The following is a 57,026-nucleotide window of genomic DNA, read 5'->3' as shown; positions in this document are numbered from 1 at the left end:
GAACTCCGCCTGCTTGAACGGCGGCGCGACCTTGTTCTTCACGACCTTGACGCGGGTCCGGTTGCCGACCGGCTCGCCGCCGTCCTTCAGCGTCTCGATGCGCCGCACGTCCAGGCGCACCGACGCGTAGAACTTCAGCGCCTTGCCACCGGTCGTGGTCTCCGGCGAGCCGAACATCACGCCGATCTTCTCGCGCAGCTGGTTGATGAAGATCGCTGTGGTGCCGGAGGAGTTCAGCGCACCGGTGATCTTGCGCAGCGCCTGGCTCATCAGACGCGCCTGGAGGCCGACGTGGTTGTCGCCCATCTCGCCCTCGATCTCGGCACGGGGCACCAGCGCCGCCACCGAGTCGATCACGAGGATGTCCAGCGCACCGGAGCGGACCAGCATGTCCGCGATCTCCAGCGCCTGCTCGCCGGTGTCGGGCTGGGAGACCAGCAGCGCGTCGGTGTCGACGCCCAGCTTCTTCGCGTAGTCCGGGTCCAGCGCGTGCTCGGCGTCGACGAACGCCGCGATGCCGCCGTTGCGCTGCGCGTTGGCCACGGCGTGCAGCGCGACCGTCGTCTTACCGGAGGACTCAGGCCCGTAGATCTCCACGACCCGGCCGCGGGGCAGGCCGCCGATGCCGAGCGCGACGTCGAGCGCGATCGCGCCGGTGGGGATCACCTCGATCGGGGCGCGGCCTTCCTCGCCGAGCCGCATGACCGAGCCCTTGCCGAACTGCTTGTCGATCTGGGCCAGGGCCAGTTCGAGGGCCTTGTCCCGGTCGGGTGCCTGTGCCATCTGGAGTCCACCTCGTTGAGTCTGCGGGTTCGCCGTTGCGATGTCGGGGCCGACGTTACGGGCGGGGTACGACATTTTTCGGCGGGGCCGGGTCACCTGCGGGGATGCATCACCCGGTCGTGCTGGGCACTATAGCCGAACAGGTGTTCGACCGCCTGCCCGACACGCCCGGTCACCGGCGGTGTTCCGGCACGTCGAACGCGTCGCACACCGCGAGCCAGATCTCCTTGGCCGGCACGCCCGCGTCCAGCGCCTGGTCGGGCGTGCGACCACCGAGGGCGGACAGGACGTGGTCCCTGGCCACCATCTCCGCCCGGACCTCGCCGAACTCGTTCGCCATCAACTTGCGGAACACCGTGTTGCGCATCGGCCCCAGGCTAGCGCGCACGATGAACAGCTCCGACGCACGGGCGCGGGAGCGCGGCACGGCTCGCTGGCTATAGCGCCACAAAGCCAGTTGGTACGCTCGACGCATGGCGATGACCTTGGACGGCCCCCTGGCCGACCGGGACCGCTGGCGGGCCACGCGGTGCTCGATCGGCAAGGCGATGGACGCCATCGGCAACCGGACGGCGGTCCTGCTGCTGCGCGAGGCGTTCTACGGCACGACCAGGTTCCACGACTTCGCGACCCGCGTGGGCGTCACCGAGGCGTCGGCGGCGGCCAGGTTGCGCGAACTGGTCGAGCTCGGCGTGTTCGAGAAGCGCCCCTACCAGGAGCCCGGACAGCGCACGCGGCACGAGTACGTGCTCACCGAGATGGGCCGCGACCTGCTCCCCATCGTCATGGCCCTGATGCAGTGGGGCGACCGCCACCTCCAGGGTGACGACGCTCCGCTGCGCGTGGTCGACACGACCGGTTCACCGGTGCGGGTGCGGGTGCGCAACGACCGCGGCGACGACCTGTCCGCCGAGGACCTGGTCGTCCGGGTGAACCGCTAGAACGGGACGATCCGCCGGTGGGACCGGCCGTTCCCGCGAGTTCGCCGCCGTCGCGCGCTAACCTCGCAGGCATGGAAGACCCCACCGGCCTGTCCTCGCCGATCGGCCAGATCCTGATCTTCGCGAGCCTCGTCGCCGCGCTCGTGGTCGGTCTGCGCGCCTGGTGGCACAACCGCAACCGCTGATCAACGCACCCGCTGCAAGGACGAGAACAAGCACACGACCAGCAGCGGCAACGCGGTGAAGCCCACCAGCAGCCCCAACGCGGCGTAAGACCACGCCGTCACCACCACGCCCGCCGTGATGCCACCCACGGCGCCACCGACGTTCATGCACAGGTCGGACAGCCCTTGCGCGGCGGGCCGGTCCGCCACGGCGACCGACTCGGTGAGCAGCGCCGACCCGGCCACCAGGCCCGCCGACCAGCCGAAGCCCAGCAACGTCAACCCGGCCGCGAGCTGCGGCGCGTCGTGCGCGGGGGCCATGCCCGCGATGCCCGACGCGGCCACCACCAGCGCCGCGCCGATCGCCAGCACCGACACACGGCCCAACCGGTCCGCCATCCACCCGAACAACGGGCTCGCGATGTACATCGCGGCCACGTGCAGACTGATGACGACCCCTACAACGCGCAGCGACGACCCCGCGTGGTCCATGTGCACCGGTGTCATGGACATGAGCCCGACCATCGCCGTGTGGCACAACGTGATGCCGCCCAACGCGAGCTTCGCGCCGCCGGGCAGCGACCGCCACACCGCACCGGACCCGCGGGTGTCCCCCACTCCCCCTGCGCAGTGCGCGGGCACTACAGCGTCCCGCACCACCACCAACGGGTCCGGGCGCAGCAGCCGCGCCACCACCAGGGCGGCCAGCCCGAACAGCACCGCCGACAGCAGGTAGGGGCCCGCTCCGACGGGCAGGCCGAGGGTCACCGCGAACCGCCCGGCGGGGTCGGCGAGGTTCGGCCCGGCGACCGCGCCCAACGTCGCCGCCCACACCACGACGGCCATCGAGCGCGCCCGTCTGCGCGGGTCGGCCAGGTCCGCGCCGGCGTACCGGGCGGCGAGGTTCGCGCTGGTGGCGGCCCCGAACAGGACCAGGGCGGGCAGCAGCACGTGCCACGACCGCAGCACCACGGCGCACGCGGCCAGCACCGCTCCCACGGCACCCAGGGCGTACCCGAAGACCAGTGCGGGCCGGCGTCCGTGCCGCACGGCGACCCGGGCCGCGGGCACCGCGAACACCGCCGCGCCGACCACGGCCGCGGTCTGCGCGAGGCCGCCCACGGCGTCGGAGTCCGACAGCGCGGCGGCGAGGAGGGTCGAGACCGCGAGACCGATGGTGACGCCCGCGGCGCCCAGCACCTGGGTGGCCGCGAGCACGCGGAGCACCCTGCGCTGCACCACCTCGACCGTGGTCATGATCATGGATCGTGCCAGGGCGGCGGGTGGCGGCGCAGCCCCCGTCCGGGTCAGGTACCAGGCTGAACGGTGTTTTCGAAGAAGTCGGCGACGTTGTCGGCGCTCACGTCGTCACCGCTGCTCTTGGTCACGATGCCCAGCAGCGGCAGGTTGTCCGCGGTGAACGCGAGCAGCCCCACGCCACCGTTGGCGGTGGCCCGGTACTTGCCCTTGAGACCGTTGCCGCCCCACTCCGCCTCGACCATGTCCGTCTTCAAGGACCGCGCCAGCGCGTCCGCGCTCTGTTGTGCGCCCGTGACGGTCTCGGTGAGCACGTATTGCACCGAGTAGTCGTCCTTGAGGGCGCAGCTGACCACCGTGCCCTTGATCTCGGCGATGCCCGACACGCCCGCCGAACCGCCCGCCTTGCACGTGCTGGTGTCCGGGATGGTGCCCGCGAGCCGCCGCAGGCACTCCGTGAAGCCCTTGTCGTCCTTGGCGGTGTCGTTCTTGCAGTCCTGCGCGGTCAGCTCGCCGGGGCCGTTGAGCACGAAGATGCCGCCGACCACGGCCAGCACGAGCACCACGGCAGCGCCGACGGCGAGGTAGACGTTCTTGGGGGACTTCTTCTTCTCCTGGGCGCGCGGGGACACGCTCGGGAAGTTGAACTGCTGCGGCACCTGGTAGGGCCCGCTGACCCCCGGGTTCACCTGGTAGGGGCCGCTCACGGCGGGGTTGACCTGGTAAGGGCCGCTCGCGCCCGGGTTGACCTGGTAGGGCCCGCTGACCCCCGGGTTCACCTGGTACGGGCCGCTCTGCGCCGGGTTCTGGACCGGGTTCGGCCCGGTCACCGGTTTGGTGACCACCGTCGGCGGCTCGTTGGACACCTTCACCGGGTCCTTGGAACGCGGCGTGATGCCGTCCTTGGGCACGTGGTGCGCGCCCAGCGCGACGGCGGTCTCCGGCTGGTCCAGGCTGGTCGGCACGACCCGCACTTGCTCGGCGATCATGGTCGCCACCAGCGGGATCCGGCTCGACCCGCCCACCAGGTAGATGCCCGCGAGCTGGTTGGGGGCCATGCCGGTGGACCGGATCGTGGCCGCCAGCAGCTCCACGCTGCGCAGCATGCTGGGGCGGATCAGCGCTTCCAGGTCCGACCGGTTGACCAGCACGTCCTCGAACGGCTCCGGCATCGGGACCTCGGTGTGCGCGTGCCGGGACAGCGACTCCTTGGCGGCCCGCACGTCCTCCTGAAGGGCGCGGCGGGCGCGACGGTCGGCCGTGGTCTCCGGGCGCAGCAACCGCTGCCAACCCGCCGGGTCGCGGTGGGACACCTGGCGGCCCACGTGCTCCAACAGCGCCTGGTCGACGTCGAGACCGCCCAGGTCGTGCAGGCCGTCCTCGGCGAGCACGGTGAAGCCGTTCTGGGTGGCGCCGACGATCGCGACGTCGAACGTGCCCGCGCCCAGGTCGTAGACGGCCAGCGCCTGGCCGACGGCCAGCGAGGCGTAGTGGGAGGCGGCGGCGACCGGTTCGGGCACCGGCACGATGTCGCAGCTCACACCCGCGAGCCGGGCCGCGGACAGCAGCACGTTGCGGCGCGTGGGACCCCACTGCGCGGGGTGGGTGAGGCGGACCTCGTCCAGGGACTCGCCGCCGAGCTGCCGGGTGGTCTCCTCCAGCACACGGCGCAGCACGGCGGCCAGCGCGTCGGTGACCGGGACGACGTTGTCGCCCAGCAGCAGCATCCCCTCGTCCACCCGCCGCTTGGGGTTGGGCTCGAACCGCGAGGGGTCCAACCGGGCCCGCCGCTCGGCGTCGCGCCCGACGACCAGCGAGCCGTCCTCCTCGCAGTAGACGGCCGAGGGCATGGTGGCGGACCCGTCCACCTCGACGACCCGGGGCGGCCTGCCGTGCGCGGCAAGCACCGCGACGGTGTTGGAAGTGCCCAGGTCAATGGACAGGACGCGCACGCCTCACCCCTTCGGTCGCTGATCGCGCTGATCGTGCCACAGTGTTGGACTGCCTCACCTCCGGTTCGGCGGCTCGGCCGCCTGGAGTCGGCTCATCGCGTCGCGTTTCCCGCCGATCGAAGGACGTGATCGGCGGGAAACGCGACGCGACAAGCCGACGCGGCCTCGCTGAGGTGGCGGGCCGCCCGCAGCGCGAGGCCGCGTCGGTCTGTCGCGGCGTGTTTTCCGCCGATCACGTCCTTCGATCGGCGGAAAACACGCCGCGATGGGCCGACTTCCAGGCGGCCGAGCCGCGACGCCGGAGGCGGCGCAATCAGAAATTGTCGTACCCCTCGTTCAAGATGGTTGGCATGGATGTCCAGGCCGATTTCTCACCCGCGACCCGGCAGTGGTTCGCCGGTGCCTTCGCCGCGCCCACCTCCGCCCAGGTGGGCGCGTGGGAAGCGGCGGCGGCGGGTGAGCACGCCCTGGTCATCGCACCCACGGGGTCCGGCAAGACGCTCGCCGCTTTCCTCTGGGCCCTCGACCGGCTGGCGTCCACGCCGCCGCCGGACGACCCCAGGAAACGCTGCCGCGTCCTCTACGTGTCCCCCCTCAAAGCCCTGGCCGTCGACGTCGAGCGCAACCTCCGCGCGCCGCTCGCGGGCATCCGGCAGGCCGCGCACCGCCTGTCCCTGCCGGAGCCGTCCATCACCGTCGGCATGCGCACCGGCGACACCCCGGCCGAGGACCGCCGCGCGTTCGCCCGCCGACCGCCGGACGTGCTGGTCACCACGCCCGAGTCGCTGTTCCTCATCCTCACCTCCTCGGCCCGCGAGTCGCTGCGCGGCGTCGAGACGGTGATCGTGGACGAGGTCCACGCCGTCGCGGGCACCAAGCGCGGCGCGCACCTCGCGTTGTCCCTCGAAAGGCTGGACGCGCTGCTCGAACGGCCCGCCCAGCGGATCGGGCTGTCGGCCACGGTCCGGCCGGTCGAGGAGGTCGGCGCGTTCCTCGCCGGCGGCCGGCCGGTGCGGGTCGTGCAGCCGAAGACGGCCAAGACCATCGAGGTGGAGGTCGAGGTCCCGGTCGAGGACATGTCGGTGCTGGGCGAGCCGACCGGCGAGGTGTCCGGGTCGGCGGCGGGCGCGGAGCAGCGGGCGTCGATCTGGCCGTCGGTCGAGCAGCGCATCCTCGAACTGGTCCACGCGCACCGGTCCACGATCGTGTTCGCCAACTCGCGCCGGCTGGCCGAACGGCTCACCTCCCGGCTCAACGAGCTGGCCGAGGAGGCCGCCGAACTCGCCCAGGACCTGGACCGGTTCCCGGCCGAGGCGATCGGGCAGTCCGGCGTGAGCACCCAGCGCTCGGCGACCATCGCCCGCGCGCACCACGGCTCGATGTCGCGCGAGCAGCGGACCGTGGTGGAGGAGGAGCTGAAGTCGGGGCGGCTGCCGTGCGTGGTGGCCACGTCCTCGCTGGAGCTGGGCATCGACATGGGCGCGGTGGACCTGGTGGTGCAGGTCGAGGCGCCGCCCACGGTCGCGTCCGGGCTGCAACGGGTCGGCCGCGCCGGGCACCAGGTGGGCGCGGTGTCGCGCGGGGTGATGTTCCCGAAGTTCCGGGGCGACCTGGTGTCGTGCGCGGTGGTCGCGGAGCGCATGCGGGACGGCGCGATCGAGGCCGTGCGGTACCCGCGCAACCCGTTGGACGTGCTGGCGCAGCACATCGTGGCGATGACGGCGATGGAGCCGTGGTCGGTCGACGAGCTGGCCGGGCTGGTGCGGCGGGCCGCGCCGTTCGCCGCGCTGCCGGAGTCGGCGTTGCAGGCGGTGCTGGACATGCTGGCGGGCCGCTACCCGAGCGAGGAGTTCGGCGAGCTGCGCCCGCGCATCACGTGGGACCGGATCACCGGCGAGCTGCGCGGGCGGCCGGGGTCGCAGCGGCTGGCGGTCACCTCGGGCGGCACCATCCCCGACCGCGGCCTGTTCGCGGTGATGACGCCGCCGTCGGAACGCGGTCCGGGCTCGCGGGTGGGCGAGCTGGACGAGGAGATGGTCTACGAGTCGCGGGTGGGCGACACGTTTCTGCTCGGCACGTCGTCCTGGCGGGTCGAGGACATCACCCACGACCGGGTGATCGTGGTGCCCGCGCCGGGGCAGCCCGCGCGCATGCCGTTCTGGAAGGGCGACGCGCCGGGTCGTCCGCTGGAACTGGGGCGGGCGCTGGGCAGGTTCCTCCGCGAGGTGTCCACCATGGACGCCGACTCGGGGAGGGCCCGCGCCGCGGACGCCGGGCTGGACGAGTGGGCGGCGTCCAACCTGCTGGCGTACCTGGGCGAGCAGCGCGAGGCCACGCGGCACGTCCCCAACGACCGGACCGTGCTGGTGGAGCGGTTCCGCGACGAGCTGGGCGACTGGCGGCTGGTGGTGCACTCGCCGTTCGGGGCGCAGGTCAACGCGCCGTGGGCGTTGGCGATCGCGGCCCGGCTGCGCGAGCGGCGCGGCATCGAGGTGCAGGCGGCGCACTCCGACGACGGGATCGTGGTGCGCCTGCCGGACGCGGTGGACCTCGACGGCGCGCCGGTGGTGGCGGGCGCGGACGACGTGCTGCTCGACCCGGAGGAGGTCGAGCAGGTCGTGGTCGCCGAGGTGAGCGGGTCGGCGGTGTTCGCGGCCCGGTTCCGGGAGTGCGCGGCCCGGTCGCTGCTGCTGCCCCGGCGCGACCCGAGGCGTCGGACACCGCTGTGGCAGCAACGGCAGCGGGCGGCGCAGTTGCTGTCGGTGGCGGCGAAGTACGAGAGCTTCCCGGTGGTGCTGGAGGCGATGCGCGAGGTCCTCCAGGACGTCTACGACGTGCCCGGGCTGCGCGAGCTGATGGCGGACGTGCGGGCGCGGCGGGTGCGCGTGGTGGAGGTGGAGACACCCGCGCCGTCGCCGTTCGCGCGCAGCCTGCTGTTCGGTTACGTCGGGATGTTCCTCTACGACGCCGACGCGCCGCTGGCCGAGCGGCGGGCGGCGGCGCTGTCGCTGGACTCGACGCTGCTGGCCGAGCTGCTCGGCTCCGAGGCCATCCGGGAGCTGCTGGACCCGGAGGTGGTCGAGGAGGTCGAGCGGTCGCTGCAGCGGCTGGCCCCCGACCGGCACGCCCGGGACGTGGAGGGCGCGGCCGACCTGCTGCGGTTCCTGGGCGACCTGTCCGAGGCGGAGGCGGCCGAGCGCGGTGTGCGGCCGGAGTGGCTGGCCGAGCTGGTGGCGGCGCGGCGGGCGATCCGGGTGCGCGTCGCGGGCGAGGACCGGGTGCTGGCGATCGAGGACGCGGGCCGGGTGCGGGACGCGTTGGGCGTGGCGCTGCCGGTGGGCGTGCCGGAGGCGTTCACCGAGCCGGTGGCCGACCCGTTGGGCGACCTGCTGGCGCGGTACGCGCGAACACACGGGCCGTTCCCCGCGGCGCAGGCGGCGGAGCGGTTCGGGCTGGGCGTCGCGGTGGTGACCGGTGTGCTGGAGCGCATGGCGGCCACCGGGCGGCTGGTGCGCGGCGAGCTGCGGCCGGGCGGCACGCACACCGAGTACTGCGACGCCGACGTGCTGCGGCGGTTGCGGCGGGCGTCGCTGGCGCGGCTGCGGGCCGAGGTCGAGCCGGTGGAGCCGGAGGCGCTGGGCCGGTTCCTGCCCGCGTGGCACGGCGTGGGCCGCCGGTTGCGCGCCGCGCCGACCGTGGACGACGTGTACGCGGTGGTCGAGCAACTGGCGGGCGCGCCGCTGCCGGCCAGTGCCGTGGAGTCCCTGGTGCTGCCCGCCCGGCTGCCCGGCTACCAGCCGGCGCTGCTGGACGAGCTGACCGCGTCCGGCGAGGTGACCTGGACCGGCTGCGGGTCGCTGGCCGGTGGCGACGGGTGGATCGCGCTCGCCCCGGCGGACGTGGCCGACCTGCTGCTGCCCGACCTGGTGCCGGAGGCGGCCCCGGACTCGCCGCTGCACCGGGCCGTGGTCGAGACGTTGGCGGGCGGGGCGCTGTTCTTCCGCCAGGTCGTCGACCGCGTGTCTCTTCAGGGCCCGACGACCGACGGCGAGGTCGTCGGCGCGCTGTGGGACCTGGTGTGGGCGGGCGTGGTCACCAACGACACGTTGGCGCCGCTGCGGGCCCTGGTCGCGGGCGGCGGCACCGCGCACAAGCCCAAGCGCGCCGCCCCGCGCGGCCGGTACGCGAGGATGCGCGCCGGCCGGCCGGACATGCCCAGCCGCACCGGTCCGCCCACGGTCGCCGGCCGCTGGTCGCTGGCCGTGGTCCCGGCGACCGACCCGACCAGGCGCGCGCACGCCCGCGCGGAGGCGTTCCTGGAGCGGCACGGCGTGCTGACCCGGGGCGCGCTGGACACCGAGCGGGTGGCCGGCGGGTTCTCCGGCGTGTACCGGGTGCTGCGCGCGATGGAGGAGTCCGGCCAGGTGGTGCGCGGTTACGTGGTCGAGGGGCTGGGCGCGGCCCAGTTCGCGGCGCGCGGCGCGGTGGACCGCCTGCGTGCCCTGTCCCGACCGCCGGGCCAGGAGCACACCAGCACACCGGAGGCGGTGGTCCTGGCCGCCGCCGACCCGGCACAACCGTTCGGCGCGGCCCTGCCCTGGCCCGACCCGCTGGGTGAGGGCAAGCACCGACCGGCGCGCAAGTCCGGCGCCCTGACCGTGCTGGTGGACGGCCAGGCCACCCTCTACGTCGAACGCGGCGGTCGTTCCCTGCTGTCGTTCAGCGAGGACGAGGCCGTCCTCCGCGCCGCGGCCCAGGCGCTGGGCAGAGCGGTCCGCGACGGCTGGCTGGGCCAACTCGCGGTCCAACGCGCCGACGGCGAGATCGCCCTCGGCTCCCGACTGGCCGGGATCCTCCAGGAGGCGGGTTTCCGCGCGACACCCAAGGGCCTCCGCCTCCGCGCATAGATCGGAGAGCCGGGGGTGCCCTCGGTCGCACGGCTCACGACCTTCCGGCACCGGTGACCCACCGGCTTCGGTGGTAGCGCTCTTCGGGCGACTACCGGAACAGGCTGCTGTAGGCGTTCAACGCGGGCTGGCCGCCGAGGTGGGCGTACAGGACCGTCGAGTCGCGCGGGATCTCGCGGGAGGCCACCAGTTCGATCAAGCCCGCCAACGACTTCCCCTCGTACACCGGGTCGGTGATCATGCCCTCCAGGCGCGCGCCGAGCTTCATCGCGTCCACAGTGGACTCGCCGGGCACGCCGTAGATGCCCTCGTGGAACCGCTCGTCCAGCACCACGTCGGACTCGGCGACCTCCACCTCCAGCAGCTTGCCGGTGGCCTGCGCGATCCGCGTGACCTGCGCCCGCGTGTCGCACGGCTCCGCCGACGCGTCGATCCCGACCACCCGCCGATCGGTGCCCGCGAACCCGGCCACCATCCCGGCCTGCGTGCTGCCGGTCACCGAACACACCACGATCGTGTCGAACCGCACGCCCAGCTCGACCTCCTGCCGCTCCACCTCCGCCGCCCACCCGGCGAACCCGAGCCCGCCCAACGGGTGGTCCGACGCCCCCGCCGGGATCGGGTACGGCTTGCCGCCGGCCGCGCGGACGTCCTCGATCGCCTGCTCCCACGCGGGTTTCACGCCGATGCCGAACCCCGCCTCCACCAGCCGCACCTCGGCGCCCATCAACCGGCTGAGCAGGATGTTGCCCACCCGGTCGTACACCGCGTCCGGCCAGTCCACCCAGCTCTCCTGCACCAGCACGCACTTCAGCCCGGCGCGCGCCGCCGCGGCGGCGACCTGGCGGGTGTGGTTGGACTGCACGCCGCCGATGGACACCAGCGTGTCGCACCCGGTCGCGAGCGCGTCGGCCACCAGGTACTCCAGCTTGCGGGTCTTGTTGCCGCCGTAGGCCAGCCCGGAGTTGCAGTCCTCCCGCTTGGCCCACACCGACGCGCCGCCGAGGTGCTTGGTCAGCCGCTCCAGCGGGTGCACGGGCGACGGGCCGAAGGTCAGCGGGTAGCGGGGGAAGTCGCGCAGCGCCATGTCAGTTCTCCTCCAGCAGGTCGAACAGGGTCGCCCAGTTCCGCTCGACCAGGTCCGCGGCCAGGTCGGCGTCGCCCGCGGCGCACGCGGCGACGATCTCGTCGTGCATCACCACGGAGTGCCGCCCGGTCGCCCCGGCGAAGCGGAGCCGTTCCAGCCGGCGCACCAGGGGCGTGTAGCGGTCGATCGTGGCGGCGACGGCGAAGTTGTCACCGCACCGCACCGCCACGCCGTGGAACTCGTCGTCCGCCGCGAGCGCCGCCGGCACGTCCCCGGCGTCCAGCGCGGCGGCGAACCGCGCGTTGGCCGTGCGCATCGCGACCAGGTCGGCGTCCTCCATGCGCGGCACGGCCAAGCGCGCGGCGAGTGCGTGCATCGCTTGCACGACAGCCAATGCGTCCCGCACGGGTGCCGTGCGCAACGGCGTGACGCGCGTGTAGCTGTGCGGCTTGGACTCCACGAGCCCTTCGTCGGCCAGCCGGGCGAGCGCCTCGCGAACGGGCGTGCGCGACAGCCCGAGCCGTTCGGCCAGCTCGACGTCCTTGATCGCCTCGCCGGGCGCGAGGTCGCCGCCCAGGATCGCGTCGCGGATCGCCGAAAGCGCCTGGTCACGGTACAGCGCCCGACTGATATATTGCATACTGCGGCACAGTAGACCACCCGACCGCCACGCCGCCACCCCGAACGACCTCCGCACCGAAAGGGCGGAAGTTTCCGCCGGGCGGCCGGAAACCGGCGTCACCCGGCCGGCGTCGACATGGCGTGACGCGACGAATCCCCTTGTCCAGAGCCGGGTTGTGGGCGTGGAGCGTCGTCGTGGTGGCGCTCGGGTGCGCCGCGCTGCACATCTGGGGCATCACCGAGACCCCCGAGCGGAACCTCTACTGGTTCCTCACCGCCGCCGACCTGCTCGTCGCCGCCGTGGCCGCCGTCCACGCCTCCCGGTGGCCCCGGCACGCCGTCTTCGAGGAGGACGCGCTGGTGCTGGGCGGCTTGCGCGTGCCGTACCACTCGATCACCTCCGCCCGCACGGGGTACGTGTCGGCCAAGCCGTTCTGGCTCGCGTTCTGGCTGCCGAACTCGCTGGTCATCGGCCTGGTCGTGGCCGCGCGGAACCCGTCGAAGTTCAACCGCGAGGTCGTAGAGGTGGACACCAACCGGGGCCGGGTCCGGGCGCGGTGGCGGGACACCTCGGGACAACGCGCGTTCGTCGACGCCCTGCGCGAGGTGCGCCCGGAGGTCTCGCCCACGTACGGCCTCGACGGCGGCGACCCCGCCCGCGACTGCACGCCCCGGCTCGGCGTGCCCGGCGGTCTGCTCGCCTGCGCGCTGTCGGTCTGGGCGCTGGTCGCCGGGTTGCTGAGCCTGGAGCTGACCGACCGGTCCACCTACCGCACGCCGGCGTCCACCGAGGCGACGTCCGCCGCGCTGCGCACCCTCGCCGCCGGCTTCCGCGACTACGAGACCCTGCCCGGCGTCCCCGTGGACTTCCGGACCTGGCGGTGCGACCGCGCGAACGGCGTCCTGGGTCCCACACCGCACTTCGTGCGACTGCACCTGGTCCTGGAGGGCCGCGACGTGCCCACCGCCGACGCGGTCGAGGCGAAGATCCGCCAGGACGCCGGGATGCCCGAGGGCACTTACCTCATGACCGTGGACGAGGTCTCGGGCGTGCGCCTGAACATCCCGGCGTCCAGCCGGCTCTCGGTGTGGGTCTCCACGGGGTGCGTCGACGTGGACGACGCCGAGCGGCTGCGCGGCGAACTGCGCACCGTGGCCGCCGCCCTCGGAGTGCGCTGAGGCCAGTCCGCCGGCGCGGACGACGAGGTCGGCGCCCCCACACGCGCTTCAGCGGGGCGTCAGCACGCAGAACTCGTTGCCCTCCGGGTCGGCCAGCACGACCCACTCCACGTCGCGCTGACCCACGTCGGCCCGCGCCGCGCCCTGCGCCTCCAGCCGCGCGACCTCCAGCAGCAGGTCGCCGTCCGCGGGCGGCACGACGTCGAAGTGCAGCCGGTTCTTCACCGACTTCGGCTCCGCGACCCGCACGAACTCCACCCAGAACCCGGAGTCCCGGCGCAGCGACGCGTACTCGGGGTGCGACCGCGTCACCGGCAGCCCGGTCGCGTGCGCCCAGAACCCGGCCAGCGCGACCGGGTCCAGCGCGTCCACGACGACCGCCGCGACCGGCCCGATGCCCAGGTACTCCGCGCGCGGCTCCAGCACGCAGAACTCGTTGCCCTCGGGGTCGGCGAGCACGACCCACGGCACGGCCCCCTGCCCGATGTCCGCCTCCCGCGCGCCCAGCGCCTTCGCCTTCTCGACCAGCTGCGCCTGGTGCTCCGCCGACGTCGAGGCCAGGTCGAGGTGCAGCCGGTTCTTGACCCGCTTCGCGTCCCCCACCGGCACGAACACCAGCTCGGCACCCTCGTCCAGCGCCACGTCCACCTCGTCGGCGCTCTCGCCCGTGATCGGCCGGTCCAGCAACGCGGACCAGAACCGGCCCAGCGCGACGGGGTCCGCCGAATCCACCACGACGTCGTACAACCTGGTTGCCATGCGGCGAAGGTAACGTCTGCGCGCATGGCGGAACTGGTGCTCGGTCCGGTGCTGCGGCACGTCGACGCGACGTCGGCCACCGTGTGGGTGGAGACCGACGCAGCGTGCGAGGTCGAGGTCGCGGGTCACCGCGCCCCGACCTTCCAGGTGGGTGAACAGCACTTCGCGCTGGTCGTCCTGGACGGGCTGGCGCCCGACACGACGACGTTCTACACGGTGCGGTTGGACGGCCACGAGGTGTGGCCGCCGCCGGACTACTCCTTCCCCGCGCCACGCATCCGGACCCGCGGCGTCCGCCGCATGGTGTTCGGGTCGTGCCGGGCCGCGAAGGGCCACCACGGTCCGGGGCACGACAAGCTGGGCCCGGACGCGTTGGACGCGTTCGGCACGCAGCTCAAGGACCGGCCGGAGGAGGAGTGGCCGGACGCGTTGCTGCTGCTCGGCGACCAGGTGTACGCGGACGAGCCGACGCCGAAGGTCAAGCGGTGGCTGGCCGAGCGGCGGCCGGAGCCCGAGGGCGAGGTGGTGTCGTTCCGGGAGTACGCCGAGCTGTACCACGAGTCGTGGGCGGACCCGGAGATCCGGTGGCTGATGTCCGTGCTGCCGACGTCGATGATCTTCGACGACCACGACATCCGCGACGACTGGAACACCTCGCGGGTGTGGCGCGCGCAGATGGCGGAGTACCCGTGGTGGGAGCAGCGCATCCGGGCGGGGCTCGCGTCGTACTGGGTGTACCAGCACCTGGGCAACCTGGGGTTGGACGAGCTGGCGCGCGACGAGCTGTGGGCGAAGGTGCGCACCGCCGGCGGGGACGTGCAGGAGCTGCTGGAGGACTTCGCCGAGCAGGCCGACCGCGAGGCCGACGGCCGCAAGCCGACGCGCTGGAGCTACCGCCGCGACTTCGGCCGGGTGCGGTTGCTGGTGATCGACACGCGGGCGGGCCGCATCCTCGACGGTCCCGAGCGGCTGATGGTGGGTGACGAGGAGTTCGACTGGATCGAGCGCAACGCCGAGGGCGACTACGACCACCTGCTGATCGGCTCGTCCCTGCCGTGGCTGATGCCGCACGCGTTGAGCCACTTCCAGTCGTTGAACGAGAAGGCGGCGGCGAGACCCGGGTGGCGCGGCCGGGTCGGCGAGAAGGTCCGCCAGGTGGGCGACTTGGAGCACTGGCCCGCGTTCCGCGCGTCGTTCGAGCGGTTGGCGCGGCTGATCCACCGCATCGGCAGCGGCACGGAGTCGCCGGGCACGATCTGCGTCCTGTCCGGCGACGTGCACCACAGCTACGCGGCGCGCGCGGAGTTCCCGCAGCCGACCCGCTCGGAAGTCCTGCAACTGGTGTGCTCACCGGTCCACAACGACCCCCCGTGGTTCTTCCGCCCGATCTTCGCCCTGTCCTGGTCCAAACCGCTGGCCCGCTTCCTCCGCCGGCGGGCGGACCGCGCGGGCGTCTCCGCGGACCCGGTGAGCTGGCGCAAGATCAGCGGCCCGCACTTCGGCAACTCGGTGGCCATCCTGGACGTCTCCACCCGAACCGCCCGCTACCACCTGCAAACCGCCGGCCCCACCGGCCTGACCACGACCGCCAACCTCTCCTTCCCGAACCACCCCGGCGACTCCCCCCACCCCCCGGCCCACGACCACACCCAGGACTAGACCGCGGCCGACGACGCCGAACGCACCCCGGGCGACCCCGGCCGCAGGTGAGCACGCGAGACAGCCGCGCGGGCGGACGCGCGGCGGGCAGGCGGGGTGAAGCGGGCAGGGCGGACGAACACGCGAGCGGGCAGGGCGGGCGAACGCGCGAGCCGGCAGGGCGGGTCCCGGGCAAGGGGAGCGCGCGAGGGCCGGAGTGCGAGGGCCCGGGCGGTGAGTGCGAGGGCGCGAGGGCGGGTTGGGTCGGCCGGCGCGAGTCGCGAGCGACCTCGGCGCGCGCCGCCGCAGACCCGCCCGCCGCCGCCGACGCAGACCTCGCCCGCCGCCGCCGACGACGACGCAGACCTCGCCCGCTGCCGCCGCCTCCCGACTCCCCGCCGACGACGCCCTCCCGGACCGCCGGACCGCCGGACCGACCCGTCCGCCGGGCCGACCCGTCCGCCGGACCGACCCGTCCTCCGCGCCGATGCGTCCTCCGCGCCGCCCCTCCTCCAATTCACGGGACGCGGGAGTGCCGAGTTGGTTCCCGATCCTGCATGTCACTCGATCGTGGGATTCGCACGCCGACCCCCGACCGCACCATCATCGCAGCTCACAGCCTCGGCGACGCCTGTCACACGTTGGTGGTCACTTGGTCGCCAACCGCAGCAGCGCCCACAGCTGGGCGATCGCGTCGTGGTCGCCCACCGGCTCCACCTCGCGGTCCGGGATGCGGCCCCACAGCCAGCGGTACACGGCCATCGCGCTGCCCGTCACCTCCGCGTCCGCCGACTCCGCCTCCTCCGGTGCGGCGCGCCACGCCCGGGAAGGGTTCGGGCCCGTCCTGGTGAGCCACACCCGGCCGCCCACGCGGATCGCCACCGTCGAGTCCCGCGTCCCGCGCACGCCCAGCACGTCCAGGCGGTGGCCCAGCCAGAGCGTGAGCACCTCGTCCACACCGTCCTCCGCCACGTCGTCGGGCACCGGGGTGACCTCCAGGCCCGCCGCCGCCTGCACGTCCATCCGGTGCACGGTCACGTCGTGCGCCACGCGCCTCGCCCAAAAACCGCACGTGCGGTCCTCCGGCCACCACGTCTCGCACGGGTCGTCGGGCCCGCGCGCGGACAGCGCCTCGACCAACGGGCCCGCCGCGTCGCGGGCGTAGTCCGGCAGGGACTGGCCCGGCAGCGGGTCCTGTTGCCAGGTCACCGGTTGCAGGCCGTCGCGGACCCACTGCGTGGCCATCCGGCACAGGCTGCCGACGTGCCGGACCGTCTCACCGAGGTTCAGCCCCGGGCACGCGGGGACCTGGCGTTCCGGGCGCCGGCCCTCGGCCGACTCGGCCAGCAGCTCCACCTCGGCGGCCAAGACCTCGATCAACCGGGCGTAGTCGAGAAGTCCCCTGGTCACAGCCCGTCCTCGTCGATGTGCGTGATCGATTCGACCAGCGCCGCGAACTGGCCCGCCTGGCGCACCAGGTCGTCGGCGCTGCGCGGGTTCACCTGGCGGGTGATGCCCGCCAGGACGGCGGCCCGCGCCGGGGAGCAGGACGCGAAGTACGTCGCCCACTCGGCCAGCTCCGGCGCGAGCCCGGGCAGCAGCACCCACACGCTGGTCGGCTTGGCGCGCCCCCGGTGCGGCCGGCCGCGCAGGGCCAGCACGGCCGCCGCGCAGCGCAGCGCGCCCAGGTAGGCCGCGGCGAAGCGGTCGGCGGGCTCGGTGGCGTGTTCGGCTTCGCGCAGGCACTCCCGGGCCTGCGCGAGGAGGCTGACGGCGGACGCCGGGGGCAGCGGGAGCGGGATGGAGGGGAAGTCGGTCGCGGTTGTCATGTGCGGCCTCCTCGCGGCGTCGGGACATCGACGACCGCCGCGGGGAGACGGCGGCACTTGGTGGTGGGGCGCTTCCCCCGCCCCACCACCAAGGCATAGCTCGAACACATGTTCGAGCGGGGTCAGCGTAACCCGGAAACCCGCTACTCCTCAACCCGCCCACACGTGGTCTCATGAACAGGTGAGCGCACTTGACCACCCCGGTATCCGAAAGGTGGCGGCGGCCCTGGCCGAGGCGGGCCACCACGAGGCCGCCGACGGCATCGTCGTCCTCGCCGACGCCGTCCGCACCGCCGCCGCGGCGGCCGAGGCCGTGGGGGTGCCGGTCGGGGCCATCGCGAACAGCCTGGTGTTCGCCGCGGTCCGGGACGGCGTCCCGAGCCCGCTGCTGGTCCTGACCTCGGGCGCGCACCGCGCGGACACCGACCTGCTGGCCGGGCTCGCCGGCGCCGAGAAGATCGAGCGGGCCAAGCCGGACTTCGTGCGCGAGCACACCGGTCAGGTGATCGGCGGCGTCTCCCCGCTGGGCCACCCCGCCCCGATCCGGACCTTCGTGGACGTGGACCTGGAGCGGTACGACGTCGTGTGGGCCGCCGCCGGGCACCCGCACGCCGTCTTCCCCACCACCTACGCGGGCCTGGTCGAGCTGACCGGCGGCACACCGGCGCGGGTGGCCCGATGACCGCCGCGCCCTCCCAGCGCCTGGTCGAGGTCTCCGCGCGCGAGCTGAACTCCCGGCTGGGCGAGGCCCTGGCGCTCTACGTCAGCGCGATGAACTACCCGCCGGGCACCGCCGAGCAGCGCGCCCCGATGTGGCTCGCGCACATGCTGCGCGACGGCTGGCGGTGCGTGGTGGCGCTGGGCGAGCAGGACGAGCTGATCGGCATCGGCTACGGCTACCGCGGCGCGGTCGGCCAGTGGTGGCACGAGCAGGTGCGGCACGGCCTGACCGCCGTGGCCGGGCCGCGCGCGGTCGAGGAGTGGATGCACGACTACTTCGAGCTGACCGAGCTGCACGTGCTGCCGCGCGCGCAGAGCCGGGGCATCGGCGAGGGCCTGCTGCGCAGCCTGCTGGGCGGCGTGACGACCTCGCGCGTGCTGCTGTCCACGCCCGAGGGCCCGAGCAAGGCGTGGCGGCTGTACCGGCGGCTGGGGTTCGTGGACGTGCTGCGGCACTACCAGTTCACCGGCGACCCGCGCCCGTTCGCGGTGCTGGGCCGGACGCTGCCCCTCGACTAAGGACGTGCCGCTCGACTAGAACGGCGAGACGAACCCGCTGACCTTCAGCCCCGCGCCGTTGGCCAGGTCGCTGATCTTGCGCCACTTGGTGTAGACGACGCGGTCGCTGACGTTGCCCTCGACGGTCCGGATGTGCGTGGCGTGCCGCCCGGTCCGGTCGTAGGCGACCTCGACCACGACGCCGACGTGCGCGAACATCGACGGGTACTCGCCGTAGACGATCACGTCGCCCATCTCGGCCTCGCCGGAGGACAACGGCCGCCACTTGCCGTTCTGCCGGCCCCACTTCTGCCAGTACGTCGCCCAGTGGCCCTGGTCCACGCCGGGCGCGCCGGGCGCGGGCGCCATCGCCGGCTTGTCCTTCACGCCGGCCTTGGTCCACACCCAGTTGACGAAGATGCCGCACCACTCGACGGGACGCCGGATCGCCGGGTCGATCGCCTGGTACTTCAGCGGGTAGCCGTTGGGACCGTCCTCGCGCGCCCCGATCTGGCTGAACGCGTAGTCCACGATCTCCTGCCGGACCCGCCACTGCGCCGGGTCCACGACCTCGTCCTGCGCCAGCGCGGGCGCCGCGCCGAACAGCAACGCGCCCACCGCGGCGAACCCGGCAGCGGACCGCGCGACTCGTCTCGACATGGCGTCCCCCTGGAAAGTCGGTGCCCCAGCATATGCAACAGGCGCCCCGGTGACACCGCCGTAAAGGCGGTCACCGGGGCACCTTTCATCAACGGTTCACAGCTCGGCCAGGCGCTCCCGCAGCGTGTCCAGCCCCATCGCGCCCATCTCCAGGGCGTCCTTGTGGAACTTCTTGAGGTCGAACGCGTCGCCGTGCCGGCCGCGGGCCTCGTCGCGGGCCGCCAGCCACAGCCGCTCGCCGATCTTGTACGACGGGGCCTGGCCCGGCCAGCCCAGGTAGCGGTCGATCTCGTCGCGCACGTGGTGCGGGTCGGTGATGGTGCGGGTGAGCATGAACTCCAGGCCCAGCTCCGGAGTCCACCGCTCGCCCTCGTGGAAGCCGGTGCCCTTCGGGATCTCCAGCTCCAGGTGCATGCCGATGTCGATGATCACGCGGGCGGCGCGGAACAGGTGCGCGTCCAGCATGCCGAGCAGGTCGCCGTCGTCCTCCAGGTAGCCCAGCTCGCGCATCAGGCGCTCCGCGTAGAGGGCCCAGCCCTCGCCGTGGCCGGACACCCAGCACAGGAGGCGCTGGAAGCTGTTCAGCTTCTCCGCCTGGTAGACGGCGGTGGCGACCTGGAGGTGGTGGCCCGGGACGCCCTCGTGGTAGACGGTCGTGACCTCGCGCCACGTGGAGAACTCGGTCTTGTCCGCGGGCACCGACCACCACATGCGGCCGGGACGGGAGAAGTCCGGGGTCGGGCCGGTGTAGTACGCGCCCACGCCGCCGCCGGGCGGCGCGATGCGGCACTCCAGCTTCATCAGCTCGTCGGGCAGCTCGAAGTGCACGTCGCGGACGTCGAGCAGCGCCTTGTCCGACAGCTGCTGCATCCACTGCTGCAGGCCGTCCTGGCCGTGCACGAGGTAGCGCGGGTTGGCGTCCAGCGCGGCGGCGGCCTCGGCCAGCGTGGCGCCGGCCTTGATCCGGTTGGCCACCTGCTTCATCTCGGTCTCGATGCGGGTGAACTCCTCCCAGCCCCACTGGTAGGCCTCGGCGAGGTCCAGGCGGGCGCCGGTGAAGTAGCGCGACCACAGGCGGTAGGTGTCCTCGCCGACGGCGTCCTTCTTCGGGGCCTTCGGGGCGAGGTCGGAGCGCAGGAACTCGGCGAAGTCGGCGTAGGCCTCGGCGGCGGCCTTCGCGCCCGCCTCCAGGTCGGTGCGCAGGGACGCGTCCACCTCGGCGTTCGCGATGAGGTTCGCGAAGTAGGACCTGCCGTTGGCGCGGCCCGAGTACGTGTCGCACTGCTCGGCGACCCGGGTGACCTGGCGCAGCGCCGAGACCTGGCCGCGGTCGGCGGCGCCGGCGAGGCCCGCGCGCAGGTTCGCGATCGCCTCGGGCATGGCCGCGAGCCGCTTGGCGACGGTGGCCCACTGGTCGGCGTTCTCGGTCGGCATCAGGTCGAAGACCTCGCGCAGGCTCTGCACGGGACCCGCGATGACGTTGAGCTCGCCCTCCCACAGGCCGGCCTCGTGGATCTCCACGTCCAGGCCGACGCGCTCCAGGAACACGGCCTTGGCGTCGGCCTCCGACTTGTCGGCGGGCTCGGCGGCGGTGATGTCCGCGAGCGCGCGCCGCGCGAGTTCCTTGCGGGCCGCGTGCCCGTCCGGCGAGTAGTCGGTCAGCTCGTGGTCGTGGCCGGGAGTCCCGATGAACGTCGCCGTCAGCGGGTCCGCCGCGGCGTAGTCGACCACGAACTGGTTGCTGATGCCGTGCACGCCGGCCGGAGAGGTTGCCATGAGCCGCACGTTACCTGCGCGTCGCGTCACCCCGACAGGTAATTAGCCGTCCGAACGACCGGTCTCGGGCGGTCAACTTTTGACCCGGCCGGCAGGATGGCCGGGTGTCCAGGGCCACAGCGCTGCTCGTGCCGGTGTTGCTCCTCGCGGTGTTCTCGCTGACGGGGTGCGTCCGGCTGCACGCCGCGATGGCGCTGTCGCAGGACGACCGCGTCTCCGGCGAGATCGTCGCCGCGACCCCGCCCACCCGCGACAACGACCCGGGCCCCCAGCTGCGGGTCCCGAACGAGCTGGCCAGCCGGGTCACCACCAAGCCGTACGCGGCCGACAACTACACCGGCACCCAGCTGTTCTTCAGCGGCCTGACCTTCGACGAGGTGCGCGCCCTGGCGGCGGCCACCAGCGCGTCGTCCAGCCGGTACCAGCTGAACTTCCGCCGGTCGGGCGACCTGGTGACCATGAACGGGTCGGTGGACCTGACCCAGGTGCCGCCGGAGCGCGCGGACATCCAGGTCAAGATCAGCTTCCCCGGTGACGTCGTGGAGACCAACGGCCGGGAGGAGGAGTCGTCCACGATCGCCTGGTCGCCCAAGCCGGGGCAGGCCTCCATGCTCCAGGCGACCGTGCGGTACGCGGGCGAGAACTCGCCGTCCTACTTCGGGTGGACGATGCTGCTGGCCGGCCTGACCGGCGGTGCGGCCCTGATCGTGGTCGTGCTGGCGATCGTGGCGCACCGCCGCAGCCAGGTGGCGTGAGCCGTCAGCCGGTCGAGCCGATGTGGTCGACCACCGTCGTGGTGATGGCCGAGTAGGCGGTCACGGTGCCCTTGGGGACGCCGGCGAACACCGAGTCGGAGACCTTGCGCTCGCCGATCACCTGGCCGGTGGCCGGGTCGAGGACGATCTCCTGGCGCTCCCCGTCCTCCGTGACGCCCAGTGCCACCCCCGTGCGGCCGTCGAGGTCGGCGGCGTCGTCGGTGACGTCCAGGCCCGGCAGGTGGGCCAGCGCGCGCAGCAGGTTCGCCCGGGTCGCGGCCGGCACCAGGCCGGTGCGCAGGGCGTCCGCCGCGTAGACCAGGACCTGCTTGCCGCCGCCGCTGTCCTCGCTCAGCCGACGGTAGAGCCGCTCGGGGTCGGTGGGCAGACCGGCCAGGAACTCCGGTTTCGGGAACTGCCAGCCGCCGCGCTCGGGGAGGTTCCCGGTGAACTCGCCGCCCTTGGCGCGCCGCTCCGGCCACGGCGACTCCTCGACCACGACGCCGGCGGCGCGGGCTTCGGCCTCGGTGCCCACGACCCACTCGCGGTTGCCGGTCTCGCGGCGGCGCTGGAGCCACTCGCCGGACGGGTCGGCGGGGATCCAGGTCTCGACGAGGTTCTCGTTGAGGAAGGAGAAGCTCCGGTTCTCCGAGCCGATCGTGCGCAGCCACCACGCGTGGGTGACGACGTAGCGGTACCGGCCGGGTGCGACCACCGGGTCCTGGGCGCGGGCGGCGAGGTCGGCGGCGCTGGTCAGCGCCGCTCGCGCCTGGGCGGTGGCGGTGTTGGCGGAGACCTGCGCCACCACGACCCCGGCGGTCAGCGTGAGGACCACGGCCGCCGCGGCCAACCACCGCCGCACTGGCCGCCGACCCGCACCCGCCGAGCGCGCACCCGTGCCCGCCCCCGGCTCGACCAGCGCCGGTCGTGGCCGGTCGAGCGCGCGTGCGGCCGTCACCACGGTCTCCCGCACCCCCGCGAGCCCGCGCTGGTCGGTCTCGACCTCCCGGTACAGCGCGTCGAGCGCCCGGTCGAGTTCGTCGTCGGTCCACACCTCACGCATCACCGTCCTCCATCCCCTCGCTCGCGACCGGATCGTGTGACCGCAACCACCGGCGGACCCGGTGCAGCCGGGAGTGGACGGTGCCCACCGGGATGCCCAGCGCCTGGGCCACCTCGCTCGCGCCGAGCCCGCCCCACGACGTGAGCAGCAGCACGTCCCGGTCGCCCGGCTCCAGCGCGGCCAGCGCGCCGGCCAGCCGGCGGACCCGTTGCCGCGCGGTCAGGCGCTCGGCCGTGCGCGTCTCGGGCGACTCCTGCTCCCGGTCCGCCCCGACCAGCCGCGCCCGCGCCCGCCAGCCCCGGACCTCCTGCCGCACGTGCCGCCGCAGCAGGTTGCTCGCGATGCCGAACAGCCACGGGCGTGCGCCGGCGCGGGCCGGGTCGTAGGTGTGCCGCCGCTGCAACGCGACCAGGAAGGTCTCCGAGACCAGGTCGTCGGCGGCCTGGGCGCCGACCCGGCGGGCCAGGTAGGCGTGCAGCGACCCGGCGTGCTCGTCGAAGAGCAGGCCGAACGCCGACGCCGGGTCGGGGCCGGCCGGGTCCGGGGCGGTCGGGTCCGGGCCGGTCGGGGTGGGGAGGGGTGGCGGGTGCGGGTCGGGCGCTTGCGCGGTCGGTCTCGTCACGCCTCTACTTGCCCGCAGCCCGCCCGACCCTTCACGACCGTGCCGGGAACGCCTCAGGCGCGCGCCGGCACCAGGCCCAGTCGCCCGACCACCTCGCGCGTCGCCTTCGAGCGGTTGAACGTGTAGAAGTGCAGCGCCGGCACGCCTTCCGCGAGCAGCCGCTCACCCATCTCCGTCACCAGGTCCACGCCGGCCTTGCGGAACGCCACCGGGTCGTCGGCCAGGTGCTCCAGGCGGGCCGCCACCGACGCCGGCAGGGGCGCGCCGGACAGCTCCACCGACTTCGCCAGCGTGCGCGGCGTGGTCAGCGGCATCAGGCCCGGGATCAGCGGCGTGTCGCAGCCCACCGCCGCGAGCCGGTCGCGCAGCCGCAGGAAGTCGTCGGCCTCCAGGAACAGCTGCGCGATCGCGAAGTCCGCGCCCGCCCGCAGCTTCCGCACCAGGTACTTGGTGTCGGTGTCGAGGTCCGCCGACCTGGGGTGCCCGTACGGGAACGCCGAGACGCCCACGCAGAAGTCGCCCAGCTCACGGCACAGCCGGACCAGCTCCTCGGCGTAGGTCAGGCCCTCGGGGTGGCGGACCCACTCGCCGTTGGGGTCGCCCTTGGGGTCGCCCCGCACGGCCAGGATGTTGCGCACGCCCACGGCCGCGTACCAGCCGATGACGTTGCGCAGCTCGGCCACGGAGTGGTCCACGGCGGTGAGGTGCGCCATGGTCACCAGGGTCGTCTCCTGGACCACCCGGCCGGTCGTGCGGATCGTCCGGTCGCGGGTGGAGCCGCCCGCGCCGTAGGTGATGGACACGAACGCCGGGTCCAGCGCCTCCAGCTCGCGGATCGCCTTCCACAGCACGCGCTCGTCATCGTTGTCCCGGGGCGGGAAGAACTCCACGGAGAACACGGGGCGGCCCGTGGTGATGCGTTCGACGACCGACGTCATGCCCCCAAGCCTAGAGGTAGGTCCGATCAGTGGGAGAACCCTTTCACTGAGTGGAACGAGCCCCCCGGTGGGAGCCGCTCCGGCGCGAGAGGTGACGATAGACGGGTGCCGCCCCACCCGTTGGACCTGGAACTGCCCAAGCACGTCGACGCAGCCCTCGCAGGCTATCTGGCCGACCGCAAGGCCCAGGGCGCGCGCACCGAGGAGAACTTCGGGGGCGTGGTCGACGCGCTGGCGGACTTCGTGCTCGGCGGCGGCAAGCGGGTTCGGCCCACCTTCGCGTGGTGGGGCTGGCGGGCGGCGGGCGGCGACCCGGACTCCCCCGCGGCCGAGGCCGTGCTCACGGCGGTCAGCTCGCTGGAGTTGATCCAGGCCTGCGCCCTGATCCACGACGACCTGATGGACGCCTCCGAGACCCGGCGCGGCATGCCGACCGTGCACGTCCGGTTCGCCCGCCGGCACCGCGAGCGGGGCTGGCTCGGCGCGCCCGAACGCTTCGGGCTCGCCGCTTCGGTGTTGATCGGCGACATCGCGCTGGCGTGGGCGGACGACATGCTCTTCGCCGCCGGCCTGCCCACCGACGCGCTCCAGCGGTTGAGCATCCCGTGGCGGGACATGCGCACCGAGATGCTCGCCGGGCAGTACCTCGACGTGCTCACCCAGGCGCGCGGCGACGCCTCGCCGGACGCCGCGCTGCGCATCGACCGGCTCAAGACCGCCGCCTACACCGTCGAACGGCCGCTGCACATGGGCGCGGCGATCGGCGGCGGCAGCCCCGAATTGGTGGACGGCCTGCGCAGCTTCGGCACCGACATCGGCGTGGCGTTCCAGCTGCGCGACGACCTGCTGGGCGTGTTCGGCGACCCGGCGGTGACCGGCAAGCCCGCCGGGGACGACCTGCGCGAGGGCAAGCGGACGCTGCTGGTGGCGCTGGGCATGGAGTTCGGCGCGGACGTGCTGCACGACGCCCTGGGCAAGCCCGACCTGGACGTGGCCACCGTGGACGTCGTGCGCGCCAAGCTGGTCGAGGTCGGCGCGGTGGACGCCGTGGAGGAGCGGATCGCCGAGCTCACCGGGTCCGCCCTGACCGCCCTGGACCGCGCGCCGATCGTCGAACCGGCCGCCCGCGAGCGGCTCGCCCAGCTCGCCGTCAGCGCGACGAAGCGGACCTCGTGACATGAGGACGGTCACCGGCCGCACCGACCACGTCGTCGTGGTGGGCGCGGGCCTGGCCGGCCTCTCGGCCGCCCTGCACCTGCTCGGCGCGGGCCGGCGGGTCACCGTGGTCGAGCGGGACGCGGTGCCCGGCGGCCGGGCCGGGCGGCTGGACCTCGACGGCTTCCGCTTCGACACCGGCCCGACCGTGCTGACCATGCCCGAGCTGGTCGAGGAGGCGCTGGCCGCGGTCGGCGAGTCCCTGGCCGACCGGCTCGACCTGCTCCCCGTGGACCCCGCCTACCGGGCGCGCTTCGCCGACGGCTCGGTGCTGGACGTGCACGCCGACGCCGAGGCGATGGAGGCCGAGGTGCGGCGGTTCGCCGGGCCCGCGCAGGCGCGGGGCTACCGGGCGCTGCGGGCGTGGCTGACCGAGCTGTACCGGGTGGAGCGCGACGCGTTCATCGGCGCGAACTTCGACTCCCCGCTGGACCTGCTCACCCCGCGCCTGGCGAGGCTCGCCGCACTGCGCGGGTTCGCCCGCCTCGGCCCGCAGGTCGCGCGGTTCCTGACCGACGAACGGCTCCAGCGCATCTTCTCGTTCCAGGCGCTTTACGCGGGCGTGCCGCCGCGCAAGGCGCTCGGCGCGTACGGCGTCATCGCGTACATGGACACCATCGCGGGCGTCTACTACCCGCGCGGCGGCATGCGCGCCCTGCCGGACGCGTTGGCCGCCGCCGCCCAGGACGCCGGCGCGGACCTGCGCTACCGCACCAAAGTGGCGTGGCTGGAACGCATCGGCCGTCGCGTCACCGCCGTCCGCACGGCACAGGGCGAGCGCATCCCGTGCGACGCCGTCGTCCTCACGCCGGACCTGCCGATGTCCTACCGCCTCCTCGGCCACCGCCCGCGCCGGCCGGTGCCGATCACGTGGGCGCCCTCGGCGGTCGTGCTGCACGCGGGCGTGGACCGCACGTGGCCCGAGCTGGCGCACCACACGCTGCTGTTCGGCCGGGCCTGGGACCGGACCTTCGACGAGCTGACCCGCCGGGGCAGCCTGATGACCGACCCGTCGTTGCTGGTCACCGCGCCGCCGGGTGGAGGGATGTTCGTCCTGGCGCCCGCGCCGAACCTGCGGCTGGGCCCGATCGACTGGGAGCGCGTCGGCCCCGCCTACCGCGACGAACTCGTGCTGACCCTGGAGCAGCGCGGCCTGACCGGGTTCGGCGACGCCATCAAGGTGGAGCGGCTGGTCACCCCGCGCGACTGGGCCGCGATGGGCCTGGCCGCCGGCACGCCGTTCTCCGCCGCGCACACGTTCGCCCAGACCGGCCCGTTCCGGCCGCGCAACCTCGTGCTGGACAACGCCGTCCTGGCCGGGTGCGGCACGACGCCGGGCGTGGGCGTGCCGCCGGTGCTGATCTCCGGGAAGCTCGCCGCCCAGCGGATCACGGGGTCCGTCGGCGCAGGGTCGCGGCGCCGAGCAGCAAGGCCGCGAGCGCACAGCCCGCGATGACCAGGAGGTTGCGCACCAGCGTCCCGTCCACCTCCGAGGACCGGGTGACCTGGGTCAGCGCGTCGACGGCGTAGGACAGCGGCAGGGCGTCGGAGATCCAGTTCAGCGCGGTCGCCATCTCGTCGCGCGGCACGAACAGCCCGCAGAGCAGCACCTGCGGCATCACGATCGCGGGCATGAACTGCACCGCCTGGAACTCCGTCCGGGCGAACGCGCTCGCGAACAGCCCCAGCGCCATGCCCAACAACGCGTCCAGCACCGCGATGAGCACCAGCAACGCCACCGAGCCCTCGATCTCCAGGCCCAGCCAGGTCAACGAGACCGTCGCCGCCACCGCCACCTGCACGACCGCCACCAGCCCGAACGCCAGGGCGTAGCCGAGCAGCAGGTCCAGCTTGCCGATCGGCAGGGTCATCAGCCGTTCGAGCGTGGCGGTGAGGCGTTCGCGCAGCGTGGTGATCGACGTGACGATGAACATGATCGCGAACGGGAAGACGCCCAGCAGCGCCGGCGCGGCCCGGCTGAACGCCTGCTCCGAGTCGAACACGTACCGCAGCAGCACGAGCAGCACCGAGGGCATGAAGACCATCAGCGCGACGGTCCGGTGGTCGTGCCGCAACTGGGTCAGGATGCGGCGGGTGGTGGCCAGGGTGTTCATGCCGTCCCCCGCACCAGCGCCAGGAACGCCTGCTCCAGGTCCGGCGTGCCGGTCCGCTCGCGCAACGCTCGCGGGGTGTCGTCGGCCAGCAGGTCGCCGTCGCGCATGAGCAGCAGCCGGTCGCAGCGGGCGGCCTCGTCCATGACGTGGCTGGACACCAGCAGGGCGGCGCCGCGGTCGGCCAGGTCGTGGAAGAGGGTCCACAGCTCCTCGCGCAGCACCGGGTCCAGGCCCACGGTCGGCTCGTCCAGCACGACCAGCTCGGGCCGGCCCAGCAACGCGACGGCGAGACTCGCCCGACCGCGCTCACCACCCGAGAGTGTGGCGACGAGTTGGTCGGCCTGCCCCTTGAGGCCCACTTCGTCGACCACGCGGTCCACGTCGGTGGCGGGCGCTTTGAGGATGGACGCGAAGTAGCGCAGGTTCTCGCGCACGGTCTGGTCCGCGTAGACCGACGGGCTCTGCGTGGAGTAGCCGATCCGGTCCCTCAGCGCGGCGCTGCCCGCCGGGTGCCCGAGGACGGTCACCGAACCACCGGCCACGTCCTGCACGCCGACCACAGCCCGCAGGACGGTCGTCTTGCCGCACCCGCTCGGCCCCAGAAGCCCGGTGACCGTGCCGGCCGGCACCTCGAAGGCCACCCCGCGGACGACTTCCCGCCCGCCCCGCACCACCCGCAAGCCGTCGACGCTGACGGCCACCGAATTGGCCATGCGTTGAATTGTCACCCCGGCGGGGTACGTTGGGAAGCCCGATCGGAGGTTGACCTTGGAACCGTGGTGGCCGCCGCAACAGGTGCCCGGCCGGGACCTGACCCCCACGACCAACATGGTGATCGCCATCATCACCAGCCGGTACACGTCCAACTCGATCAATGAGCGCACCGGCGTGTTCCTCGCGGAGAACCAGCGCTTCAACGTCTGGTTCCAGCTCAACAAGGCGAAGCTGTCCGAAGAGCGCGTGGACGAGTTGGGAGGGGCATCGGAGCGGCTCCTACGACGGCTCTGGACCGCGTGGACGGGGTACGTGGCCACGTGGACGTCCGGGCGGCGGCCGGAGGCGGACGACTACCGGGTGCTGATAACGGCGTTCGACGAGGTGGCCGAGGGGTACCGGGCGTTGCGCGCGTGAAGCGCCCGTGCGGCCACGGACACCAATCACCGAGTTGACCATGCGTTGAATTGCTACTCCGCGACCGCCCCGGGGAACCCCACTTACTCCAAGTGGTCACTCGCTCGTGTGACCCAGCCATGCGAAGATCCCCCAGGCTGTTACGTCCGTGTCACGCGTGTCCGCCATTGCGTGCCGACGCGCTCTCGCGTTGTGCAACGATGTTGCCGCGATGGCCGCGACCCCGTCCCTCCCCAGATCGAGCGCCGCACCTGTCGAGCCGGTGCGGTCCGGTGCTACCCAGGCGCCGGATCCCGGTGGCATACCCATCCGGACCATCCTGCTCGGCGTCGCCGGCGTCATGCTGGTCGCGCTGGGCGGCACGGGCGCGGGCGCCATCCTCAAGCGCGACCCCCTGCTCACCGACACCTCGCTGAGCTGGATCCGCTACGGGCACGGGCACGACCTGGCCACCGCCGTCCTCTACCTCGGCCTCGGCATGGTCATCTGGGCGTGGGTCCGGCTGGGCCGCATGGTCCGCAACCGGCACGTGGGCAGCCAGGCCGTGCTCACCGCCGTGGTCGCCTGGACGCTTCCCCTGCTCTTCGCGCCGCCGCTGTTCAGCAAGGACATCTACAGCTACCTCGCCCAGGGCCAGATCGCCCTCAACGGCCTCGACCCCTACAAGGTCGGCCCGGCGGTCCTGCAGAGCCCGCTGTCGGACAACGTGAGCTGGGTGTGGCAGAACACGCCCGCCCCCTACGGCCCGTTGTTCCTGATGCTCGCCATGGGCGTCGTGGGCGTCACCAACGCGTCCGTCATCGGCGGCGTCGTCCTGATGCGCCTGGTGCTCGCCATCGGCCTCGGGATGCTCGTGTGGGCGCTGCCGGGTCTCGCGCGGCACCTGGGCGGGCGGCCTGCCGTCGCGCTGTGGCTGGCCGCCGCGAACCCGTTGATGCTGGTCCACCTCATCGGCGGCGCGCACAACGACCTGCTGATGGTCGGCCTGCTCGCGGCGGGCTGCCTGTTCGTCCTGGACCGCAAGCACGTGCTGGGCATCGCCGTGGTGACCCTGGCGTTCGCGGTCAAGGCCACCGCCGTGGTCGCGCTGCCGTTCCTGGTGCTGGTGTGGGCGCGGCGGCTGGACGGCACCCGCGCCGCCCGGCTGGGCAAGGCCATCGCGGGCGGCCTGGTGACGTTCACGGTGGTCTTCGCCGGCACCACGCTGGTGTCCGGGCTGGACCTGGGCTGGATCCCGGCGCTGAGCTCGTCGTCCACCATCGTCAACTGGCTGTCGCTGCCCAGCGCGGTCGGTGACTTCGCGCACACGGTGGTCAGCGCGTTCGTGCGGGTCGAGCCGGGCTGGTTCATGACCATCGCGCGCGGCCTCGGGTCGCTCCTGCTCGCCTACATCGCGTGGCGGCAGTGGCGGGTGGCCGAGGACGGCGGTCCCGAGGCGGTGCGCCGCGCGGCGATCACGATGCTCGCCGTGGCCCTGCTCTCCCCCGCCACGCTGCCCTGGTACTTCAGCTGGGCGCTGGTGCTGGGCGCGGGCCTGGCGTGGACCACGAGGAACCTCCAGAAGGTGACGTTCTTCTCGGTCTTCCTGCTCCTGGTGACCTTCCCCAACGGCGACACGGCCCTGTACTCGTGGGGCTACCTCGTGCTGACCGTGGCGGTGTCCGCGCTGGCGTGCGTGACCCTGGTCAAGCCCGACCCGCTGAAGCTGTCCAGCAGGTACACGTGAGCGACCTGCAGGCCGCCTACGCCCGCTGTCGAGCCCTGAACGCCCGCCACGGCCGCACGTTCTACCTGGCCACCCGGTTGCTGCCGCCGGCGCAGCGGCCCGCCGTGCACGCCCTGTACGGCTTCGCGCGGCTGGCCGACGAGATCGTGGACAGCGGCGCCGCGACCGACCCCGCCGCCGACCTGGACGCCCTCGAACGCCTGCTCACCGACGAGCTGGCGGGCCGCCGCACCGGCCACCCGGTGCTCACCGCGCTGGCCGACACCGCCCGCCGCCACCGCATCGACCCGGTGCTGTTCACCGACTTCCTGGCGTCCATGCGGATGGACCTGCACGTCACCGAGTACGCGTCGTTCGCCGAGCTGGACAAGTACGTCCACGGTTCGGCGGCGGTCATCGGCCTGCAACTGCTGCCGGTCTTCGGGACCGTCGCCCCGCGCGCCCACGCCGAGCCGGCCGCCGCCGCCCTGGGCCGGGCGTTCCAGCTCACCAACTTCCTGCGCGACATCGGCGAGGACCTCGACCGCGGCCGGATCTACCTGCCGATGGACGTGCTGAGCGCCCACGACGTGGACCGGGACCTGCTCGCCTGGTCGCGCCGCACGGGACGCCCCGACCAGCGCGTCCGCCGGGCCGTGCGGCACGTCATGGCCGTGACGCTGGCCACCTACCGGGAGGCCGAGGGCGGGATCGACCTGCTCCAACCGCCCGCGCGGCCGTGCGTCCGAACGGCGCTGGTGCTCTACCGGGACATCCTGGAGGAGATCGCGGCGGCCGGCTACGACGTGCTGGACAAGCGGGTCGTCGTGCCCCGCGCGAGACGGGCCGCGGTGGCGCTGCCGGGCCTGGTCACCGCCCTGGCCGCGCGAGCCGTGTCCGGGCGGCTCGCGTGGAACCGCCCGGACGAGAACCGTTGAGTGTCAGAAACCCATGGCCTGGGCGCGGCGCTTGACCTCGCGGCCGCGGTCGCCGCGCAACGCCTCGATGGGCGTGCCCGGCAGGGTGTCGTCTTCGGTGAACAGCCAACGCAGGATCTCATCGGTCGAGTAACCGGAGTCGCGCAGCACCGTGATGGTGCCGGGCAGCCCCTTCACCACGCCTCCGGCGGCGAGGAATGCGGCGGGGACGACGAGGACACCGTTGCGGCGCTCGGCGAGCAACTGGCCGTCGCGCAGCAACTGGTGGACACGGTTGATCGGCAAGCCGAGACGCTCGGCGACCTGCGGGAGGTCGAGCACCTCCAGGTCGGGAGCCAGCACATCCGCAGCGGCAGGAATCGCACTCACAGGCGCCACCATGCCACAACGCGAGGAGCAACGCCCTGCGCCAACCGGGTGGTCGCGGTACACCCGCGGGTCGCCTCCCGGACACCCCCTGTTTCGTGCGACTTTGACACGGATCCCACACGCGGGTCGGGATGCTCGCAGCGCACGGCATCGGTCGGTTCCACCCCACCGTACGATCCACGGCTGTGGAAAGGTCGGCGACGAACGTGATCGGCGGGCTGCTAGAGCAGCGCTACCGAGTGGGCGCCCTGGTGGCACGCGGAGGCATGTCCACCGTGTACCGGGGTGTCGACACGCGCCTGGAACGGCCGGTGGCGATCAAGGTCATGGACCCCCAGTTCTCCTCCGACCCGCAGTTCGTGGCGCGGTTCGAGCGCGAGGCGAGGGCGGCGGCCGGGCTGCACCACCCCGGTGTGGTGGCGGTGCACGACCAGGGCGTGGACGAGGACCGCGTGTACCTCGTGATGGAGCTGGTCGAGGGCGGCACGCTGCGCGACCTGCTCAACCAGCGCGGCAAGCTGGACGTCCCGCTGGCCCTCACGGTGCTGGAGCGCGTCCTCTCGCCCCTGGCGGCGGCCCACCGGGCCGACCTGGTGCACCGGGACGTGAAGCCGGAGAACGTCCTCATCGGGCGCGGCGGCGCGGTGAAGGTGGCGGACTTCGGCCTGGTCCGGGCCGTGTCCACGCCCGGCATCACCAGCGACAACACGACCATCCTCGGCACCGTCGCCTACCTGTCACCCGAACAGGTGGCCAACGGCTCGGCGGACGCCCGCAGCGACGTCTACGCGGCCGGCGTGCTGCTGTACGAGATGTTGACCGGCGCGCCGCCGTTCGTGGGCGAGAACGCCATCTCGGTGGCCTACCGCCACGTCAACGACGAGGTCCCGCCGGTGCCCGGGGTGCCCGCCGAGGTCGCGGAACTGGTCCGCCGGGCGACGCGCAAGGAGCCGTTCCTGCGGCCGGCCGACGCGGAGTCGTTCCTGTCGGAGGTCGAGACGGCGCGGGCCATGCTGGGCATCGCGGCGGTGGACGTGCCGACCGTGGCCGCGGCCCCGCCCGCGTTCCCGGGTGCGTCCGGTGCGCCGGGCTCGCCGGGCTCGCCGGGCTCGTCGGCGGAGGCCACGGCCATCGCCCCGCTCAACCCGGCCGCGGAACCGGCCACGGTCCGCGTGCAGCCCGTGGGTGTGGGCGCCACGACCGCCGTCGCGTTCGCCGAACCGACGGTCCCCGTGCGCCGGCCGGAGACGGCCGGCCCCCAGGGCACCATGGCGATGCCCCGCGGCCTGCCGGCCGACCCCGCCACCGGCACCCCGCCCGGCGGCAGTCCGCCCGTTCCCGGCCGTGTCGGTGCTCCTGGTGGCCCTGGCGGCCCCAAGCCGCGCCCCAAGCGCCCGCCGCGCAAGAAGACGCCCGAGCAGATCCAGGAGGAGATGCGGGCGCGCGGCAAGAAGCAGCTGATCACGTGGCTGAGCATCGTGGTCGTGGCCGCGATCGTCATCGGCCTGACGACGTGGTGGCTGTCCATCGGCAAGGTCGCCGCGGTGCCGGACGTGGTCGGCAAGGAGCAGGAGGTCGCCACCTCGATCATCGAGGACGCGGCCCTGAAGACCGCCGTCAGCACGGAGAACAGCAACGACGTGCCCAACGGCCAGGTCCTGCGCACCGAGCCGCCGGCCGGGACCGAACTGACCCGGGGCGACCTGGTGAAGGTCGTGGTGTCGCGCGGCAAGCCCGTCGTGCCGCAGGTGACGGCCGGGTCGGAGACGGCGGTGGCGGAGAAGGAGATCGCGTCCGCGGGCCTGAAGTCCCAGCTGAACCCGGCCGACGACGCCTTCAGCGACCGCGTGCCCAAGGGCAAGGTGGTGACGCTCAAGCCCGCGCCCGGCACGCCGGTGGAGATCGGCACGACGGTGACGATCGTGCTGAGCAAGGGCGTCGAGCCCAAACCCGTGCCGGACGTGAAGGGCAAGACGAAGGACGAGGCGTTCGCCGAGCTGTCGGCGGCGGGCTTCGAGCCGGTGGAGGGGCCGCAGGAGCCGTCCGGCGAGGTGGACGGCGGGCGGGTGGTGCGCACCAACCCGGCGGCCGGGACGACCCTGACCGGGGACAAGCGGGTGACCGTGATCATCGCGGCCGACCGGGGCGTGCTGGTGCCCAACGTCGAGGGCAAGAAGGTCAAGGAAGCGAAGGAAGAGCTGCAGAAGGCCGGCCTGGACGTGGAGGTCCAGTTCAACAACCGCGACCGGGCCACCGTGGTGAACCAGTCGATCCGGGGCGGCGAACGCGTGCCGAGGGGCACGAAGATCGTCCTGATCGCCGTCTGAGGCACGTCGAGCGCCGGGCGGCACATGGCTGCCCGGCGCTCGCTCGACTCGGCGGCGGCACTCGGCTCGGCGGCGCAAGCCCGGCGCGGCGAGCGGCCGGCTCAACTCGGCGGCGCTCAACTCGGCGGCGCTCGCTCGGCTCGGCGCTCGGCTCGGCGGCGGCGCTCGGCTCGGCGGCGCTCGGCTCGGCGGCGGCGGCGCTCGGCGCGGCAGCGCTCGGCAGGCGGTTGGCTCGGGTGGTCTGAACGCGGAACGCCCCGGCGGATCCTCCGAGGACCGGCCGGGGCGTCTCGGTCGAGCTTCAGCGCGTCAGCTGCGCAGCATCTCCGCCACCAGGAACGCCAGTTCCAGCGACTGCTGCGTGTTCAACCGCGGGTCGCAGGCGGTCTCGTAGCGGCCGGCCAGGTCGATGTCCGAGATCTCCTGCGCGCCGCCCAGGCACTCGGTCACGTCCTCGCCGGTCAGCTCGATGTGGATGCCGCCCGGGTGCGTGCCCAGCCGCCGGTGCACCTCGAAGAAGCCCTGCACCTCGTCCACGATCCGGTCGAAGTGCCGGGTCTTGTAGCCGGTGGAGGACTCGTGGGTGTTGCCGTGCATCGGGTCGCACTGCCAGATGACCTGGTGGCCCGACGCCGTGACCTTCTCCACGATCGCCGGCAGGACGTCGCGCACCTTGCCGTTGCCCATGCGGCTGATCAGCGTCAACCGGCCCGGCTGGTTGTACGGGTCCAGGCGCTCGACGTACTCGACCGCCATCTCCGGCGTGGTCGTCGGGCCGATCTTCAGGCCGATCGGGTTGGCCAGCAGCTCCGCGAACGCGATGTGCGCGCCGTCGAGCTGGCGGGTGCGCTCGCCGATCCACAGGAAGTGCGACGACAGGTCGTACAGCTTCGGCTGCTCACCGGTGGTGTCCATGCGCAGCAACGCCCGCTCGTAGTCGAGCAGGAGCGCCTCGTGGGAGGCGAAGATCTCCGTGGTGTGCAGCGACGAGTCGTCCACGCCGCACGCCGACATGAACCGCAGGCCCCGGTCGATCTCGGCGGCCAGCGCCTCGTACCGCTCGCCGGCGGGCGAGGTGCGCACGAAGTCCTTGTTCCACTCGTGCAGCCGGTGCAGGTCGGCCATGCCGGCGCTGGTCATCGCGCGGAGCAGGTTCATCGCCGCGCCCGCGTTGGCGTACGCGCGGATCATCCGCGACGGGTCCGGGATGCGCGCCTCGGGCGTGGTGACCAGCGAGTTCACGATGTCGCCGCGGTAGGACGGCAGGCCCAGCGCGTCGATGTTGGACGAGCGCGGCTTGGCGTACTGGCCCGCGATGCGGCCGATCTTCACCACCGGCAGGCTCGCGCCGTAGGTCAGCACGACGGCCATCTGGAGCAGGGTGCGGACGTTGGCGCGGATGTGCGGCTCGGTGTTGTCCGCGAACGTCTCCGCGCAGTCGCCACCCTGGAGCAGGAACGCCTCGCCGCGCGCGACCTCGGCCAGGTTGTCCCGCAGCCGGTCGATCTCGGCGGGCACGGTGATCGGCGGCACGCTTTCCAGCACCGCGCGCACCCGGCGCACCTGCTCGGCGTCCGGCCACTCGGGCTGCTGCGCCGCGGGGCGGCCCAGGGCGTCGTCCAGTCGCTTGCGAAGCTCGGGCGGAAGCGGCGGCAGCTCGGGAAGCGTGTCCACGGGCACGTCCACAGTCCAGTTCACGTGTTAAGGGTAGGCCGTCCACACTGAGAGACGGGGGCGGGTTGGCCTCGGCATGATGAGCGTCATGCCCGTCACCCCTGCGGATGACCACCTGGTGGACGACGACACGGCGGAGCGCCTCCTGTCGACCGCGACCGAGAACGTCCTGCGCGACCACCCCGTCCACTGGACGCACGTGATCGATTCGGACGCGGGCCTGGTCCCGCAGCGGGTCCTGCACCCGGTGTTCGCGGGGTCGTTCGACTGGCACTCGTGCGTGCACCAGACGTGGTTGGTGGTGCGCCTGCTGCGCCTGCGCCCCTCGCTCACCGGCGCCGACCAGGCCCGACACGCGCTGGACACCCTGATCACGCCCGAGGGCTGCCGGACCGAGGCGGACTTCTTCGCCGGGCCGATGGGCGGGTACTGGGAGCGGCCCTACGGGTGGGCGTGGCTGCTGGTGCTCGACGCCGAGCTGCGGACGTGGGGTGCGGCGCCGTGGAGCCTGGAGCCGCTGTCGCGGGTCATCCGCGACCGGTTCCTCGAATGGGTGTCCCACGCGCGGCTGCCCATCCGCGCCGGCACGCACGCCAACACCGCCTTCGCGACCGGTCTCGTGCTGGACGCCGCCCGCGCGGTCGGCGACACCGAACTGGCCCGGGCCTGCGAGGAGGCCGCGCTGCGCTGGCACCGCGAGGACCGCGGCTACGGCGGCTTCGAACCGGACGCGGCGGACTTCCTGTCCCCGGCGCTGACCGAGGCGGACCTGGTGCGCCGGGTCCTGCCCGACTTCCCGACGTGGTTCGAGGCGTTCCTGCCGGACCTGGAGGAGGCGCGCTGGAAGGTGCTGCGCGAACCGGTCCCCGTGGACAACCCGGGTGACCCGTACGGCTCGCACCTGGTCGGGCTCGCCCTGTCCCGGGCGTGGTGCTGGCGGGCCATCGGCGAGGCGCTGCCGGCCGGGCACCGGTACCGGGAGGCGGCGCTGACGTCGGCCGAGGAGCACCGCGAGGCGGGCCTGCGGTACGTCTTCGGCCACGGGTACTACGCCGAGCACTGGCTCGGCACGTTCGCGGCCTACCTGTCCCTCGGAGCGTTCTGACCCGTCCCCCGGAGCGTTCAGACCCGACGCGAAGGGGTTCCCGGACGGATCGGCGGTCCGTCCGGGAACCCCTTCGGAAGAACAGCTCAGCCGAAGAAGACCTCGGCCTCCGCGTACCGCTCCAGCGGCACCGTCTTCAGCTCCGCCGTCGCCTCGGACAGCTTCACCCGCACGATGTCCGTGCCCTTGAGCGCGACCATGACGCCGAAGTCGCCCTCGGCCACCGCGTCCACCGCGTGCAGGCCGAAGCGGGTGGCCAGGACCCGGTCGTAGGCGGTCGGGATGCCGCCGCGCTGGGTGTGGCCCAGGATGACCGCGCGTGACTCCTTGCCGGTCCGCTCGGCGATCTCCTCCGCCAGCCAGGTGCCGACGCCGCCCAGCCGGACGTGGCCGAACGCGTCCTTCTCACCGGAGTGCAGCACCTCGGCGCCGCCCTCGGGCACCGCGCCCTCGGCGACGACGATGATCGGGGCGTACTGGCGCTCGAACCGCCGCTCCACCCACTCGACGACCTTCTCGACGCTGAACTCCCGCTCCGGCACCAGGATCACGTTCGCGCCGCCCGCGAGGCCCGAGTGCAGCGCGATCCAGCCCGCGTGCCGGCCCATGACCTCCACGACCAGGGCCCGGTGGTGGGACTCGGCGGTCGTGCGGAGGCGGTCGATGGCCTCGGTGGCGATGTGCACCGCCGTGTCGAAGCCGAAGGTGTAGTCGGTCGCGCCGAGGTCGTTGTCGATGGTCTTCGGCACGCCCACGACGCCGATGCCGTCGTCGGTCAGCCGCTTGGCCACGCCCAGGGTGTCCTCGCCGCCGATCGCGATCAGCGCGTCGACGCCCTGGTCGGCGAGCACCTTGCGGATCTGGTCGACACCACCCTCGATCTTGTACGGGTTGGTGCGCGACGAACCCAGGATGGTGCCGCCCCGGGTCAGGATGTCCTCGACGTCAGCGAGCCCGATCGGCTTGGTCAGGCCCTCGACGGGACCCTGCCAGCCGTTGCGGAACCCCACGATCTCCCAGCCGTGGACCTCGATGCCCTTGCGGACGACCGCGCGGATGACCGCGTTCAGCCCGGGACAGTCACCACCGCCGGTGAGCACACCGATGCGCATTTGCTTACCAATCTCTTCGTGGCGTGGGTCACCCAAGACTGACACGACCTGGATCGGTGCAGCAAGGCAGGGTCCACCTAGCGGACGGCGAACCCGCGGCGCAGTCGCTCGGCCTCGATCACCTTCCAGCGGGCGAGGTTGTGGCGGGCGTCGGCGAGGGCGTCGTGGGCGTCGGCGGGCGCCTGCGGCAGGCGGGGCTTGCCGACGTCCTCCCAGCGCTGCCGCAGGTCCCGGGTGAACCGGGGCAGGCAGCGCGGCAGCGCCGGCATCGGACCCCACAGCTGGGCCAGGGCGACGTGGTCGTAGGCGGCGAACCACGCCCACAGCTCGATGTCGTCCCGGTTGGCCTTCGGTCCGCCGAGGAACTCCAGCAGGTCGCGCCGGATGCGCTCGCGGCTGCGCCACGCCTTGTCCGCGGGCGGCGGCAACTGGTTGAGCACGTTGGCCCGCACCCACGGGCCGGCCTTGTCCGGGTCGAACTCGGTCGAGACTGCGTAGAACTCGCGGCCTTCCTCGTCGACGACGCCGATGGAGACGAGGTCGATGGTCACCCCGTCTTCGATGAACTCACAGTCGTAGAAGAACCGCACCCGCCAACCTTAGGGGTGCCCGCCGGCGACCCCGAGCCCGGCTCGATCAGCCCGCCTTCGTCTCGGGCAGCCGGTCCGCGTCGGACGCCGGTTGCTCCTTGGCCTTGGCGGCGTAGACGTCCACGTACTCCTGGCCGGACAGCTCCATCAGGGCGTACATGATCTCGTCGGTGATCGAGCGCAGCACGAACCGGTCCCCGGACAGCCCGGCGTAGCGGGAGAAGTCCAGCGGCTTGCCGATCTTGATCCGGATCGGGTACGGCTTCCACATCCTGGAGCCGATCGGGTTGGCCTTGTCGGTGCCGAACATCGCGACCGGGATGACCGGGGCGCCCGACTCCAGCGCGATCCACGCGACGCCGACCTTGCCCTTGTAGAGGCGGCCGTCGGGCGAGCGGGTGCCCTCGGGGTAGATGCCCAGCAGCTTGCCCTCGCGGACGATGCGCACGCCGGTGTCCAGCGCCGCCTGCGCGGCCGACGCGCTGGACCGGTCGATCGGCACCTGGCCGACGCCGGAGAAGAACCAGCGCTGGAAGGCGCCCTTGAGGCCCTTGCCGGTGAAGTACTCGATCTTGGCGGGGAACGTGACCCGCCGGGAGAGCTTCAGCGGGAGGAAGAACGAGTCGGAGACCGCCAGGTGGTTGGAGGCGAGGATCGCCCCGCCCTCCTTCGGGATGTTCTCGGCGCCCTCGATGATCTTCGGTCGGAAGAACAGGTTCAACAGTGGCCCGAGAAAGATGTGTTTCATCAACCAGTAGAGCACCGCTGGGAGCGCCTCCTCGACGTGCTTCTCTTCCCCGGCGGCCAGCGTACGGATGCGACCGCACCAGGCACAACGAAGACCCGCGTTCAGGCGGTACGGTCGCAAGTCCCACCGGTCGCCGTAATCCGCAACACAACGGGCTCGTGGGACGATGAACCCTGGCAGAGGACGCGCCTGGAGGGGTTGGAACACGCCGATGAACTCCCGACGGGACTCGACGGACGGCCCGGAGGACGTGGACGCCGCGTTCGCCGAGATCGTGGCCGGGCTCGAACGCGAAGGCGTGGGCCGGACGTGGTCCGAGCCCGACGACGACGCGTTCGACGTCGACGACGCCGAAGCCGAACCCGTCAAGCCCACGCGGCCGGAGGGGCAGCCGGCCGTGGCCACGGCCGACGACGACGAGGACGACGACCCGGACGACCACTTCGTGCCGCCGGAACCGCCTCCGCTGCCCGCTCTGCGTGCCGGCACGATCGCCGCCCTCCTCCTCATGCTGCTCGGCGTGGTCCTCCTGGTCGCACCGGGCCTGTTCGGCCTGACGGCCGGCATCGGCACCCCGCTGGCCCTGATCGTGCTGTGTTCGGGCGCCGGTTGGCTGGTGCTCCGCATCCGCAACGGCCCTCCGCAGGACTCCGGGTGGGACGACGGGGCGGTCCTGTAGAGCGTTCCCCGGACCCGGCGCGCCGAACCGCGTCAGCGCCTGCCGTTGCGCGTCGAACGGGCAGGTGCCAACTCCCGGGCCAACGTCGCCACCCCGACGATGCCGGCGTCATCGCCCAGTTGCGCCGTCCGGATTCGGGAAAGTGGCCGGTGCCCCGCGCCGGTCACCACCGCCGCGTACCGCTCGCGCGCGTCGTCCAGGAACAGCGGCGCGGACTCCGACACCCCGCCGCCGATCACGACCACCTCGGGGTCGTAGACGTCGGCCACCAGCGCCAGGCCCTCGCCCAGCCACCGCGCCAGGTCGGCCATCGCGCGCTTCGCGAGCGGGTCGCCGTCGCGGGCCGCCGCCGCCACCCGCCGACCGGTCACCGCCCGCGAGTCGCCCAGCGCCTCGCGCGCCATCAGGGTCGAGACCCCGGGGTGCCGCGCCAGCAGCTCCACCGCGGTCGTGGTCAGCGCCGTCCCGGAGCAGTACCGCTCCCAGCACCCGTTCTTGCCGCACGGGCAGGGCCGCCCGTCCGGCACCAGCCGCAGGTGCCCCAGCTCCGGCGCGACGCCGTGCGCGCCGCGGAACACCTCGCCGTCGATCAGCAACGCGCCGCCGATGCCGGTCCCGATCGCGACCAGCGCCGCGATCCGGGCGCCGCGCGCCGCGCCGAACCGGTGCTCGGCCAGCGCCGCCGCGTTGGCGTCGTGCTCCAGCACCACCGGCAGCCCGACCCGCTGGGCGATCCGGTCCGCCACCGGGGCCTGGCGCCACGCCAGGTGCGGCGCGAACCGCACGGTCCGCCGGTCCGGCGCGACGAACCCGGCCACCGCCAGCCCGACCGCGGACACCTTGTGCCGGGACGCGACCTCGGCGACCGCGGCCCCGATCGCCTCCTCCAACGCCTCCTCGCCCGACGGCGTGGCGGCCCGCGCGGTGTCCAGCACGGCCCCGTCGGCGTCGACCACCCCGGCCCGCACGCTGGTCCCGCCGACGTCGACACCGACGGTCAGCAAGGCGAGGACTTCCGCACCACGGGGATGCGCTGCACCCGCGGCCCGTCCTCGGCGGGGCGCTCCGGCGGCGCGGGCTCGGGCTCGGCCAACGCCGCCCGCAGCACCGCGATCAACCCGGCCACGTGCTCGGCGGCCTTGGCCGCCAGCTCCGACCGCTCCCCGCGCGCCAACGCCACCGCGTTGCACAGCGGGCACCACCCGCACGTGCCCGGGTCGTGCTCACCGGCCTCCCCGGACAGCCGGTGCAGCCACGGTTGGGCGCGCTCGGCGGCGGCGTCGAGCAGCAGGCGCAGTTCTTCGGCGAGCTTGGGGTCCATCACCGCATCCAGAGGTCGGGGTCGGGGCGGAACCGCACCGCCAACCCGGTGTCGTCCAGTTCCGCGCCGACCACCACGCACCGCCGCAGCAACGACGGCAGCGCGACCAGTTTGCGCCGCCCGTCCACGGTCACCGCGAGGTCGTCGCCCACGCGCACCAGATCCAGGTCCGAATCCCCCACCGCCACGGCCAGCCGCAGCTCGTACTCGTCGTCCACCCGCACGACGTCCACCAGCGGCCCCTCCGCCGCCGCGCCCTCCAGCGGGTCGCCGTCGCCGTAGAGGGCGGCGGCGATCTCCAGCAGCGCCGGCAGCCCGACCGGCTCGCCCGCCCGGTGCTCGACCGTCCGCACGGCGCCGAGGTCGGCCAGCGACGCCAGCACCGCGTCCTGCTCGGCCCGCCGGGTCCGCAGCCACGTCGCCGCCGCGCCGCGCGCCGCGCCGGGGTGCGGCACGAGCCGGTTGGCCACCACGCCGTCCACCCGGATGCCCTGCAACGCCAGCGCGGTCACCGTCCGCCGCGTCTCGGCCGCGACCACCCGCTCGGGCGTGAGCACCAGCCGCACGCTCGTGGCGGGCGAGGTCAGCAGCACGCGCAGCTGCTCCAGGCTCTCCGCGAGCCGCCCGAGCGCGTCCGCGGTGGCGTCCCAGCGCTCGACCGACGTGCTGCCCGCCAGGCCCGCCAGCAGCCCGCGCACCACGCGCCGGTGCGTCGGGAACAGCCGTTCCAGGTAGGACCCGAGCGCCTCGGGCAGCGCCAGCAGCCGCAGCGTCTCGGCGGTCGGCCCGCAGTCCACGACCACGACGTCCCACGGCCCGGTCCCGACCAGCCGCCGCACCTCGGCCAGCGCCAGCAGCTCCTCCACGCCCGGCAGGACGGTCAGCTCCTCGGCGGCCAGCTCGTCCACGCCCGCGCCCGCGAGCACCGTGCGCAGGTGGCCGCGCAGCTCGCGCCACGCGTCGTCGACCAGCGCGCGGGGGTCGATCTGGGCGGCGTGCAGCCCGCCGTCCACCTCGGCCACCGCGCCGCCCAGCGGCACGCCGAACGCGTCGCCCAGCGAGTGGGCCGGGTCGGTGGACACGACCAGCGCCTTGCGCCCGCCGGCGGCCAGCGCGGCGGCGGTAGCGGCGGCCAGGGTCGTCTTGCCGACCCCGCCCTTACCGGTGAACAGCAGCAGGCGCGCGCTCATCCAGCGTTTTCCACCCGGCGCTTGAGCTCCTTCAACGCGGTGTCCATGATCATCTTCTCCGCCTTGCGGCGGAACAGGCCGATCATCGGCACGACCAGCTGCACCGACAGCGTGTAGGTGACCTCGGTCGAGCCGCCGCGCGGCGTGAAGGCGTAGCTGCCCTCCTGGGACTTCTGCATCTGCCCCTTGACCAGGTGCCACGAGACCCGCTGCTCGGACCACCGGTCGTAGGCCAGCACGTACTCGTCCTTGATCGGCCCCTGGTCGATGTTGAACTTGACCTGCGCCGCGTACCCGTCCGCCCCGGTCTCCAGCACCTCGGTGCGCTTCACGCCGTTGGCCCACTCGGGGTAGGCGGCGAAGTCGGCGATCACCGCGACGATCTTCGCGGGATCAGCGTCGATCACGATGGACTGGGTGGACTCGTCGGCCATGTCGGGCAGGCTAACAGTGTTGAACTGCCGCGACTCCGTCGCGGCGGCTCGGCCGCCCGGGGGTCGGCTCATCGCGTGGCCTTTCCCGCCGATCGGAAAAGCTGATCGGCGGGAAAGGCCACGCGACAAGCCGACGGCGGCCTCACGGTCCTCGTCACCATCGCAACACGTGGGGCGTGCCGCTTCGCTGGAAGTGACCAACGTTCACGCACTCCGTCCACCCCACCCGGACCCGCTTCGCCATCGGCTGGTGGACGTGCCCGAACACCGACCACCGCGGCCCGGTCTTCCCGATCATCTCCAGCAGCGACACCGACCCCAACTCGGGCCGCCGCGCCACCACGTCGTAGGTCAGCTCGGCCACCGCCGGCGGCACGTGCGTGCACAGGACGTCCACCTCGCCCAGCCCGGCCAGCGCCGCCCCGAACTCGTCGTCCGTGCGCAGGTACGGGTACCACGGCGCGCCCGGCCGCCGCACGTGCCCCGGCGACCTGATCGCCCCGCCGGCGAACCCGAACCGCAGCCCGCCGATGTCCACCGACTCGCCGTCGAGCACGTGCACGCCCTCGCGCGCGAACGACGGCCACAGGTCGGGGCTGTCGACGTTGCCCGGCGTGGCGTAGGTCGGGGCGCTCATCGCCGCGAACAGCTCGGCGTACTGCTCCAGCACGGCCTCGCGCACGACGGACTCGGCGTCGTCCAGGCTGTCCCACAGCGACCGCATGTAGTGGACGGTCTCCATGCCCATCCGGCCGCGCCGCAGCCGCGCGAACACCTCGACCTTCTCCGGCCCGAACACCCGGCCGAGGATGCCCTTGCCGTGGTCGTAGTAGTCGACGAAGTCGACCAGGTCCCCCAGGACCACCAGCGCGTCCGCGCCGTCGCCCGCCCGGGCGAGGGCCTCGGCGTTGCCGTGGACGTCCGAGACGACATGTACCCGCACAACCACCGAATTTACGGCAGCGCCGGCGCCACCCCGGGCGGCCGGCCGCCTTCCAGGGCCAGCTTGAGGCCCAGCGAGACCTCCTTGGCGGCCAACTGGCGGCGGCGCACCTCCTGCCGGACCCGCTTGGGCGTCGCCTCGCCGCGGAGGTCGGCCCGCAGGAAGTAGTGCAGGAGCGTCCCGTCGAGCACCGGCTCCAACCACACCTCCATCGTTCCGACCAACGCCCCCGCCACCGTCCAGCGCAGTCCCTGGATGCCCCGATCGAGGTAGACGTCCAGAATGAGGTCGGGCCAGTACCGCGCCCAGTCGGAGGGGTCGGCGAAGGCCCCCGCGACCACCTCGGGAGGCACTGCGAGGAACGTCTCGTCCACCACGTCAACGCTCGGCACGGGTGGGAAGAGTGCCACGACACGGTCACGGAACAGTCCGCCGGCCTGTTTATCGCCGGAATCACACGCTAAGTTGCCTCACCGGTAACAAACAACCGTCCGGAGGTTGACGTGCGCGAGTTCAGCGTCCCGGCCACAGCGACCGTGGCCGCCGAGGAGAACCTCACCGACATGGTGTGGGCCAACGCGGAGCGCTTCGGCAACGCCGTCAGTTTCCGCCGCCGCGTCGACGGGACCTGGGTGGACGTGACCGCCCGCGACTTCGCCGCCCAGGTGCTGGCGGTCGCGAAGGGCCTGATCGCGGCGGGCCTGCAGCCCGGCGAGCGGGTGGGTCTGATGTCGAAGACCCGCTACGAGTGGACCCTGCTCGACTTCGCCATCTGGCAGGCGGGCGGCGTGACCGTGCCGATCTACGAGACCTCCTCGGCCGAGCAGGTCGAGTGGATCCTGTCCGACTCCGCGGCCAAGGCCGTGGTCGTGGAGACCCCGGCGCACCGCGCGACCGTCGACTCCGTCGTCGCGGGCCTGCCCGAGGTGCGCAACGTGTGGACCCTCGACGGTCCCAACGCGGACTCGGCGGGCGCGATCGACGAGCTGACCGCCCTGGGCGCGTCGGTGACCGACGACGACGCCCGCGCGCGGCGCAAGGAGGTCGGCGCGGACGACACGGCGACGATCGTCTACACCTCCGGCACCACCGGCAAGCCCAAGGGCTGCGAGCTGACCCACCGCAACCTGCTGTCCGAGGTGCGCGCCGACATCGCCGCGTTCCCGCAGCTCATGCAGGCCGGCAGCTCCCTGCTGGTGTTCCTGCCGCTGGCGCACATCCTGGCCCGCGCGATCGCCCTGTGCGGCGTCTACACGCGCGTGACGCTGGGCCACACCGCGGACGTGAAGAACCTGGTCGAGGACCTCCAGTCGTTCCGGCCGACCTTCGTGGTGGCCGTGCCGCGCGTGTTCGAGAAGGTCTACAACGGCGCGAAGCAGAAGGCGCACGCCGCCGGCAAGGGCAAGATCTTCGACGCCGCCGAGGCGACCGCCGTCGCCTACAGCCAGGCGCAGTCCAACGGCGGCGCGGGCCTGGGCCTGAAGGTCAAGCACGCGCTGTTCGCCAAGCTCGTCTACTCCAAGCTCCAGGCGGCGCTGGGCGGCCGGTGCATCGCCGCGGTGTCCGGCGGCGCACCGCTGGGCGAGCGGCTGGCGCACTTCTTCCGCGGCGTCGGCGTGCCGGTGCTGGAGGGCTACGGCCTGACCGAGACCAGCGCGGCGGCGTGCGTGAACACCGAGTCGGCGTTCCGGGTGGGCACCGTCGGCCGGCCGGTCGCGGGCACGTCGGTGCGCATCGGCGAGGACGGCGAGATCCTGATCAAGGGCGAGATCGTGTTCCGGTCCTACTGGAACAACGAGACCGCGACCGCGGAGGCCCTGGAGGACGGCTGGTTCCACACCGGCGACCTGGGCGAGCTGGACGACGAGGGCTACCTGAAGATCACCGGCCGGAAGAAGGAGATCATCGTCACCGCCGGCGGCAAGAACGTCTCCCCCGCCGTGCTGGAGGACCGCCTCCGGGCGCACCCGCTGATCAGCCAGTGCATGGTCGTCGGCGACGCGCAGCCGTTCATCGGCGCGCTGATCACCATCGACCCGGAGTTCTTCCCGGCGTGGAAGGAGCAGAACGGCAAGCCGGCGTCGGCCACGGTCGCGGACCTGATCGACGACGACACGCTGCGCGGGACGATCCAGGCCGCTGTGGACGAGGCCAACCAGGCGGTGTCCAAGGCGGAGGCGATCAAGAAGTTCCGCATCCTGCCGGTGGACTTCACCGAGGCCGGCGGCGAGATGACCCCGAGCCTCAAGCTGCGCCGCGCGGTCGTCGCCAGCACGTACAAGCAGGACATCGAGGCCATCTACTCGGCCTGACCGGCCGACCGGTCCCGTCGACCGCACGAGGTGGGCGGGACCGCGGTCGGAAGTCGTGCCAATTGAGACCGTGGCGGTGTGATCGGCGCTACAGTGGCCCGGGAACAGACGAGTGGCCCGCACCGAGCCCGGTGCGGGCCACTCGACCCCCAGTGTTCGTTATCCGCTGGCGCGGATTCGAGAAGTTCTGTTGTCCCGGTCCCCCAACCGGGACGTGCTCAAGACTGCCGGAGCGCGCTGTCGTATCGCTGACGCGGCGATGACTCGTGCCGTCAGCGGCCACGCGCGGAGGGCGGGGAACGGACGGGATGGCTGTCGGGTCGGGTCCGTGGTTCGGGCTGCTCGGCCCCCTCGACGTGCGCATGGGCGACCGACCCGTGCCGGTGCGCGCCGGCAAGCACCGGGCGTTGCTCGCGGCGTTGTCGCTGCGTGCGGGTCGGGTCGTGGGCGTCGCTGAGCTGGTCGGGTTCCTGTGGGGCGACGACCCGCCGGCCCGGACGCGGGGCACCCTCCAGACCTACGTCATGCGCCTGCGGCAACTGCTGGGGGACGCTTCGCTCATCCGCACGACCGCCGACGGCTACCGCCTGGTGGTGCCACCGGAGCGGGTTGACGTGCACCGGTTCACCACCGCGGCCGATCTCGCGCGCCGCGCGGCGCTGGCCGGTGAGGCCGCCCGCGCCGCCGACCTCTACGCCGACGCGCTCGCCCTGTGGCGCGGGCCGGCGCTGGTCGACGTGCCGTCCGAGGCGCTGCGCCGCGACGAGGCGACCCGGCTCGCCGAGCGGCTGCTGACCGTCCACGAAGGTCGCAACGACGTCGAACTGGCGCTGGGCCACCACGAGCGCCTGGTGCCGGCCCTGCGCGCGCTGACCGCCGACCACCCGCACCGCGACCGGTTCCGGGCGCAGCTGATGACCGCGCTCTACCGGTGCAGCCGGCAGGCCGAGGCGCTGGAGGCGTTCCGGCAGGCCCCCAACCCCGGTCCCGAGCTGCGCGCGCTGCACCGGGCGATCCTGGTCGGCGACCCGGCGCTGGCCGCCCCGAGCGCGCCGCCCGACCCGGACGTGCCCGACCAGCTGCCGCCGGACGTGCCGGACTTCGCCGGCCGCGCCGACGCCGTCGCCCGCGTCACCGACCTGATCGCCCCGACCGGCACGGCGGTGCCCGTGGTGGCGGTGACCGGCCCGGCGGGCGTCGGCAAGACCGCGCTGGCGGTGCACGTGGCGCACCGGCTGCGCGACCGGTTCCCGGACGGGCGGCTGTACGCGGACCTGCGCGGGTCCGGCCGGGGACCGGCGACGGCGGACGTGCTGACCCGGTTCCTGCGCGCCCTGGGCGTGCCGCCCGAGCAGATCCCGGTGGACCCCGACGAGCAAGGCACCCTGTTCCGCACGCTCCTGGCCGGCCGCCGGATGCTGCTGGTCCTCGACGACGCCGCCGCCCCCGACCGGGTCCGCCCGCTGCTGCCCGGCACGGCCGACTGCCCGGTGCTGGTGACCAGCCGCGACGACCTGCGCGGCCTGATCGCCGTGGACGGCGCCCGCCGGGTCGCCCTGGACGTCCTGTCCCCGGAGGAGTCCCTGGAACTGCTCGGCGACACGGGCCCGGCCGCGCGCGAGCTGGCCGAGCGCTGCGGCGGCCTCCCGCTGACCCTGCGCGTGGCGGCGGCGGCCGGACCCGCGCCCCGGTTCCTGGCCCGCCTGGGCGACCGCGACCCGGTCGAGGCCGCCCTGGACGCCCTGCCCGCCGCCGCGCGCCGGCTGTTCGGCCTGCTGGCCGTCGTCCCCGGCCCGGACACCACCGCCGAGGCCGTCGCGAACGCCGCCGCCCTCCCGGTGGACGCCGCCGCCACCCTGCTCAACCAGCTCGCCGCCGCCCGCCTGGTCCAGGCCCACGGCGGCCGGTACCGCCGCCACGACGCCCTGCCCGGCCACCCGCTCCCCGCCGAGGAGGTCCGCGCGGCCCGCGAACGCCTGCTCCGGTTCTACGTGCGGGCGGTCGACCACTGCGCCGAACTGCTCTACCCGGACCTCATGCGCCTCCCGCCGGCCGACGACACCCCGGTCCACCCGCCCCGCATCGAGACCGCCGCCCAGGCGAGGACGTGGCTGGACGCGGAACGCGCGAACCTGACCGCCGCCATCCGCTCAGCCGCCGAGCAGGGCCCGGCGGACGTCTCCTGGCGCCTGGCCGACGGCCTGCGCGGCTACCTGTGGATCGGCAAGCACGTCACGGAGTGGCTCACCGCCGCCCGCTACGGCCTGGACGCGGCCTCCGCCCACCACGACCGGGCGGGCCAGGCCGCGATGCACCAGAACCTGGGCACCCTGCACTGGCGCCTGGGCGACTTCCCCACCTCGATCGCCCACTACACCCGGGCGGTGGAGCTGCACCGGGCGGCGGGCGACCAGATCTCCGAAGCGGGCGTGCGCGGCAACCTCGGTCTGGTGCGACTGGACGCCGGCGACCTGGCGGGCGCGCGCAACGACCTGGAGACGTGCCTGGCCCTGACCCGCGAGGCGGGCTGCCCGAAGAGCGAGGCGGCGGTCCTGACCGGCCTGGGCGTGCTCGCGATCGACACGGGCGAGCTGGCCGAGGCGGAGGACCTGCTGACCGAGGCCCTGTCCATCAGCACCGAACGCGGCCACCAGGCGTGCCGGATCTCGTCCGAGACCCTGCTCGGCCTGACGCACCGCCTGCGCGGCAACCTGGACGAGGCCCTGTCCCACCTGGACGAGGCCCTGCGCCTGAGCACCGAGGCGGGCTTCCGCGAGGCGACCGCCCGAGCCCTGGAGAACCAGGCCGCGGTCCACCTGGACCTGGGCGCCCCCGACACCGCGCTGGCCCTGGCCAACCGGGCCCTCGCCGAACTGGCCGAGGACGGCGACCAACGCACGACCACGAACGTCCTGGTCGTCCTGGGCGCGATCCACCGGGCCAAGCACGACCTGCGCACCGCGGACGAGCAGTACCAACAGGCCCTGACCAAGGCCCGCCACATCGGCTACCGCTTCGGCGAGGCCAACGCCCTGGTCGGCCTGGCCGGCGTCCGACGCCTGCGCGGCGAACCCGTGGAAGCCAAAGCCCTGGCGACCCGAGCGGCAGACCTGGCCACCACCCACGGCCTGAAACTCATCGAGGCAGCCGCCCGAACCGAACTGGCAACCACCCTCCTAACCCTGGCCACCCACCCCTGACCGAGCCGCGGTAAGCACTCACGGGCTGCCAAGCCACAGGAAGGGCCTCGGTTCGTTCCCCGTACGGCCTGGGCGCAGCCCAACCGCGCTTCAGCCTTCTTTGCAACCACGCTTCACCGGTTGCAAAGAAGGCTGAAGGGTGGTTGCCTCCGGCAGGCCGTACGGGGAACGAACCGACGCCCTTCCACCCCCGGGGGCCTGCCGCGCGGCGAGCGCCGCTTTTAGCTCTTCGCTTTTAGCTCTCCGCTCTCCGCTCTTGATCGTCCGCTCTTCGCTTCCGCTCTTACCTCAGCCGTCGATCAGACCCACCAACCGGGAGGCAAGGTCGTCCCAACGCCACTCCCGGGTAACCCAGTCCCGCCCCGCCTCGCCCATCTTCGCGGTCAACTCCCGATCCGCCAGCAACCGCCCGACCTCAGCCGCCACCGCCGCCACCGCCCGTCCATCCACCACAGCCCCGGTAACCCCATCGCGCACGGTCTCCGGCGCCCCGCCCGACCGCCCAGCCACCACGGGCAACCCGGTAGCCGACGCCTCCAGGTAGACGATCCCCAACCCCTCGACGTCCAACCCGCGCCCCCGCGTCCGGCAGGGCATGGCGAAGACGTCACCGGCGTTGTAGTGCGCCGGCAGTTCGGCCCACGGCACCGACCCCGTGAACACCACGTGCTCCTCGACCCCGACCGAACGCGCCAAGCGCTCCAACGACTTCCGGTACGGCCCGCCGCCCACCAGCAGCAGCGCCGCGTCCGGGGCCAGCCGCCGGATCTCGGGCAACGCCCGGACCAGCACGTCCTGCCCCTTGCGCGGCACCAGGCGGGACACGCACACGACCACCGGCCGGTCGCCCAACCCGTGACGGGCGCGGATCTCCAACCGCGCCACCGGGTCCGGGGCGAACACCGACGTGTCCACACCGGACGGCAGGTGTTCCAGCGCCGCCATCGGGCCGAACGCCGCCGCGAAGCGGGACCTGGTGTAGCGGCTCACGAAGGTGACCACGTCCACCGAGGAACCGATGGCGCGCAACGACTGCCGCGCGGCCGGCAGCATCGACCAGCCCACCTCGTGGCCGTGCGTGGACGCCACGACCCGCGCCGCGCCCGCCTTGCGCAGCCACGGCGTCAGCAGCGCCAACGGGGCCGCCGCGCCGAACCACACCGCCTCGCACCGCTCCGCGCGCATGATGTCCGACGCCCGCTTCACCACGTCCGGGGTGGGCAGCATCAGCGTCCCGGGGTGGCGCACCACGGGGAACGGCTGGGCCGCGTCGAACTCCGGGTGGGAACCGGACGGCGACTCCCACGACGGCGCGTACACCACCAGGTCCGGCAGGCGGGTGGCCAGGGCGTGCAGGTAGGCCTGGATGCCACCGGGCCGGGGCGGGAAGTCATTGGTCACCAGCAGGGTCCGACGCACCCGCCCCACGTTACGGGAAGGCCGCGCGCAGGAACGCCTGCCAGCCCCGCACCAGGCCCGCCACGTCCTCGCCGGTGGCCTCCCGCACCAGGGCGTCCAGGCGTTCCGGCGACACCCGGCCCGCGCCGGCCACGCGGCGGTGCAGCGCGACCAGGCCCGGTTCGCCCAACCGCTGCGCCAGGTACAGGTTCACCGACCACGACTGCTGGTAGGCCAGTTCCATGCCCGGCCCCCGGAAGTCCGCGTCGGCGGGCAGCCGGGTCGGCAGTTCCCGCTGCACCAGGGCGGCCAGCGCCGGCGCGGCCTTGCGCGGCGGCACGTCGCTGCCCCGGTAGCCCACGTAGTCCGCGAAGCCCTCCAGCAGCCACATGGGCGCGCCGTCCACGGTCTCGCCGCGCGCGGCCACGTGCGTGATCTCGTGCCGCAGCAACACCCGCAGCGCGAGCGGGGACAGCACGCTCGCCCCTGTCGGGTTCAGCACGACCCGCTGGCCCTGCGCGGTGTGCGTCTCGGCGTCCACCCGGTCGGCCACCGCCACCCCGGCGATGGACCCGTCGGCGAACCCCGGCCCGACCAGGGCGCGCATCTCCTCGACGTCCGCCGGGATCAGCACGGCCACCTGCCGCGACCACGCCGGGCCCCACACCCGCGTCACCGTGTCCACGGCGGTGTCCAGCTCGGCCAGCACCCGCGCGGCCAGCGGCTCGCCGCCGGGGTGGCTGAGCACGAACCCGCCGGTGCCGGTGAGCACGTGGCACGGCCCGAAGTCCCACGGACCGCGCCAGGTGCGCTTGCCCAGCGGCTCCAGGGCGGTGTCGGAGTGGAGGAACCACCGGTCACCGCGCCGGGTGAACAGGTAGGCCATCGGCTGCGTGCTGGGCACGACGTCCACGCCGCGCAGCCGGTAGGCCAGCCGCACGTCCGGCGCCCACACCTGGTCGGCGGCGGGCGGCGTGATGCCGGCGAGGTTCGTCTCGCCCTCCAGCCGGTACTCCCACTCCCCCAGCGGCACGGCGGCGAGGTTGCGGAACAGCTCCCGCTGCCGGCGGACGAAGTCCGGGTCGGCCCGCGGGTCCAGGTCGGCGGTGAACGCCGCTTCGTCCCGCTCCAACACCGCCCGCGCCCGCCGCTCCAGCAGATCGTGGACGGCTTGCTCACGCGGGTCGGCGACCACAACCGATGGCGCGGGCGTCTCCGCCGGGGTCACGGCCAGCCCGAGCCCGGTCAAGAAGGTCATCGTCACCGCGATGGCCAACAGCACCCGAACGCGCCCCACGACCCTCCCGAAGCCGAACAGGGCCACCCCCGACACGGGGATGGCCCTGTCCAACACTAGCTGTCAGCCCGCGATGCGGCGCATGGCGTAGATCGAGCCCGGGTCCTCCAGGTCCACGATCTTCACCGGCACGCCGTCGGTGGACGCGTGCACCACTCGGGCGTTGTCCACCGCCATGGCGACGTGGTTGCCGCCGTTGTAGATGATCAGGTCGCCCGCGGTGACCTCGCCGCGGCTCACCGGACGGCCGGCGCCGGCCTGGCCGTTGGAGGTGCGCGGGATCGTCACGCCCGCCGACGCGTACGCCTTGGACGTCAGGCCCGAGCAGTCCCACAGGTCCGGGCCGGTCGCGCCGTAGCGGTACATGTCGCCGCGCTGCTCCAGCGCGAACGCCAGCGCCTGACCGGCCGCGCCCGCGGGCACGGCGATGTTGGACATGTCGCCGGGGTTGCGCAGCACGCCCTTCTCCTGGGCGGTCAAGCGGTTGAGCTGGGCCTTGACCTCGGTGATCTGGCCCTCCAGCGCCTCCTGGCGCTTCTTGACGTCCTCGGCGATCTTCGCGGCCTCGTCGGTCGCGTGCTGCGCCTTGGCCTGCGCGTCGGCGGCGCTGGAGCGCGCCTGGTCGGCCGCCTGCACCGCGCCGGACAGCTTGTCCAGGGCCTCGTTGTTGTCCGCCGCCAGCACGCCCAGCGCCGACATGCGGTTGAGGAAGTCCTGCTGCGAGTCGCTGACCAGCAACGCCGAGAGCTGGTTGAACCGCGCGCCCTCGAACGACGCCTCGGTCAGCTTGTCGACCTGGACGCGGAAGGCCTCCTCGTCCTTGCGGGCCTGGTCACCGGCCGCGGCGGCCTGCGCGAGCTGCGCGTTGGCCTGGTCGAGGGCGGCCTGGTTCTTCTCCCGCGCCTCCTCGGCCCGCAGCAGCTCCTCGTTGAGCTTGGTGGCCTCCTCGGCCAGCTCGTTGTACTTCTTCAGCGCGTCGGAAGCCGTGTTCGGCTGCGCACCGGCGGGAACGGGTGCCGTGAGGCCCACCGCAGCGGCGGCCACCGCCGTGGCCGCGATCGCCCCGCGCACACCGCGCTTGAGTCGTTGCGACGCCACAGTCGCGTGTCACTCCTAACGGGTCTTCAACCGCCTACCGGACGGGCACGCGCACGCGCGGCTACCCGACAGTCCCGAACTCGCTTGGACCGGCTCGGCACCCCGACAGGCCGATTCGGCGGTGAACTCGCGTCGCCGCCCAGGCTGGACGGCTGCCCGCCGCGAGATCTCGGCCAGGTTACGAAAGGTGAGGCCCCACGTCCAGCCACGGGGTCCGGAAAACCGTTCCCCTTGACCGATTTCCCCGAACGGCCCACCGTTGACCTCGGGGTGTGACCGCCCGTGGTGTGAAAAACACGACGCGTGTCACACCCGGCCCAACCGGGCCAGCAGCACCGCCGAGGGCACGGGGTGCGCGCCCCGCCGCCGGACGGAGTCCGCCACCGCCCGGTCGGAGGTCACCACGACCACCGGACGGCCCTCCGGCTCGGCCGTCACCAGCGCGCGGATCACGTCGTCGGCCAGCACGCCGGGGTCGCTGAACAGCACCCGCACCCCGCGCGGCGCGCTGGTCGGCACGGCCACCACGCCCGCGCCGTCGAACACCAGCGTCACCTCGGCCCCGGTGCGCGCGGCCAGGACGGCGAGCTGGTGCACCAGCCGGTCGCGCTGGTCGGACAGCGACAGCTCCGGGTAGCCGGTCTTGGTGACGTTGTAGCCGTCCACGATCAGGTGCACGGCGGGCAGCGCCAGCAGCCGGTCCAGCGCCGCCGGGTCCTCCACCCGGCCCACCGCGCCCTGCGCCGCGCTCGCGCCCCGCACCAGGTCCGCCGGGCGCGGTCCCGCGCCGCCCAGCGCCAGTTCCCGGCGCAGGCCGTTGACCGCGCCGTCGAGGGTGTCCACCAGCAGCGCCAGCCGGACCTCGTCGGCCTGGCGGGCCTCCTTGGCGGACTGGCGGGCCACCTCGGCGTCGGCCTCGGCCCGCTGCGCCTTGGCCCGCTCGTTCTCGGCGCGCTCGCGTTCGCGGTCGCGTTCGGCGGCCAGCCTGCGCACCTCGTCCTCCGCCGCCGCGCGCACCCGTTCGGCCTGGGCCTTGGCCGCCTCGGCGGCGTCCTTGGCCTCGCGCAGCCGCACGCCCTGCTCGCGCAGGCGCTTGCGCAGCCGTTCCAGCTCGACGTCGGCCTCCTCGCGGATCTTGTCCGCGATCCCGGTCGACTCGGCGCGCTCGGCCTTGAGCCGCTCCAGCTCCTGCTCCAGCCGTTCGGCGCGCTGCACGGCGGTGTCGCGCTCGCTCCGCAGGTGGGCCTCGGTGGCGCGACGGGTGACCAGCTCGACGTAGTGCGGCGCGACCTCCTCGTTCTGCAGGATCGCCGCCGCGCCCGCCGCGACCGGGTCCGGCGCGGTGGTCTCCAGCGCGGCCGGCCGGTTGCGCCGCAACCACTCCACCACGGCGGCGCGGAACGTGGACGAGTTCCGCAACCCGCTGAGCAGCACCGCCGCGCCCAACCGGGCCCGCTTGGTCGGCGCGAACCGCGCGACCGCCCGCAACTGCTGCGGCACGTCGACTTTCGCCAGGTCGCCGAGCGCGTCGGCGCTGAGCTCCGCCAGCCGGGCGCGCAGCGGCTCCGGCAGCACCCCCCAGTCCACAGTGGACTCGACGGGCGCGTCCGGCTCTCCGGTCTCCCCGGTGACGGGCTCGTCGGCGGGCGCTATCGGGTCTTGCACCCGTACAGGGTATGGCCCCGCCCGACCCCGCACCGACCGCGTCTCACCTGCGACTCCACGGAGTGGTCATTTTCTGTCGGTCCCCACCGCTAGGGTGCGTTCCGATGACCACCACGGCCCCGTCCCAGCTCTCGTTCGACGAGTTGGGCACCCCGTTGCGCGACACCACCTTCGTGGTGTTCGACCTGGAGACCACGGGGGGCAGCAACACCGAGGACGCCGTCACCGAGATCGGCGCGGTGAAGGTGCGGGGTGGCGAAGTGCTCGGCACGTTCTCCACGCTGGTCGATCCCGAACGTGGTATCCCGCCGCAGGTCGTGGCCCTGACCGGGATCACCCAGGTCATGGTCACCGGCGCGCCGCGCCTCGCCACCGTGCTGCCCGCGTTCCTGGAGTTCGCCGCCGGCGCGGTGCTGGTCGCCCACAACTCCGGCTTCGACGTCGGGTTCATCAAGGCCGCGTGCGAGCGGCACGGGTACCGGTGGCCGAAGCCGACCGTGGTGTGCACGGTGAAGCTCGCCCGGCGGGTGCTGTCCCGCGACGAGGCCCCGAGCTGCCGGCTGTCCGCGCTGGCCCAGCTGTTCAACGTCTCGACGATCCCCAACCACCGGGCGCTGACCGACGCCCAGGCCACCGTCGAGGTGCTGCACCACCTGCTGGAGCGCGTCGGCAACCTCGGCGTGCACTCGCTGGAGGAATTGCTCGCCTACCTGCCCGAGGTGACGCCCGAGCAGCGGCGCAAGCGGCACATGGCCGCGCACCTGCCGTCCGAACCGGGCGTCTACCTGTTCCGGGGGCCGAGCGAGGAGGTCCTCTACGTCGGCACCGCGTCCGACCTCCGAAGACGGGTCCGGCAGTACTTCACCGCCTCCGAGGGCCGCCGGCGGCTGCGCGAGATGGTGGCGCTGGCCGTCCGGGTGGACGGGATCGTGTGCGCCCACCCGCTGGAGGCGGAGGTCCGCGAACTGCGCCTGATCACCGCGTACAAGCCGGCGTACAACCGGAAGTCCAAGAACCAGGCCGGCTCGTGGTGGCTGACCCTGACCGACGAGGCGTTCCCCCGCCTGTCCCTGGTCCGCACGCCGCGCGCGGGCGCGATCGGCCCGTTCCGCTCCCGCCGCCAGGCCGAGACGGCGCTGGACGCCCTCCTGGACGCGGTCCCCCTGCGCTCGTGCTCCCAACGCATCTCCGCCCGCCGCCCGACCGGCACCCCGTGCGCCCGCTTCGAGATGGGCCGCTGCAAGGCCCCGTGCGCCGGCCTCCAGTCGGTGGACGAGTACACCCCGGCCGTGACCGCCCTGCGCGCGCTGGTCGCGGGCCGGGACACCGCCCCGTTGCGGGTGATGGCCACCCACCTGGACGTGCTCTCCGACGTCCACCGCTTCGAGGACGCCGCCACCCACCGCGACCGCCTGGCGTCCCTGGTCAGGGCCTTGGATCGAGGTCAACGCCTGGCCGGCCTGGCCGCGCTGCCCCAACTGGTGGCCGCACGACCGGACGGCGAGGGCGGCTGGCAGTTCGCCGTGGTCCGCCACGGCAGGCTCGCCTCCGCCGGCGTGGCCAAACGCGGCATCCGCCCGATGCCGGTCGTGGACGCCCTGGTCGCAGCGGCGGAGACGGTGGTCCCCGGCGAAGGCCCCCTCTTCGGCGCGCCCCCGGAGGAAACCGGCGTCATCCTCCGCTGGCTGGACCGCCCCGGCACCCGTCTCGTCTACTGCGACCAGCCCTGGTCGTCCCCGGCCCACGCGGCGGCGACGTGGCGCGCGTGGGTGGAACGCGCGGAAGCCGGCCGAGATCTCTACCGGGACCCGGCCCACTAGCATGTGGACCACCGTCGACATGACCAGGAGGACCGCCGTGATCACCGCGATCGTGTTGATCCAGGCCGCCGCCGAGACCATCCCGGACGCGGCACAGGCGATCGCCGACATCGAGGGCGTCACGGAGGTGTACTCGTGCGCCGGCGACGTGGACCTGATCGCCCTGGTGAAGGTCGCCAAGCACGAGGACCTGGCCGACCTGGTGCCGGGCCGAATCTCGAAGGTCCCCGGCGTGCTGAACACGGACACCCACATCTCGTTCCGGTCTTATTCGAAGCGGGACACCGAGGCAGCCTTCGAAGTCGGCCTCGAAGACGCCTGACAACGCACCCCCGCCGCGCACCCCCGCCGCGCACCCCCGCCGCGCACCCCCGCCGCGCACCACTCCGCGCGAAGCGCGGCGCTCTTCGCCGCGCAGCGGCGTGCTTTTGGTTCGGGCTCCCAGCCACAAGGGGCCTTCGTGTTCCCCACCGTATGACCTGCCCGAAGGGC

At 73.4% G+C, this 57,026-nt stretch carries 50 protein-coding genes (1 of these 50 running past the window's edge); 19 read left to right on the top strand and 31 right to left on the bottom strand.

What is annotated here, in order from left to right; genetic code table 11:
* A protein-coding gene (gene recA / locus AB0A74_RS20710; protein ID WP_358251586.1) for a recombinase RecA crosses the window boundary here: on the bottom strand, positions 1 to 783 show its 5' portion. The gene continues 258 nt to the left of window position 1, outside the view; only the first 783 of its 1,041 coding nucleotides appear in the window; its start codon is at positions 781 to 783; its stop codon lies beyond the left edge, outside the window.
* Positions 784 to 955: 172 nt separating this feature from the next.
* On the bottom strand, positions 956 to 1,150 hold the full coding sequence (locus AB0A74_RS20705; RefSeq protein WP_309112877.1) for a DUF3046 domain-containing protein: 195 nt from the start codon (positions 1,148 to 1,150) through the stop codon (positions 956 to 958).
* A gap of 106 nt (positions 1,151 to 1,256) precedes the next feature.
* On the opposite strand from AB0A74_RS20705, the gene AB0A74_RS20700 reads away from it, so the two are divergent.
* Positions 1,257 to 1,724 carry a helix-turn-helix domain-containing protein gene (locus AB0A74_RS20700; RefSeq protein ID WP_358251584.1) on the top strand — a complete coding sequence of 156 codons (468 nt, stop codon included), beginning with the start codon at positions 1,257 to 1,259 and terminating at the stop codon, positions 1,722 to 1,724.
* A gap of 185 nt (positions 1,725 to 1,909) precedes the next feature.
* Here AB0A74_RS20700 and AB0A74_RS20695 read toward each other — a convergent pair whose 3' ends face one another.
* Positions 1,910 to 3,145 carry an MFS transporter gene (locus AB0A74_RS20695; protein WP_358251582.1) on the bottom strand — a complete coding sequence of 412 codons (1,236 nt, stop codon included), beginning with the start codon at positions 3,143 to 3,145 and terminating at the stop codon, positions 1,910 to 1,912.
* Between the two features lie 50 nt (positions 3,146 to 3,195).
* Positions 3,196 to 5,097 (bottom strand): Hsp70 family protein, encoded by a 1,902-nt coding sequence (locus AB0A74_RS20690; protein ID WP_358251581.1) that lies wholly within the window; start codon positions 5,095 to 5,097, stop codon positions 3,196 to 3,198.
* A 350-nt stretch (positions 5,098 to 5,447) separates the two neighbouring features.
* Between AB0A74_RS20690 and AB0A74_RS20685 the strand changes: the two genes are divergently transcribed.
* Positions 5,448 to 10,004 carry an ATP-dependent helicase gene (locus tag AB0A74_RS20685; protein WP_358251579.1) on the top strand — a complete coding sequence of 1,519 codons (4,557 nt, stop codon included), beginning with the start codon at positions 5,448 to 5,450 and terminating at the stop codon, positions 10,002 to 10,004.
* 91 nt (positions 10,005 to 10,095) lie between these two features.
* On the opposite strand, the gene AB0A74_RS20680 is transcribed toward AB0A74_RS20685, so the two are convergent.
* Together AB0A74_RS20680 and AB0A74_RS20675 are read right to left on the bottom strand one after the other, a co-directional pair.
* Positions 10,096 to 11,091, bottom strand: a complete 996-nt coding sequence (locus tag AB0A74_RS20680) for a 1-aminocyclopropane-1-carboxylate deaminase (protein WP_358251577.1) — start codon at positions 11,089 to 11,091, stop codon at positions 10,096 to 10,098.
* A gap of 1 nt (position 11,092) precedes the next feature.
* A complete protein-coding gene (locus AB0A74_RS20675; protein WP_358251575.1) occupies positions 11,093 to 11,731 on the bottom strand; it encodes a GntR family transcriptional regulator in 639 nt (212 codons plus the stop codon).
* Between the two features lie 140 nt (positions 11,732 to 11,871).
* Here AB0A74_RS20675 and AB0A74_RS20670 point away from each other — a divergent pair, with 140 nt between their 5' ends.
* Positions 11,872 to 12,891, top strand: a complete 1,020-nt coding sequence (locus tag AB0A74_RS20670; protein ID WP_358251573.1) for a hypothetical protein — start codon at positions 11,872 to 11,874, stop codon at positions 12,889 to 12,891.
* Positions 12,892 to 12,939: 48 nt separating this feature from the next.
* Here AB0A74_RS20670 and AB0A74_RS20665 read toward each other — a convergent pair whose 3' ends face one another.
* Positions 12,940 to 13,650, bottom strand: coding sequence for a VOC family protein (locus AB0A74_RS20665; protein WP_358251571.1), 711 nt, complete (start codon positions 13,648 to 13,650; stop codon positions 12,940 to 12,942).
* A 24-nt stretch (positions 13,651 to 13,674) separates the two neighbouring features.
* Here AB0A74_RS20665 and AB0A74_RS20660 point away from each other — a divergent pair, with 24 nt between their 5' ends.
* The gene (locus AB0A74_RS20660) at positions 13,675 to 15,309 is read left to right on the top strand and encodes an alkaline phosphatase D family protein (protein WP_358251569.1); all 1,635 of its coding nucleotides are present in this window, start codon (positions 13,675 to 13,677) and stop codon (positions 15,307 to 15,309) included.
* Between the two features lie 627 nt (positions 15,310 to 15,936).
* On the opposite strand, the gene AB0A74_RS20655 is transcribed toward AB0A74_RS20660, so the two are convergent.
* Positions 15,937 to 16,698, bottom strand: a complete 762-nt coding sequence (locus tag AB0A74_RS20655; RefSeq protein ID WP_358251567.1) for a maleylpyruvate isomerase family mycothiol-dependent enzyme — start codon at positions 16,696 to 16,698, stop codon at positions 15,937 to 15,939.
* A complete protein-coding gene (locus AB0A74_RS20650) occupies positions 16,695 to 17,117 on the bottom strand; it encodes an SAV_6107 family HEPN domain-containing protein (protein ID WP_358251565.1) in 423 nt (140 codons plus the stop codon). The genes AB0A74_RS20655 and AB0A74_RS20650 overlap by 4 nt, the downstream gene beginning before the upstream one ends.
* A 181-nt stretch (positions 17,118 to 17,298) precedes the next feature.
* Here AB0A74_RS20650 and AB0A74_RS20645 point away from each other — a divergent pair, with 181 nt between their 5' ends.
* Positions 17,299 to 17,799 (top strand): YbaK/EbsC family protein, encoded by a 501-nt coding sequence (locus tag AB0A74_RS20645; RefSeq protein WP_358251563.1) that lies wholly within the window; start codon positions 17,299 to 17,301, stop codon positions 17,797 to 17,799.
* Positions 17,796 to 18,356 (top strand): GNAT family N-acetyltransferase, encoded by a 561-nt coding sequence (locus AB0A74_RS20640; RefSeq protein WP_121221863.1) that lies wholly within the window; start codon positions 17,796 to 17,798, stop codon positions 18,354 to 18,356. The genes AB0A74_RS20645 and AB0A74_RS20640 overlap by 4 nt, the downstream gene beginning before the upstream one ends.
* 15 nt (positions 18,357 to 18,371) lie before the next feature.
* Here AB0A74_RS20640 and AB0A74_RS20635 read toward each other — a convergent pair whose 3' ends face one another.
* Complete coding sequence (locus tag AB0A74_RS20635) at positions 18,372 to 18,995, bottom strand: CHAP domain-containing protein (RefSeq protein WP_358251561.1); 624 nt, start codon at positions 18,993 to 18,995, stop codon at positions 18,372 to 18,374.
* Positions 18,996 to 19,091: 96 nt separating this feature from the next.
* Positions 19,092 to 20,771, bottom strand: a complete 1,680-nt coding sequence (locus AB0A74_RS20630) for a DUF885 domain-containing protein (RefSeq protein ID WP_358251560.1) — start codon at positions 20,769 to 20,771, stop codon at positions 19,092 to 19,094.
* Positions 20,772 to 20,875: 104 nt separating this feature from the next.
* Between AB0A74_RS20630 and AB0A74_RS20625 the strand changes: the two genes are divergently transcribed.
* Entirely contained in the window at positions 20,876 to 21,526 is a 651-nt protein-coding gene (locus AB0A74_RS20625) for a DUF3153 domain-containing protein (protein ID WP_358251558.1), read from the top strand.
* A gap of 4 nt (positions 21,527 to 21,530) precedes the next feature.
* Here AB0A74_RS20625 and AB0A74_RS20620 read toward each other — a convergent pair whose 3' ends face one another.
* From AB0A74_RS20620 to AB0A74_RS20610, 3 genes are read right to left on the bottom strand one after another with little or no spacing between them, the layout of a single operon-like run.
* Positions 21,531 to 22,589, bottom strand: a complete 1,059-nt coding sequence (locus tag AB0A74_RS20620; protein ID WP_358251557.1) for a CU044_5270 family protein — start codon at positions 22,587 to 22,589, stop codon at positions 21,531 to 21,533.
* A complete protein-coding gene (locus AB0A74_RS20615) occupies positions 22,582 to 23,211 on the bottom strand; it encodes a sigma-70 family RNA polymerase sigma factor (RefSeq protein ID WP_358251556.1) in 630 nt (209 codons plus the stop codon). Before AB0A74_RS20615 ends, AB0A74_RS20620 begins: the two co-directional genes overlap by 8 nt.
* A gap of 53 nt (positions 23,212 to 23,264) precedes the next feature.
* Positions 23,265 to 24,149: a methylenetetrahydrofolate reductase gene (locus AB0A74_RS20610; RefSeq protein ID WP_358251554.1), complete on the bottom strand. Its 885-nt coding sequence runs from the start codon at positions 24,147 to 24,149 to the stop codon at positions 23,265 to 23,267.
* Positions 24,150 to 24,254: 105 nt separating this feature from the next.
* On the opposite strand from AB0A74_RS20610, the gene AB0A74_RS20605 reads away from it, so the two are divergent.
* Both AB0A74_RS20605 and crtI read left to right on the top strand, forming a co-directional pair.
* Complete coding sequence (locus AB0A74_RS20605) at positions 24,255 to 25,325, top strand: polyprenyl synthetase family protein (protein ID WP_358251552.1); 1,071 nt, start codon at positions 24,255 to 24,257, stop codon at positions 25,323 to 25,325.
* Between the two features lies 1 nt (position 25,326).
* Positions 25,327 to 26,820 carry a phytoene desaturase family protein gene (gene crtI, locus AB0A74_RS20600; RefSeq protein WP_358251550.1) on the top strand — a complete coding sequence of 498 codons (1,494 nt, stop codon included), beginning with the start codon at positions 25,327 to 25,329 and terminating at the stop codon, positions 26,818 to 26,820.
* On the opposite strand, the gene AB0A74_RS20595 is transcribed toward crtI, so the two are convergent.
* A complete protein-coding gene (locus AB0A74_RS20595; protein WP_358251548.1) occupies positions 26,753 to 27,478 on the bottom strand; it encodes an ABC transporter permease in 726 nt (241 codons plus the stop codon). The genes crtI and AB0A74_RS20595 overlap by 68 nt on opposite strands.
* On the bottom strand, positions 27,475 to 28,191 hold the full coding sequence (locus tag AB0A74_RS20590) for an ABC transporter ATP-binding protein (protein WP_358251546.1): 717 nt from the start codon (positions 28,189 to 28,191) through the stop codon (positions 27,475 to 27,477). Before AB0A74_RS20590 ends, AB0A74_RS20595 begins: the two co-directional genes overlap by 4 nt.
* Before the next feature lie 55 nt (positions 28,192 to 28,246).
* Between AB0A74_RS20590 and AB0A74_RS20585 the strand changes: the two genes are divergently transcribed.
* The 3 genes from AB0A74_RS20585 (at position 28,247) to AB0A74_RS20575 (ending at position 31,252) form a co-directional block, all read left to right on the top strand.
* Positions 28,247 to 28,609, top strand: coding sequence for a hypothetical protein (locus AB0A74_RS20585; protein ID WP_358251544.1), 363 nt, complete (start codon positions 28,247 to 28,249; stop codon positions 28,607 to 28,609).
* Between the two features lie 262 nt (positions 28,610 to 28,871).
* Positions 28,872 to 30,335 carry a polyprenol phosphomannose-dependent alpha 1,6 mannosyltransferase MptB gene (gene mptB / locus AB0A74_RS20580; protein ID WP_358251543.1) on the top strand — a complete coding sequence of 488 codons (1,464 nt, stop codon included), beginning with the start codon at positions 28,872 to 28,874 and terminating at the stop codon, positions 30,333 to 30,335.
* Complete coding sequence (locus tag AB0A74_RS20575; RefSeq protein WP_358251541.1) at positions 30,332 to 31,252, top strand: phytoene/squalene synthase family protein; 921 nt, start codon at positions 30,332 to 30,334, stop codon at positions 31,250 to 31,252. Before mptB ends, AB0A74_RS20575 begins: the two co-directional genes overlap by 4 nt.
* A gap of 3 nt (positions 31,253 to 31,255) precedes the next feature.
* Here AB0A74_RS20575 and AB0A74_RS20570 read toward each other — a convergent pair whose 3' ends face one another.
* Positions 31,256 to 31,621, bottom strand: a complete 366-nt coding sequence (locus AB0A74_RS20570; protein ID WP_309112905.1) for an Rv2175c family DNA-binding protein — start codon at positions 31,619 to 31,621, stop codon at positions 31,256 to 31,258.
* A 185-nt stretch (positions 31,622 to 31,806) separates the two neighbouring features.
* Between AB0A74_RS20570 and AB0A74_RS20565 the strand changes: the two genes are divergently transcribed.
* Positions 31,807 to 33,948, top strand: coding sequence for a PASTA domain-containing protein (locus AB0A74_RS20565; protein ID WP_358251539.1), 2,142 nt, complete (start codon positions 31,807 to 31,809; stop codon positions 33,946 to 33,948).
* A 309-nt stretch (positions 33,949 to 34,257) separates the two neighbouring features.
* Here the strand turns inward: AB0A74_RS20565 and AB0A74_RS20560 are convergent, their stop codons facing one another.
* Entirely contained in the window at positions 34,258 to 35,646 is a 1,389-nt protein-coding gene (locus AB0A74_RS20560; protein WP_343936136.1) for a class II 3-deoxy-7-phosphoheptulonate synthase, read from the bottom strand.
* Positions 35,647 to 35,710: 64 nt separating this feature from the next.
* On the opposite strand from AB0A74_RS20560, the gene AB0A74_RS20555 reads away from it, so the two are divergent.
* Entirely contained in the window at positions 35,711 to 36,727 is a 1,017-nt protein-coding gene (locus tag AB0A74_RS20555) for a DUF2891 domain-containing protein (RefSeq protein ID WP_358251537.1), read from the top strand.
* 86 nt (positions 36,728 to 36,813) lie between these two features.
* On the opposite strand, the gene AB0A74_RS20550 is transcribed toward AB0A74_RS20555, so the two are convergent.
* The 3 genes from AB0A74_RS20550 to AB0A74_RS20540 form a co-directional block, all read right to left on the bottom strand.
* A complete protein-coding gene (locus AB0A74_RS20550; RefSeq protein ID WP_358251535.1) occupies positions 36,814 to 37,839 on the bottom strand; it encodes a 6-phosphofructokinase in 1,026 nt (341 codons plus the stop codon).
* 77 nt (positions 37,840 to 37,916) lie between these two features.
* Positions 37,917 to 38,429, bottom strand: coding sequence for a polyadenylate-specific 3'-exoribonuclease AS (locus AB0A74_RS20545; protein ID WP_358251534.1), 513 nt, complete (start codon positions 38,427 to 38,429; stop codon positions 37,917 to 37,919).
* Positions 38,430 to 38,475: 46 nt separating this feature from the next.
* Entirely contained in the window at positions 38,476 to 39,192 is a 717-nt protein-coding gene (locus AB0A74_RS20540) for a lysophospholipid acyltransferase family protein (RefSeq protein WP_358251533.1), read from the bottom strand.
* A 196-nt stretch (positions 39,193 to 39,388) separates the two neighbouring features.
* Between AB0A74_RS20540 and AB0A74_RS20535 the strand changes: the two genes are divergently transcribed.
* Positions 39,389 to 39,856: a hypothetical protein gene (locus tag AB0A74_RS20535; protein WP_358251532.1), complete on the top strand. Its 468-nt coding sequence runs from the start codon at positions 39,389 to 39,391 to the stop codon at positions 39,854 to 39,856.
* A 32-nt stretch (positions 39,857 to 39,888) separates the two neighbouring features.
* Here the strand turns inward: AB0A74_RS20535 and AB0A74_RS20530 are convergent, their stop codons facing one another.
* The 6 genes from AB0A74_RS20530 to AB0A74_RS20505 form a co-directional block, all read right to left on the bottom strand.
* Positions 39,889 to 40,860 (bottom strand): ROK family glucokinase, encoded by a 972-nt coding sequence (locus AB0A74_RS20530; protein WP_358251531.1) that lies wholly within the window; start codon positions 40,858 to 40,860, stop codon positions 39,889 to 39,891.
* Positions 40,854 to 41,177 carry a hypothetical protein gene (locus AB0A74_RS20525; protein WP_358251530.1) on the bottom strand — a complete coding sequence of 108 codons (324 nt, stop codon included), beginning with the start codon at positions 41,175 to 41,177 and terminating at the stop codon, positions 40,854 to 40,856. Before AB0A74_RS20525 ends, AB0A74_RS20530 begins: the two co-directional genes overlap by 7 nt.
* Positions 41,177 to 42,367 (bottom strand): ArsA family ATPase, encoded by a 1,191-nt coding sequence (locus tag AB0A74_RS20520; RefSeq protein ID WP_358251529.1) that lies wholly within the window; start codon positions 42,365 to 42,367, stop codon positions 41,177 to 41,179. Before AB0A74_RS20520 ends, AB0A74_RS20525 begins: the two co-directional genes overlap by 1 nt.
* Positions 42,364 to 42,801, bottom strand: coding sequence for an SRPBCC family protein (locus AB0A74_RS20515; RefSeq protein ID WP_358251613.1), 438 nt, complete (start codon positions 42,799 to 42,801; stop codon positions 42,364 to 42,366). Before AB0A74_RS20515 ends, AB0A74_RS20520 begins: the two co-directional genes overlap by 4 nt.
* Positions 42,802 to 42,955: 154 nt before the next feature.
* On the bottom strand, positions 42,956 to 43,744 hold the full coding sequence (locus tag AB0A74_RS20510; RefSeq protein WP_358251528.1) for a metallophosphoesterase: 789 nt from the start codon (positions 43,742 to 43,744) through the stop codon (positions 42,956 to 42,958).
* 11 nt (positions 43,745 to 43,755) lie between these two features.
* Positions 43,756 to 44,136 (bottom strand): polyketide cyclase / dehydrase and lipid transport, encoded by a 381-nt coding sequence (locus AB0A74_RS20505; protein ID WP_358251526.1) that lies wholly within the window; start codon positions 44,134 to 44,136, stop codon positions 43,756 to 43,758.
* A 111-nt stretch (positions 44,137 to 44,247) separates the two neighbouring features.
* Here AB0A74_RS20505 and AB0A74_RS20500 point away from each other — a divergent pair, with 111 nt between their 5' ends.
* The gene (locus AB0A74_RS20500; protein WP_358251524.1) at positions 44,248 to 46,056 is read left to right on the top strand and encodes a long-chain fatty acid--CoA ligase; all 1,809 of its coding nucleotides are present in this window, start codon (positions 44,248 to 44,250) and stop codon (positions 46,054 to 46,056) included.
* 308 nt (positions 46,057 to 46,364) lie between these two features.
* On the top strand, positions 46,365 to 49,256 hold the full coding sequence (locus tag AB0A74_RS20495; protein ID WP_358251522.1) for a BTAD domain-containing putative transcriptional regulator: 2,892 nt from the start codon (positions 46,365 to 46,367) through the stop codon (positions 49,254 to 49,256).
* Positions 49,257 to 49,544: 288 nt separating this feature from the next.
* Here the strand turns inward: AB0A74_RS20495 and AB0A74_RS20490 are convergent, their stop codons facing one another.
* From AB0A74_RS20490 to AB0A74_RS20475, 4 genes are all read right to left on the bottom strand, one after another.
* Positions 49,545 to 50,675: a glycosyltransferase family 4 protein gene (locus tag AB0A74_RS20490; protein WP_358251521.1), complete on the bottom strand. Its 1,131-nt coding sequence runs from the start codon at positions 50,673 to 50,675 to the stop codon at positions 49,545 to 49,547.
* 10 nt (positions 50,676 to 50,685) lie between these two features.
* Positions 50,686 to 51,951, bottom strand: coding sequence for a hypothetical protein (locus AB0A74_RS20485; RefSeq protein ID WP_358251519.1), 1,266 nt, complete (start codon positions 51,949 to 51,951; stop codon positions 50,686 to 50,688).
* 63 nt (positions 51,952 to 52,014) lie between these two features.
* Positions 52,015 to 53,049: an NlpC/P60 family protein gene (locus tag AB0A74_RS20480; RefSeq protein ID WP_358251517.1), complete on the bottom strand. Its 1,035-nt coding sequence runs from the start codon at positions 53,047 to 53,049 to the stop codon at positions 52,015 to 52,017.
* 306 nt (positions 53,050 to 53,355) lie between these two features.
* Positions 53,356 to 54,636: an NYN domain-containing protein gene (locus AB0A74_RS20475; protein ID WP_358251611.1), complete on the bottom strand. Its 1,281-nt coding sequence runs from the start codon at positions 54,634 to 54,636 to the stop codon at positions 53,356 to 53,358.
* A gap of 182 nt (positions 54,637 to 54,818) precedes the next feature.
* Between AB0A74_RS20475 and AB0A74_RS20470 the strand changes: the two genes are divergently transcribed.
* The gene (locus tag AB0A74_RS20470; RefSeq protein WP_358251515.1) at positions 54,819 to 56,534 is read left to right on the top strand and encodes a DEDD exonuclease domain-containing protein; all 1,716 of its coding nucleotides are present in this window, start codon (positions 54,819 to 54,821) and stop codon (positions 56,532 to 56,534) included.
* 37 nt (positions 56,535 to 56,571) lie between these two features.
* Positions 56,572 to 56,856, top strand: a complete 285-nt coding sequence (locus AB0A74_RS20465; protein WP_309112925.1) for an Lrp/AsnC ligand binding domain-containing protein — start codon at positions 56,572 to 56,574, stop codon at positions 56,854 to 56,856.
* Positions 56,857 to 57,026 lie beyond the last annotated feature (170 nt).

Source organism: Saccharothrix sp. NPDC042600 (assembly GCF_040647305.1).
Classification (GTDB): domain Bacteria; phylum Actinomycetota; class Actinomycetes; order Mycobacteriales; family Pseudonocardiaceae; genus Actinosynnema; species Actinosynnema mutabilis.
This window is presented reverse-complemented; position numbering and strand designations above follow the sequence as displayed.

What these genes read in the sequence shown, in the direction of transcription:
- AB0A74_RS20705 (WP_309112877.1), bottom strand. Translation starts at nt 1,150, where the DNA reads ATGCGCAACACGGTGTTCCGCAAGTTGATGGCGAACGAGTTCGGCGAG.
- AB0A74_RS20700 (WP_358251584.1), top strand. Translation starts at nt 1,257, where the DNA reads ATGGCGATGACCTTGGACGGCCCCCTGGCCGACCGGGACCGCTGGCGG.
- AB0A74_RS20695 (WP_358251582.1), bottom strand. Translation starts at nt 3,145, where the DNA reads ATGACCACGGTCGAGGTGGTGCAGCGCAGGGTGCTCCGCGTGCTCGCG.
- AB0A74_RS20685 (WP_358251579.1), top strand. Translation starts at nt 5,448, where the DNA reads ATGGATGTCCAGGCCGATTTCTCACCCGCGACCCGGCAGTGGTTCGCC.
- AB0A74_RS20680 (WP_358251577.1), bottom strand. Translation starts at nt 11,091, where the DNA reads ATGGCGCTGCGCGACTTCCCCCGCTACCCGCTGACCTTCGGCCCGTCG.
- AB0A74_RS20675 (WP_358251575.1), bottom strand. Translation starts at nt 11,731, where the DNA reads ATGCAATATATCAGTCGGGCGCTGTACCGTGACCAGGCGCTTTCGGCG.
- AB0A74_RS20665 (WP_358251571.1), bottom strand. Translation starts at nt 13,650, where the DNA reads ATGGCAACCAGGTTGTACGACGTCGTGGTGGATTCGGCGGACCCCGTC.
- AB0A74_RS20660 (WP_358251569.1), top strand. Translation starts at nt 13,675, where the DNA reads ATGGCGGAACTGGTGCTCGGTCCGGTGCTGCGGCACGTCGACGCGACG.
- AB0A74_RS20650 (WP_358251565.1), bottom strand. Translation starts at nt 17,117, where the DNA reads ATGACAACCGCGACCGACTTCCCCTCCATCCCGCTCCCGCTGCCCCCG.
- AB0A74_RS20640 (WP_121221863.1), top strand. Translation starts at nt 17,796, where the DNA reads ATGACCGCCGCGCCCTCCCAGCGCCTGGTCGAGGTCTCCGCGCGCGAG.
- AB0A74_RS20635 (WP_358251561.1), bottom strand. Translation starts at nt 18,995, where the DNA reads ATGTCGAGACGAGTCGCGCGGTCCGCTGCCGGGTTCGCCGCGGTGGGC.
- AB0A74_RS20630 (WP_358251560.1), bottom strand. Translation starts at nt 20,771, where the DNA reads ATGGCAACCTCTCCGGCCGGCGTGCACGGCATCAGCAACCAGTTCGTG.
- AB0A74_RS20620 (WP_358251557.1), bottom strand. Translation starts at nt 22,589, where the DNA reads ATGCGTGAGGTGTGGACCGACGACGAACTCGACCGGGCGCTCGACGCG.
- AB0A74_RS20610 (WP_358251554.1), bottom strand. Translation starts at nt 24,149, where the DNA reads ATGACGTCGGTCGTCGAACGCATCACCACGGGCCGCCCCGTGTTCTCC.
- crtI (WP_358251550.1), top strand. Translation starts at nt 25,327, where the DNA reads ATGAGGACGGTCACCGGCCGCACCGACCACGTCGTCGTGGTGGGCGCG.
- AB0A74_RS20595 (WP_358251548.1), bottom strand. Translation starts at nt 27,478, where the DNA reads ATGAACACCCTGGCCACCACCCGCCGCATCCTGACCCAGTTGCGGCAC.
- AB0A74_RS20590 (WP_358251546.1), bottom strand. Translation starts at nt 28,191, where the DNA reads ATGGCCAATTCGGTGGCCGTCAGCGTCGACGGCTTGCGGGTGGTGCGG.
- AB0A74_RS20555 (WP_358251537.1), top strand. Translation starts at nt 35,711, where the DNA reads ATGCCCGTCACCCCTGCGGATGACCACCTGGTGGACGACGACACGGCG.
- AB0A74_RS20550 (WP_358251535.1), bottom strand. Translation starts at nt 37,839, where the DNA reads ATGCGCATCGGTGTGCTCACCGGCGGTGGTGACTGTCCCGGGCTGAAC.
- AB0A74_RS20535 (WP_358251532.1), top strand. Translation starts at nt 39,389, where the DNA reads ATGAACTCCCGACGGGACTCGACGGACGGCCCGGAGGACGTGGACGCC.
- AB0A74_RS20525 (WP_358251530.1), bottom strand. Translation starts at nt 41,177, where the DNA reads ATGGACCCCAAGCTCGCCGAAGAACTGCGCCTGCTGCTCGACGCCGCC.
- AB0A74_RS20520 (WP_358251529.1), bottom strand. Translation starts at nt 42,367, where the DNA reads ATGAGCGCGCGCCTGCTGCTGTTCACCGGTAAGGGCGGGGTCGGCAAG.
- AB0A74_RS20515 (WP_358251613.1), bottom strand. Translation starts at nt 42,801, where the DNA reads ATGGCCGACGAGTCCACCCAGTCCATCGTGATCGACGCTGATCCCGCG.
- AB0A74_RS20495 (WP_358251522.1), top strand. Translation starts at nt 46,365, where the DNA reads ATGGCTGTCGGGTCGGGTCCGTGGTTCGGGCTGCTCGGCCCCCTCGAC.
- AB0A74_RS20470 (WP_358251515.1), top strand. Translation starts at nt 54,819, where the DNA reads ATGACCACCACGGCCCCGTCCCAGCTCTCGTTCGACGAGTTGGGCACC.